Annotated in this window: 55 protein-coding genes (2 of these 55 cut by a window edge); 31 read left to right on the top strand and 24 right to left on the bottom strand. The window is 54.5% G+C overall.

Annotation, left to right across the window (positions count from 1 at the left end):
- Positions 1-586, top strand: partial view of a nicotinate-nucleotide--dimethylbenzimidazole phosphoribosyltransferase gene (gene cobT, locus AAC621_RS03670; RefSeq protein ID WP_340252346.1) — the 3' portion only. 425 nt of this gene lie to the left of the window's left edge; the window shows 586 of its 1,011 coding nt (coding positions 426-1,011); its start codon lies off the left edge, out of view; it ends in the stop codon at positions 584-586.
- On the opposite strand, the gene AAC621_RS03665 is transcribed toward cobT, so the two are convergent.
- From AAC621_RS03665 to AAC621_RS03650, 4 genes are all read right to left on the bottom strand, one after another.
- Positions 583-2,553: a cation:proton antiporter domain-containing protein gene (locus AAC621_RS03665; RefSeq protein ID WP_340252344.1), complete on the bottom strand. Its 1,971-nt coding sequence runs from the start codon at positions 2,551-2,553 to the stop codon at positions 583-585. The two genes, cobT and AAC621_RS03665, sit on opposite strands and share 4 nt — an antisense overlap.
- A gap of 62 nt (positions 2,554-2,615) precedes the next feature.
- Positions 2,616-3,071 (bottom strand): Lrp/AsnC family transcriptional regulator, encoded by a 456-nt coding sequence (locus AAC621_RS03660; protein WP_340252342.1) that lies wholly within the window; start codon positions 3,069-3,071, stop codon positions 2,616-2,618.
- Between the two features lie 81 nt (positions 3,072-3,152).
- On the bottom strand, positions 3,153-3,818 hold the full coding sequence (locus AAC621_RS03655) for a DUF1194 domain-containing protein (protein WP_340252339.1): 666 nt from the start codon (positions 3,816-3,818) through the stop codon (positions 3,153-3,155).
- Positions 3,818-4,246: a VOC family protein gene (locus AAC621_RS03650; protein ID WP_340252337.1), complete on the bottom strand. Its 429-nt coding sequence runs from the start codon at positions 4,244-4,246 to the stop codon at positions 3,818-3,820. The genes AAC621_RS03655 and AAC621_RS03650 overlap by 1 nt, the downstream gene beginning before the upstream one ends.
- 161 nt (positions 4,247-4,407) lie before the next feature.
- Here AAC621_RS03650 and AAC621_RS03645 point away from each other — a divergent pair, with 161 nt between their 5' ends.
- The 3 genes from AAC621_RS03645 to AAC621_RS03635 all read left to right on the top strand — a co-directional run bounded on the left by AAC621_RS03645 (position 4,408) and on the right by AAC621_RS03635 (position 6,188).
- Entirely contained in the window at positions 4,408-5,226 is an 819-nt protein-coding gene (locus tag AAC621_RS03645; RefSeq protein ID WP_340252335.1) for a thymidylate synthase, read from the top strand.
- Positions 5,227-5,237: 11 nt separating this feature from the next.
- Positions 5,238-5,714, top strand: coding sequence for a dihydrofolate reductase (locus AAC621_RS03640; protein WP_340252333.1), 477 nt, complete (start codon positions 5,238-5,240; stop codon positions 5,712-5,714).
- A 69-nt stretch (positions 5,715-5,783) separates the two neighbouring features.
- The gene (locus AAC621_RS03635) at positions 5,784-6,188 is read left to right on the top strand and encodes a DUF2177 family protein (RefSeq protein ID WP_340252331.1); all 405 of its coding nucleotides are present in this window, start codon (positions 5,784-5,786) and stop codon (positions 6,186-6,188) included.
- A gap of 51 nt (positions 6,189-6,239) precedes the next feature.
- Here AAC621_RS03635 and AAC621_RS03630 read toward each other — a convergent pair whose 3' ends face one another.
- Positions 6,240-6,446 (bottom strand): cold-shock protein, encoded by a 207-nt coding sequence (locus AAC621_RS03630; protein WP_317656193.1) that lies wholly within the window; start codon positions 6,444-6,446, stop codon positions 6,240-6,242.
- A 226-nt stretch (positions 6,447-6,672) separates the two neighbouring features.
- Here AAC621_RS03630 and AAC621_RS03625 point away from each other — a divergent pair, with 226 nt between their 5' ends.
- The gene (locus AAC621_RS03625; RefSeq protein ID WP_340252329.1) at positions 6,673-7,002 is read left to right on the top strand and encodes an arsenate reductase family protein; all 330 of its coding nucleotides are present in this window, start codon (positions 6,673-6,675) and stop codon (positions 7,000-7,002) included.
- A 1-nt stretch (position 7,003) separates the two neighbouring features.
- Here the strand turns inward: AAC621_RS03625 and thrS are convergent, their stop codons facing one another.
- Positions 7,004-8,956, bottom strand: coding sequence for a threonine--tRNA ligase (gene thrS / locus AAC621_RS03620; protein WP_340252327.1), 1,953 nt, complete (start codon positions 8,954-8,956; stop codon positions 7,004-7,006).
- A 135-nt stretch (positions 8,957-9,091) separates the two neighbouring features.
- On the opposite strand from thrS, the gene AAC621_RS03615 reads away from it, so the two are divergent.
- Positions 9,092-9,862, top strand: a complete 771-nt coding sequence (locus tag AAC621_RS03615; protein WP_340252325.1) for an alpha/beta hydrolase — start codon at positions 9,092-9,094, stop codon at positions 9,860-9,862.
- Here the strand turns inward: AAC621_RS03615 and phaZ are convergent.
- Positions 9,859-11,115 (bottom strand): polyhydroxyalkanoate depolymerase, encoded by a 1,257-nt coding sequence (gene phaZ / locus AAC621_RS03610; protein ID WP_340252323.1) that lies wholly within the window; start codon positions 11,113-11,115, stop codon positions 9,859-9,861. The genes AAC621_RS03615 and phaZ overlap by 4 nt on opposite strands.
- 158 nt (positions 11,116-11,273) lie before the next feature.
- Between phaZ and phaC the strand changes: the two genes are divergently transcribed.
- From phaC to phaR, 3 genes are all read left to right on the top strand, one after another.
- Entirely contained in the window at positions 11,274-13,046 is a 1,773-nt protein-coding gene (gene phaC / locus AAC621_RS03605) for a class I poly(R)-hydroxyalkanoic acid synthase (protein WP_340252321.1), read from the top strand.
- Positions 13,047-13,177: 131 nt separating this feature from the next.
- Positions 13,178-13,633 (top strand): Phasin, encoded by a 456-nt coding sequence (locus tag AAC621_RS03600; RefSeq protein WP_317656184.1) that lies wholly within the window; start codon positions 13,178-13,180, stop codon positions 13,631-13,633.
- Positions 13,634-13,803: 170 nt separating this feature from the next.
- The gene (gene phaR / locus AAC621_RS03595; RefSeq protein ID WP_340252319.1) at positions 13,804-14,364 is read left to right on the top strand and encodes a polyhydroxyalkanoate synthesis repressor PhaR; all 561 of its coding nucleotides are present in this window, start codon (positions 13,804-13,806) and stop codon (positions 14,362-14,364) included.
- A gap of 21 nt (positions 14,365-14,385) precedes the next feature.
- On the opposite strand, the gene purD is transcribed toward phaR, so the two are convergent.
- Entirely contained in the window at positions 14,386-15,648 is a 1,263-nt protein-coding gene (purD, locus tag AAC621_RS03590) for a phosphoribosylamine--glycine ligase (RefSeq protein ID WP_340252318.1), read from the bottom strand.
- Positions 15,649-15,734: 86 nt separating this feature from the next.
- On the opposite strand from purD, the gene xseA reads away from it, so the two are divergent.
- Together xseA and AAC621_RS03580 are read left to right on the top strand one after the other, a co-directional pair.
- Positions 15,735-17,093, top strand: coding sequence for an exodeoxyribonuclease VII large subunit (gene xseA, locus AAC621_RS03585; RefSeq protein WP_340252317.1), 1,359 nt, complete (start codon positions 15,735-15,737; stop codon positions 17,091-17,093).
- An 85-nt stretch (positions 17,094-17,178) separates the two neighbouring features.
- Positions 17,179-18,342, top strand: a complete 1,164-nt coding sequence (locus AAC621_RS03580; RefSeq protein WP_340252315.1) for a M20 aminoacylase family protein — start codon at positions 17,179-17,181, stop codon at positions 18,340-18,342.
- A gap of 10 nt (positions 18,343-18,352) precedes the next feature.
- On the opposite strand, the gene moaA is transcribed toward AAC621_RS03580, so the two are convergent.
- The 3 genes from moaA to kynU all read right to left on the bottom strand — a co-directional run bounded on the left by moaA (position 18,353) and on the right by kynU (position 21,997).
- Entirely contained in the window at positions 18,353-19,363 is a 1,011-nt protein-coding gene (gene moaA, locus AAC621_RS03575; protein ID WP_340252313.1) for a GTP 3',8-cyclase MoaA, read from the bottom strand.
- A 41-nt stretch (positions 19,364-19,404) separates the two neighbouring features.
- The gene (locus tag AAC621_RS03570; RefSeq protein WP_340252311.1) at positions 19,405-20,679 is read right to left on the bottom strand and encodes a DUF3422 family protein; all 1,275 of its coding nucleotides are present in this window, start codon (positions 20,677-20,679) and stop codon (positions 19,405-19,407) included.
- Between the two features lie 127 nt (positions 20,680-20,806).
- Complete coding sequence (gene kynU / locus AAC621_RS03565; RefSeq protein WP_340252309.1) at positions 20,807-21,997, bottom strand: kynureninase; 1,191 nt, start codon at positions 21,995-21,997, stop codon at positions 20,807-20,809.
- A gap of 235 nt (positions 21,998-22,232) precedes the next feature.
- Here kynU and AAC621_RS03560 point away from each other — a divergent pair, with 235 nt between their 5' ends.
- Both AAC621_RS03560 and AAC621_RS03555 read left to right on the top strand, forming a co-directional pair.
- Positions 22,233-23,807: a Re/Si-specific NAD(P)(+) transhydrogenase subunit alpha gene (locus AAC621_RS03560; RefSeq protein ID WP_340252307.1), complete on the top strand. Its 1,575-nt coding sequence runs from the start codon at positions 22,233-22,235 to the stop codon at positions 23,805-23,807.
- A gap of 18 nt (positions 23,808-23,825) precedes the next feature.
- A complete protein-coding gene (locus AAC621_RS03555) occupies positions 23,826-25,313 on the top strand; it encodes an NAD(P)(+) transhydrogenase (Re/Si-specific) subunit beta (RefSeq protein WP_340252305.1) in 1,488 nt (495 codons plus the stop codon).
- Between the two features lie 54 nt (positions 25,314-25,367).
- On the opposite strand, the gene AAC621_RS03550 is transcribed toward AAC621_RS03555, so the two are convergent.
- Both AAC621_RS03550 and AAC621_RS03545 read right to left on the bottom strand, forming a co-directional pair.
- Complete coding sequence (locus tag AAC621_RS03550) at positions 25,368-26,501, bottom strand: acetoin utilization protein AcuC (RefSeq protein WP_445322481.1); 1,134 nt, start codon at positions 26,499-26,501, stop codon at positions 25,368-25,370.
- A 5-nt stretch (positions 26,502-26,506) separates the two neighbouring features.
- Positions 26,507-27,040 (bottom strand): glutathione peroxidase, encoded by a 534-nt coding sequence (locus AAC621_RS03545; protein WP_340252303.1) that lies wholly within the window; start codon positions 27,038-27,040, stop codon positions 26,507-26,509.
- Positions 27,041-27,221: 181 nt separating this feature from the next.
- Here AAC621_RS03545 and AAC621_RS03540 point away from each other — a divergent pair, with 181 nt between their 5' ends.
- Both AAC621_RS03540 and AAC621_RS03535 read left to right on the top strand, forming a co-directional pair.
- Entirely contained in the window at positions 27,222-27,698 is a 477-nt protein-coding gene (locus AAC621_RS03540; RefSeq protein ID WP_340252301.1) for an NUDIX hydrolase, read from the top strand.
- 85 nt (positions 27,699-27,783) lie between these two features.
- Positions 27,784-28,254: a DUF1178 family protein gene (locus AAC621_RS03535; RefSeq protein ID WP_340252299.1), complete on the top strand. Its 471-nt coding sequence runs from the start codon at positions 27,784-27,786 to the stop codon at positions 28,252-28,254.
- Positions 28,255-28,347: 93 nt separating this feature from the next.
- Here the strand turns inward: AAC621_RS03535 and AAC621_RS03530 are convergent, their stop codons facing one another.
- From AAC621_RS03530 to AAC621_RS03520, 3 genes are all read right to left on the bottom strand, one after another.
- Positions 28,348-29,094 (bottom strand): SDR family oxidoreductase, encoded by a 747-nt coding sequence (locus AAC621_RS03530; RefSeq protein WP_340252297.1) that lies wholly within the window; start codon positions 29,092-29,094, stop codon positions 28,348-28,350.
- Complete coding sequence (locus tag AAC621_RS03525; protein WP_340252295.1) at positions 29,081-30,016, bottom strand: BKACE family enzyme; 936 nt, start codon at positions 30,014-30,016, stop codon at positions 29,081-29,083. The genes AAC621_RS03530 and AAC621_RS03525 overlap by 14 nt, the downstream gene beginning before the upstream one ends.
- Positions 30,017-30,094: 78 nt before the next feature.
- Positions 30,095-30,874, bottom strand: a complete 780-nt coding sequence (locus AAC621_RS03520; protein WP_340252293.1) for an SDR family oxidoreductase — start codon at positions 30,872-30,874, stop codon at positions 30,095-30,097.
- A 148-nt stretch (positions 30,875-31,022) separates the two neighbouring features.
- On the opposite strand from AAC621_RS03520, the gene AAC621_RS03515 reads away from it, so the two are divergent.
- Positions 31,023-32,006 (top strand): aldo/keto reductase, encoded by a 984-nt coding sequence (locus AAC621_RS03515; protein ID WP_340252291.1) that lies wholly within the window; start codon positions 31,023-31,025, stop codon positions 32,004-32,006.
- Here AAC621_RS03515 and AAC621_RS03510 read toward each other — a convergent pair.
- The 3 genes from AAC621_RS03510 to AAC621_RS03500 are packed head-to-tail and all read right to left on the bottom strand — an operon-like array spanning position 32,003 to position 34,565.
- Positions 32,003-32,911 carry an AEC family transporter gene (locus AAC621_RS03510; protein ID WP_340252289.1) on the bottom strand — a complete coding sequence of 303 codons (909 nt, stop codon included), beginning with the start codon at positions 32,909-32,911 and terminating at the stop codon, positions 32,003-32,005. The two genes, AAC621_RS03515 and AAC621_RS03510, sit on opposite strands and share 4 nt — an antisense overlap.
- 29 nt (positions 32,912-32,940) lie before the next feature.
- Positions 32,941-33,819, bottom strand: coding sequence for a phytanoyl-CoA dioxygenase family protein (locus AAC621_RS03505; protein WP_340252284.1), 879 nt, complete (start codon positions 33,817-33,819; stop codon positions 32,941-32,943).
- Positions 33,819-34,565 carry a GntR family transcriptional regulator gene (locus tag AAC621_RS03500; protein ID WP_340252282.1) on the bottom strand — a complete coding sequence of 249 codons (747 nt, stop codon included), beginning with the start codon at positions 34,563-34,565 and terminating at the stop codon, positions 33,819-33,821. The genes AAC621_RS03505 and AAC621_RS03500 overlap by 1 nt, the downstream gene beginning before the upstream one ends.
- An 83-nt stretch (positions 34,566-34,648) precedes the next feature.
- Between AAC621_RS03500 and uxaC the strand changes: the two genes are divergently transcribed.
- The 4 genes from uxaC to AAC621_RS03480 are packed head-to-tail and all read left to right on the top strand — an operon-like array spanning position 34,649 to position 39,050.
- A complete protein-coding gene (gene uxaC, locus AAC621_RS03495; RefSeq protein ID WP_340252280.1) occupies positions 34,649-36,052 on the top strand; it encodes a glucuronate isomerase in 1,404 nt (467 codons plus the stop codon).
- 13 nt (positions 36,053-36,065) lie between these two features.
- The gene (gene kduI / locus AAC621_RS03490) at positions 36,066-36,890 is read left to right on the top strand and encodes a 5-dehydro-4-deoxy-D-glucuronate isomerase (protein WP_340252278.1); all 825 of its coding nucleotides are present in this window, start codon (positions 36,066-36,068) and stop codon (positions 36,888-36,890) included.
- Positions 36,887-37,633: a 2-dehydro-3-deoxy-D-gluconate 5-dehydrogenase KduD gene (gene kduD / locus AAC621_RS03485; protein WP_340252276.1), complete on the top strand. Its 747-nt coding sequence runs from the start codon at positions 36,887-36,889 to the stop codon at positions 37,631-37,633. Before kduI ends, kduD begins: the two co-directional genes overlap by 4 nt.
- Entirely contained in the window at positions 37,623-39,050 is a 1,428-nt protein-coding gene (locus tag AAC621_RS03480) for a mannitol dehydrogenase family protein (protein ID WP_445322480.1), read from the top strand. The genes kduD and AAC621_RS03480 overlap by 11 nt, the downstream gene beginning before the upstream one ends.
- Here the strand turns inward: AAC621_RS03480 and AAC621_RS03475 are convergent.
- Together AAC621_RS03475 and AAC621_RS03470 are read right to left on the bottom strand one after the other, a co-directional pair.
- Complete coding sequence (locus AAC621_RS03475) at positions 39,047-40,996, bottom strand: transketolase family protein (RefSeq protein ID WP_340252272.1); 1,950 nt, start codon at positions 40,994-40,996, stop codon at positions 39,047-39,049. The genes AAC621_RS03480 and AAC621_RS03475 overlap by 4 nt on opposite strands.
- A 10-nt stretch (positions 40,997-41,006) precedes the next feature.
- A complete protein-coding gene (locus AAC621_RS03470) occupies positions 41,007-42,347 on the bottom strand; it encodes an NAD(P)H-dependent oxidoreductase (RefSeq protein ID WP_340252270.1) in 1,341 nt (446 codons plus the stop codon).
- A 226-nt stretch (positions 42,348-42,573) separates the two neighbouring features.
- Here AAC621_RS03470 and AAC621_RS03465 point away from each other — a divergent pair, with 226 nt between their 5' ends.
- From AAC621_RS03465 to AAC621_RS03455, 3 genes are read left to right on the top strand one after another with little or no spacing between them, the layout of a single operon-like run.
- Positions 42,574-43,392, top strand: coding sequence for a transketolase (locus tag AAC621_RS03465; RefSeq protein WP_317656691.1), 819 nt, complete (start codon positions 42,574-42,576; stop codon positions 43,390-43,392).
- Positions 43,389-44,435: a transketolase family protein gene (locus AAC621_RS03460; protein WP_340252268.1), complete on the top strand. Its 1,047-nt coding sequence runs from the start codon at positions 43,389-43,391 to the stop codon at positions 44,433-44,435. Before AAC621_RS03465 ends, AAC621_RS03460 begins: the two co-directional genes overlap by 4 nt.
- A 37-nt stretch (positions 44,436-44,472) precedes the next feature.
- Positions 44,473-45,225 carry an SDR family NAD(P)-dependent oxidoreductase gene (locus AAC621_RS03455; protein ID WP_340252266.1) on the top strand — a complete coding sequence of 251 codons (753 nt, stop codon included), beginning with the start codon at positions 44,473-44,475 and terminating at the stop codon, positions 45,223-45,225.
- Positions 45,226-45,227: 2 nt separating this feature from the next.
- Here the strand turns inward: AAC621_RS03455 and AAC621_RS03450 are convergent, their stop codons facing one another.
- The 3 genes from AAC621_RS03450 to AAC621_RS03440 all read right to left on the bottom strand — a co-directional run bounded on the left by AAC621_RS03450 (position 45,228) and on the right by AAC621_RS03440 (position 47,826).
- The gene (locus AAC621_RS03450; RefSeq protein WP_340252264.1) at positions 45,228-46,208 is read right to left on the bottom strand and encodes a LysR substrate-binding domain-containing protein; all 981 of its coding nucleotides are present in this window, start codon (positions 46,206-46,208) and stop codon (positions 45,228-45,230) included.
- Between the two features lie 69 nt (positions 46,209-46,277).
- Positions 46,278-47,123, bottom strand: a complete 846-nt coding sequence (locus AAC621_RS03445) for a fumarylacetoacetate hydrolase family protein (RefSeq protein WP_340252263.1) — start codon at positions 47,121-47,123, stop codon at positions 46,278-46,280.
- A gap of 31 nt (positions 47,124-47,154) precedes the next feature.
- Positions 47,155-47,826, bottom strand: coding sequence for a GntR family transcriptional regulator (locus AAC621_RS03440; protein ID WP_340252262.1), 672 nt, complete (start codon positions 47,824-47,826; stop codon positions 47,155-47,157).
- Between the two features lie 195 nt (positions 47,827-48,021).
- Between AAC621_RS03440 and AAC621_RS03435 the strand changes: the two genes are divergently transcribed.
- The 8 genes from AAC621_RS03435 to AAC621_RS03400 form a co-directional block, all read left to right on the top strand.
- Entirely contained in the window at positions 48,022-49,035 is a 1,014-nt protein-coding gene (locus tag AAC621_RS03435) for a TRAP transporter substrate-binding protein (RefSeq protein WP_340252260.1), read from the top strand.
- 101 nt (positions 49,036-49,136) lie between these two features.
- Positions 49,137-49,940, top strand: coding sequence for a TRAP transporter small permease subunit (locus tag AAC621_RS03430; protein ID WP_340252258.1), 804 nt, complete (start codon positions 49,137-49,139; stop codon positions 49,938-49,940).
- 2 nt (positions 49,941-49,942) lie between these two features.
- Positions 49,943-51,571, top strand: coding sequence for a TRAP transporter large permease (locus tag AAC621_RS03425; protein ID WP_340252256.1), 1,629 nt, complete (start codon positions 49,943-49,945; stop codon positions 51,569-51,571).
- Positions 51,572-51,666: 95 nt separating this feature from the next.
- The gene (locus tag AAC621_RS03420) at positions 51,667-53,157 is read left to right on the top strand and encodes a UxaA family hydrolase (protein WP_340252254.1); all 1,491 of its coding nucleotides are present in this window, start codon (positions 51,667-51,669) and stop codon (positions 53,155-53,157) included.
- 9 nt (positions 53,158-53,166) lie between these two features.
- Entirely contained in the window at positions 53,167-54,231 is a 1,065-nt protein-coding gene (locus tag AAC621_RS03415) for a Gfo/Idh/MocA family protein (protein ID WP_340252252.1), read from the top strand.
- Between the two features lie 20 nt (positions 54,232-54,251).
- A complete protein-coding gene (locus AAC621_RS03410; protein ID WP_340252250.1) occupies positions 54,252-55,142 on the top strand; it encodes an NAD(P)-dependent oxidoreductase in 891 nt (296 codons plus the stop codon).
- Positions 55,139-55,861 carry an SDR family oxidoreductase gene (locus AAC621_RS03405; RefSeq protein WP_340252248.1) on the top strand — a complete coding sequence of 241 codons (723 nt, stop codon included), beginning with the start codon at positions 55,139-55,141 and terminating at the stop codon, positions 55,859-55,861. The genes AAC621_RS03410 and AAC621_RS03405 overlap by 4 nt, the downstream gene beginning before the upstream one ends.
- 60 nt (positions 55,862-55,921) lie before the next feature.
- Positions 55,922-56,466, top strand: the 5' portion of a protein-coding gene (locus AAC621_RS03400) for a DMT family transporter (protein WP_340252245.1). Its footprint extends 307 nt past the window's final position; 545 of the gene's 852 nt are visible here — the first part of the coding sequence; it begins with the start codon at positions 55,922-55,924; its stop codon lies beyond the right edge, outside the window.

Genomic DNA, 56,466 nt, shown 5'->3' with positions numbered 1-56,466 from the left:
CTTCTTAACAGGCTGGGGGGCCGTTGATCCAACCTCTGACCTTTTGGTGGTGGGGGAAATGGGGATTGGCAACACCACCGCGGCTGCGGCGATGGCCTGCGCGCTGTTTGGTGGCACGGGGGCCGATTGGGTTGGTCGCGGCACGGGCGTGGATGATGCGGGCCTTGCGCGCAAGGCGGATGTGGTGGCGCGGGGGATTGCCGCAAACCCTGAGGCGCGGAGCGATCCATTGACGGCTTTGCGATGCTTGGGCGGGCGCGAGATTGCTGCCATGGCGGGCGCGATTGCTGCGGCGCGCGCAAACTGCATCCCCGTCATCCTTGATGGATTTATCTGCACCGCGGCAGCCGCCTGTTTGGAGCAGGCCCATAAGGGTGCATTGGATCATTGTGTGGCAGGCCATGTTTCGGCTGAGGGGGGGCATCGCAAATTGCTGGATGCGATTTGCAAAGAGCCTTTGCTGAACCTTGGGTTGCGTCTTGGTGAAGGCAGCGGGGCCGCCTTGGCCATTCAAATTGTTAAAGGGGCGCTAGCCTGCCACTCAGGCATGGCGAGCTTTGCTGAAGCTGGCGTCAGCGCGGGTTAAGAGGCATCCCGCGCACCGCCGCGCGACAGCTTGCCCGAAAGCGCGCTGGCATCACCGCGCGCGCGGCGGCGATCAGTCGGGCCTTCCCCCATGGCGTTCTCGCGCGTGGCTTCGTCTAATGCGCTGAGCAGCGCCGCCTCAAGGTTCGCGTTCAATTCGCGTGCCCGTTCCATATAGGCGGGGTTCTTAGCAATCGGCACGCCTGGTTTCCATAGTTCCGCCAAATCGCGCAGATTTTGGCGATCATGGCGGTAAAAGGCCATCTCCATTTCATGGGCCTCGTAATCAGACAGGCCCATATCCTCAAGCACATAACGCGCGGCCCGCAGTGAGCTGTCGAACATCTCGCGCACGATATGATCTGCACCTGCCTTATAAAGCTCGTAAACATGCAGCCGATCATGCGCCCGTGCGGTGATATGGAGATCTGGCCTGATGCGGCGCGCATAGGTGACAAGACGCACCGCGCTTTCCTTGTTGTCGACCGCAACGACAAGAACCTTGGCCTCTTCTAACCCTGCCGCAGTCAACAGTTCGGGGCGGGTCGGGTCGCCGAAAAACGCCTTGAAGCCAAAGCCGCGCATCAGTTGGATGACCGATAAATCGGCATCGAGCACCACCGTCTTAAACCCTGCACCTTGGACGACACGGTTGACCACCTGCCCAAACCGCCCCACGCCTGCGATGATGATGGGCGCGGTTTCCCCGATTTCATCGGCCTCGGGGGCGGTGCCTGTATCGGCCAAACGATGGGCGAGCCGATCATAGAGGATGAAGGCCAATGGCGTCAGCAGCATGGACAGCGCCACAACCAGCAAAAGCATTTCGCCGGTCGCATCGGTCATCACCGATTGCTGCACTGAGAATGAGATCAAAACAAAGCCAAACTCGCCCGCTTGTGCGAGGCCAAGCGTAAAGAGAGACAGGTCTTTTTTCCGCATGCCAAAGGCAAATCCGATAGCCAAAAGGATTATCCCTTTAAGGGCCATCATTCCCAAGGTCAGACCCAAGATTGTCAGGGGCGCGGAAAATAGCGTTCCGAAATTTATACCTGCGCCCACAGTGATAAAGAACAGCCCCAAGAGCAGGCCTTTGAATGGGGCGATATCGGCCTCTAATTCATGGCGGAATTCGGAATTGGCAAGGACAACGCCCGCAATAAACGCCCCAAGCGCGGGCGAAAGCCCCACCAAGATCATCAGGGCCGCAATACCAACAACGATCACTAGCGCCACCGCGGTATAAACCTCGCGCAAGCGTGCCATGTGGATAAAGCGGAACAGGGGGCGGGATAGGAAATGCCCCGCAAGGATCACAAGCGCGATGGCGGCAATTGTGACCAGCGTCACCCCCCATCCCGGCAGTCCCTCGACCAGTGAGAAGGAATGGGCCCCATGATCCGCCGTATCGGTTGCGCGTTGGATCGAGCCGTCTTGCGCAAAACCTAAACTGCCCGACACGGCCAAAAGGGGAAGAAACGCCAACATCGGAATGACTGCAATATCTTGGGTCATAAGCACAGAAAACGCGCCGCGGCCGCCGTTGGTTTTCATCAATCCCTTTTCGCTGAGCGTCTGTAGCACAATCGCGGTCGAAGACAGGGCCAAGATCATCCCTGTTGCCAAGGCCAATTGCCATTGCAAGCCAAAGAGCAGCGCGACCTCTGCAAGCGCAAAGGTCGTCAAAACAACCTGTGCCCCGCCCAAACCGATCAAACGTTGCCGCATATCCCACAGATTGCTCGGCTCTAGTTCTAGACCGATCAGAAACAGCATCAGCACCACGCCAAATTCGGCGTAATGTTGGAGGTCATCCGTGTCCGACCCAATATACCCAATCAATGGGCCAATCGCGATGCCAGCAAGCAAATACCCCAAGACCGATCCCAGACCAAACCGCACGGTCAAAGGCACAGCGATGACCATTGCAGAAAGATAGATTGTCGCCTGTAAAAGCAGGCTTTCCATCGGCCTGTCCTTTGCGTGGGGGAGGTTGCGTTCGTCTTGAGTGCAACTTTGACACGAGTGGATCAGAGCGGCAAGGCACTGTCTGGCTTGATTTGCGCCATCACGATCTCGGTGTGCAGTTTCTCGACCATCGGATGGGGTAAGATGATGGCATCAATGAGTTCGCGTAGGGGGTCTAGATCGCTGCACCAAACGCGCAGGATTGTGTTTGCAGAGCCTGTGACATCAAAGGCTGAAACGATTTCAGGGGTGCTGTCTAGCAATCGCTTGAAATCATCCATCAAGGCAGGATCATGGGCGCTGCGGGTGAGTGTCAAAAACGCCTGCACGGATAAGCCGCAGGCCTCTGGTGCAATATCTATGCTTACCGCGCGTAGCACGCCTGTTTGTTCAAGCTTTTGTCGCCGCCGCCCTGCTTGAGAGGTCGAAAGACCAAGATGACGCCCCATCTCCTGCGCCGTCATTGCGCCATTTTGTTGCAACGCACGTAATAAGCGGCGGTCAGTTCGGTCAAGCATGCGCAAATCACCCAAAATATACTCAAAACTTGCACATATTTTGCATATATTTTAGGGCTTTCCAAGTCATTTGCGCGCGGATCAAAGGCCGCCCAACATCATGGGGCGCAATTCGCGTTCGAGTTTGCGCAACATGGCGGCTTCAAAATCTTGGTAATCGCGCGCCTGTTCGATAAAGGCACCCGGCCCGCGCAGGATTTCGCGTTGGTAATATTCGACAATATCAACCGCTGCGCCCCCAATCGCCAACCCGTTCACAGTGACACTGTCAAAGGGGAAATGGGCAAAAGCGTGGCTTGGTTGAAATCCCTCGTTGTTTTCACCATCCCCAGAGATGTCGAGCGTATAAAAATCACAGGCAGGTGCGGCCGCTAATTGCGTGGCTCCAAAGCCAAGCGCGTATCCAAGTGCGGTTGGAAATTCATCATCCCCGCGCGGCGCGGTCACAATTTCGGCAGCGACAGCGGTGAGGGTTGTCGGGGTGTCGAGGATCGTCCAGTCAACCAAAACCTGCTGTTGCCTTCGTCCTGACCACTCATACACCAAGAGAGCCACAGGTGCCGCGCTGTCAAACAGTGCGGTCATGACAACTGGGCTTGTCAACGCATTGGCAAGGCCCGCGCGCATAAGCATGTGTTCGTCACTGTCAACCGATGCCGATGCATCCAACCCAAGGGCCAAGGCCAAGCGGCAAGCCGTAGCCGATTGGGGCAGCAGCAAAGCCACCCCAATTATGAGTGCGGCCATTACCAATGCCCGATATTTGGCATCGAAACCCATGGTTCAGCGGGCTTTTGTGCCGCCCCTTTTTGAAGCAATTCGACCGAGATATTATCGGGTGAGCGCACAAAGGCCATACGGCCATCGCGCGGGGGGCGATTGATTGTCACGCCATGATCCATCAAGTGCTGACACATCACGTAGATATCATCCACCTCATAGGCGAGATGCCCGAAATGGCGGCTATCTGATGGCAGCCCATCATCACCATCCCAGTTATAGGTCAGTTCAACGGGACATTCCTCTTGGCCTTCAGGGGCCATGAAGATCAGGCTAAAGCGCCCGCTTTCATAGTCAGAGCGCCGCGTTTCCTTTAGGCCCAAGAGCGCAAAGAATTCTTGGGTTGCTTCAAGGTCTTTGACGCGCACCATTGTGTGAAGATATCGGATTGGCACTGCTGTCTCCCTCGTGAAATTTCGCGTTGTCTCAAGCTTAGCGTGAAATTTGCAGAATTACAGGGGGCGGGGGCAAGAAATGACCCACCCGATATTGCGGTTTGTGCTAAAATCGTTTCAATATATAGCGTAACGATGGCCCAACCTGTGGATGTGTGGCGATGCAGCAATATCATGACCAATTGGCGCTGATCCTTGAAAAGGGCGTGGATACAACCGACCGCACAGGCACGGGCACGCGCAGCTATTTCGGCCTGCAAGCGCGCTACGATTTGAGCGAAACTTTCCCGCTGATTACGACCAAAAAGCTGCATCTGAAATCCATTATTCACGAGTTGTTATGGTTCCTCGCGGGCGATACGAATATTGGCTATCTCAAAGAAAATGGCGTTTCCATCTGGGATGAATGGGCCGATGAAAAGGGCGATCTTGGCCCTGTTTACGGCCATCAATGGCGACATTTCCCAAAGGTTATGCATGGTGCAGATGGCGCCGTGTCGATTGGATCAGTGGATCAGATTGCGAATTTGGTTGAGATGATCAAACGCACGCCTGACAGTCGCCGCCTGATTGTGTCGGCTTGGAACCCGGGCGAGGTAGATCAAATGGCCCTGCCGCCCTGCCATACGCTGTGGCAGGTGAAAATCTTGAACGGGCGGCTGAGCCTGCAGCTTTATCAGCGTTCGGCAGATATGTTTTTAGGGGTTCCGTTTAACATTGCCTCTTATGCCTTGCTTGCGGTGATGCTGGCCCATGTCACGGGCTATAAGCCCGGCGAATTTGTGCATTCGATAGGTGATGGCCACATTTATTCGAACCATATGGATCAGGTGAAAGAGCAACTGTCGCGCGACAGCCGCCCTGCGCCGACCTTGCGGCTTGCGCGCGATGTCGGGTCGATTTTCGATTTCCGCTACGATGATTTCATCATCGAAGGGTATGACCCCCATCCCGCCATCAAAGCGCCAGTGGCGGTTTAGGGGGTAAGATCATGATTTCACTTGTCGTGGCGCGGGCGCAGAACGGCGCGATTGGCAAGGGCAACACGATCCCGTGGCACGCGCCCGAGGATTTGGCCTTTTTCCAACGTGAAACCATGGGCGGGGCGGTGATTATGGGCCGCAACACATGGGAGAGCCTCCCGTTTAAGCCGCTGAAAAATCGCCTCAATATCGTGGTTAGCCGTGATAAATCCTTGCACGATACGGTTGTCGCTTCTGTGGATGCAGCGATTGAGTTGGCCCGAAGCGCAGGATATCCGCGGATTTACGGGATTGGCGGTGCGCAGATTTATGCGCAAATGCTGCCGATGGCAGACAGGCTTTTGGTCACCGAGGTTGATTTGGTGATTGAGGCGGCAGATGCCTACTTCCCTGAAATCACCGAAAGTGATTGGCGCGAGGCGTGGCGGCATCCCTTACGCGAGGAAGGCCCCGCGTGCGTGGTGCGGGAATTGGTGCGGGCCTAAGGTTTTGCCTTATTCAAAAGCACCGCTAACTTATGCCATGCGGGACGTAGCGCGAAATGGCGGCACCTGATGACCCTCTTAATCCTCTTTGTGGCGACATCTTTGATCTTCCTCATTGCCGATGCGGTGATGCTGAACACCGTGTTACAGCCTGTCTTTGCGCGGCATATTGGCGATTTGCTCTATGAAGGTGGGTTTCGCCTGTTGCCTGCAATCTTGTTTTATCTGACCTATATGGGGGGCATTCTTTACTTTGCCTCCACGCCCGCGATGCGCGCGGATACGCCAAGCCTTGCCTTGATCAATGGCGCAATTTTGGGCTTTGTGGCCTATGGCACCTACGAATTCACCTCTTGGGCGGTGATGCGTGATTGGCACCCGCAAATGGTGGTGATGGATGTAATTTGGGGCGCCACGCTGACAGGGGTTGCCGCATGGGGTGGGGTCATGATCGCGCGCGCCATCATGGCCTAGGGGGCCATGCGCGCAAAGCGGTGTGGTTGCCTTGCGCGCGGGTTTTTGACGTCAGAGAATTTTCAGATCGACCGCAGAGGCGCGACCATCGCGGCCTTCACGAAGCTCAAAGCTGATTTTCGTGTTATCGGCTAATTCTTTCATCCCCGCTTGTTCAACTGCAGAGATATGCACGAACACATCTTTGCCGCCGCCATCAGGCGCGATAAACCCGTAACCTTTGGTGGTGTTGAACCATTTCACAGTGCCAGTGGGCATTTTCGTATCTTTCCTGTCTCAAGTCTCAATCCCACAAGCGTGTCTGCGCGTGGGGTGCAGCCAGGGCCGATGACCATGCCTTTGCTGCCGTCTCAAAAGCAGTTCAACCGGTGACCTAGAGGCACGCCAAGAGATTGCCTTGGTTTTACTAAAAATCAAGAAAAACTCTCTGGAACCGAGCGCCTGCGGCCCTATGCTTTGGTTTGTGGAATAAAAAGAGGCACAGATGCAGATTATTGGGCTGAAAAATTGTGACACATGCCGCAAGGCGGTGAAGGAATTGACCGCCGCAGGTCATAGCGCCGTGTTACGTGATCTGCGCGAAACCCCGTTAAACGATGCTGAGATTTCGCAGTTTTTGGCAGAATTTGGGGCGGATGCCCTCATCAATCGCAAATCCACCACATGGCGTGGTTTGGATGAGGCCACGCGCGCCACTGATCCAAAGGCGCTGTTGGCGACCCATGCCGCGCTGATGAAACGCCCCGTCATACTTGCGGATAACGGGGCGCTCTATCTGGGGTGGGGCGCGGATGTAAAAGCCGCGCTTTTATAAATTAGCTGCGCAGATCAGGCGCAATCGCCTCGGCCACTAAGGCATCGATCACAGAATCTATGGGCTGAACGGAAGTTTGGCTTTCACCCAAACGGCGCAAGGTCACGCTGCGATCTTCCATCTCTTTGCGTCCAACAGCCAAAATCACAGGCACCTTTCCTGTGGAATGTTCGCGGATTTTATAATTGATCTTTTCGTTGCGCTTATCAGCCTCGGCGCGCACGCCCCGTTTTTTGAGCAACGCGACAATCTCATCCACAAAACCATCCGCTTCGGAGACGATAGAGGCAACCACAACTTGACGCGGGGCCAACCAGAAGGGCAGGCGGCCCGCGAAGTTCTCGATCAAGATGCCGATGAAACGCTCAAAGCTGCCCAAAATTGCGCGGTGCAGCATGACGGGGCGGTGTTTCGCGCCATCCTCGCCGATATAGGTAGCGTCCAGACGTTCGGGCAGAACGAAATCCACCTGCAACGTGCCGCATTGCCAATCTCGCCCAATGGCATCGGTCAGCACGAATTCCAGTTTCGGGCCGTAAAATGCCCCTTCGCCGGGGTTCAGTTCATAGGCATATCCCGCCGCTTCGGTGGCGGATTTAAGTGCCGCTTCGGCCTTGTCCCAAACCTCATCGCTGCCCGCGCGGGTGTCGGGGCGGTCAGAGAATTTCACGCGGAATTTCTCAAACCCAAGATCCTTGTAAACCGCCGAAAGCAACTCGATGAATTGCTTTGTTTCATCCTCAATCTGCGTTTCGCGGCAGAAGATATGCGCGTCATCTTGGGTAAAGCCGCGCACGCGCATGATCCCATGCAATGCGCCCGATGGTTCGTATCGGTTACATGATCCAAATTCCGCCATCCGCAAGGGCAGGTCGCGATAGGATTTCATGCCCTGATTGAAAATCTGCACATGGCAGGGGCAGTTCATCGGCTTCAGGGCGTTGATGGCCTTTTCGCGGGCATGGTCTTCGTCCACTTCCACGATGAACATATTCTCTTGGTATTTTTCCCAATGGCCCGAGGCCTCCCAAAGACGGCGGTCAACCACTTGCGGAGTGTTAACTTCTACATAGCCGCCATCTTGCTGACGGCGGCGCATGTAATCTTGCAGCGCTGTGTATATGCGCCACCCATTGGGGTGCCAAAACACCTGACCTGGGGCCTCTTCCTGCATATGGAACAGGTTCATCTCTCGGCCCAAGCGGCGGTGGTCGCGTTTTTCGGCTTCTTCCAAGAAAGTCAGATGCGCCTTGAGGTCATCGCGGTTTTTGAACGCGACCCCATAGATGCGCTGCAACATCGGGCGGTTGCTGTCGCCGCGCCAATATGCGCCTGCGAGTTTCATCAATTTAAACGCATCAGCGGGCAATTGCCCTGTGTGCTGCAAATGCGGGCCACGGCAGAGGTCTTGCCAATCCCCGTGCCAATACATCCGCACGGGTTGATCTTCGGGGATCATCCCAACCAGTTCTACCTTATATGGTTCGCCTGCTGCTTCGTAATGGGCGATTGCGCGTGCGCGATCCCAGATTTCTGTGCGCACGGCATCGTGGGCGTTGATGATCTCTTTCATCTTCGCCTCAATCCGACCCAGATCATCTGGGGTGAAGGGCTCTTTGCGGTCAAAATCGTAATACCAGCCATTTTCGATGATGGGGCCGATTGTCACTTTTACATCTGGCCAGATTTCTTGAACGGCGCGCGCCATCACATGGGCAAAGTCGTGACGGATCAGCTCTAAGGCTTCGGCGTCATTATCCTTCATGGTGTTGATCGCGATGGTGGCATCGGCATCAATTGGCCAAGCCAAGTCGTAATGCGCGCCGTTCACTGTGGCGCTGATCGCCTTTTTGGCAAGCGAGCTTGCGATGCTTTCGGCCACCTCGGCGGCTGTCACGCCTGCCTCGTAGCTGCGGGAATTGCCATCGGGAAATGTTAGGGAAATCTGTGGCATCGCCATAGCTCCTCGTCAGTTTGGCGCCTACGAAACGCCCGGTTGCGGGTTAAGTGTTGCTTGGTCTTTTGGCGCGCCTTTGATGTGGTGTCAACTCTTGCGCGGGGGTGCAAATTTTTGGCATGGAGGGGGCATATGCCCGCACATGAAAGCGAAACCATGCCCGACCATCTGATCACCGTGAAATCTCGCAGCATTGCCTATCATCTGACAGAAGGCACCCATCCGATGGTGGTGTTTTTGGGCGGCTTGCGCTCAGACATGGCGGGAACCAAGGCCGTATTCCTTGAGGAATATGCTAAATCCCGTGGGCGGGCTTTTCTGCGGTTTGATTATTCTGGCCATGGCGAAAGCAGCGGCGCTTTCACCGAGGGCTGTATTGGCGATTGGGCCGAAGACGCCGCCGAGGTTTTAGATCGCCTTGCCCCGAAGCGGGTGGTTTTGGTGGGGTCGTCCATGGGGGGATGGATTTCACTGTTGATGGCGCGCCGAAACCCCGAACGGATTGCAGGGCTGATTGGCATTGCGGCTGCCCCTGATTTTACTGAAGATGGGTTTTGGGCCAGTTTCACCGAAGATCAACGCGCTGAAGTCATGGGGCAGGGGCAAACCGCGCTGCCCTCAGAATACGGGGAGCCGATGATCGTCACCAAGCGCATGATTGAGGATGGACGCAAGAATTTGGTTCTGCGCAGCGCTCTGGCGATTGACGCCCCTGTGCGCCTTTTACAAGGCACCGAGGATGAGGCGGTGGATCAAGCGGTGGCTTTGCGCCTTCTTGCGCATTTGCAGTGCGATGATTTGCATTTGGAATTGGTCAAAGGCGAGGATCACCGCTTTTCCAGCCCGCATTGCCTTGATCTTGTGGCGCGCAGGCTGGATGAAATGCTGGAAGGCGCGGTTTAACTGACGGCTTTGATCTTCGCGGACTTATTGTTGGCGTCAATGAAATCCAGAACAAGCGGGCGGATATTGTTGCGCCAGCTTTTGCCTGCAAAAATCCCGTAATGGCCTGCATCAGGCTCGAGGTGGCTCGCCTTTTTGCTGTCTGGCAGGCCCGTGCATAGATCTAGGGCTGCAACACATTGGCCCGGGGCGGAAATGTCATCTTTGCCGCCCTCAACAGTTTTCACCGCAACCGATGTGATTTTGCCGATATCAACAGGCTTACCCGAAACGGTGAAGGTGTTTTTCGCAATCTCGCGCTTCTTGAAGATACGATCCACGGTTGAGAGGTAGAATTCCGCAGGCATATCCATCACCGCAAGATATTCATCATAAAAGCGGTTATGCTTGTCGTTGTCAGATGCCTCGCCCTTGGCCACACGAAGGATCTGCTCGGTGAAGGCGCGGCTGTGTTTTTCGGCATTCATCGCCATAAACGAGCTAAGCTGCTGCAATCCTGGATAGACCATGCGGCCCGCGCCTGCATATTTGAACCCCACCCGCTGCAACATGGACTGTTCCAACTGGCCCATGGTGACGCGATTGCCAAAATCGGTCACATCCGTTGGCGCGGCTTCTGGGTCGATTGGCCCCCCGATCAGGGTCAATGAGCGGGGCTGTGCCTTGGGGTCTTCCTCGGCCAGATAGGCGGTCGCTGCCAAGGTCAGAGGGGCGGGTTGGCAGACCGCGATGACATGGGTGTCTGGCCCCATGTGGCGCATGAACTCCACCAGATAGAGGGTGTAATCCTCGACATCGAAATTGCCCGCGCTGACAGGAATTTCGCGGGCATTGTGCCAGTCGGTGACATAGACATCACAATCGGGCAGCAGACTGATGACGGTCGAGCGCAGAAGCGTGGCGTAATGGCCCGACATTGGGGCAACCAACAACACTTTGCGGGTCATAGCCGCGCGCTCTGCAACAGCGAAATGCACCAAATCGCCAAAAGGTTTTGGAAGAACAACATTCGGACTGACAGCGTGGTCACGGCCATCGCTGAGTGTGATGGAGCGAATGCCCCAATCAGGTTTTACCGCCATACGCGCAAAACTGCGCTCCATCACCTCACCCCAAGCGGCGGTCATTTGGATGGCGGGATTGGCCACAAGCCCGAATTGCGGATAGGAGCACATCGCCCGCGCGGTTGATCCAAGCCATTGGTTGGTCACGCGGATGGTTTCCATGAAATCATAGGTGAGAAGCTGTCGCATCGGATGCAAATCTCCAAAATTGAGCTTGGGCGCCGTCAATGCACCCTGCGGTAAATCAGCCCTACCCCCTCACCTTGGTAAAGCCTCTCTATGCAAATGCAGCATTTATCGGATAAAATCAAGCAAAGTGACGATCCGCGCGCGAGGAGGCAAGGGTCATGGGTGACCATTTAGAAAAGTTAAACACCAATCTCAAACGCGTGGAAGAGTTAAGCCAACGTTTGGTCGAAGCCCTCGCAAATAAAGGCCAAAACGACCCTGGCCTGAATGGGCCAGGCCCCGATCTCTATATGAAAGCCAGCATGGCATACTGGTCGGAACTGGTGAATAACCCCGCAAAATTAATGGAGCGGCAGGTCAAATTTTGGGCTGATTCCGTCACGCATTACGCGGAAGCTCAACAGAATCTTGCGCAAGGCAAGCTAGAGCCGCCCGAGGATAACACCCCAGATGATCGCCGTTTTTCCAATCCGCTGTGGAAAACGCACCCCTATTTTAACTACGTCAAACAGCAATATATGATTTCAGCCAATGCCATAGAGGCCTCGTTGAAGGATCTTGAGGGGCTAGAGCATAAAGATCGGCAGAGAATCGAATTCTTTGCAAAACAGATGGTTGATCTTTTTGCACCAACAAATTTTCTGGCCACAAACCCAGATGCGTTGGAGCGTGCGGTCGAAACCGAAGGCGAAAGCCTTGTGAAGGGCTTAGAGAACCTCGTGCGCGATATTGAGGCCCATAGGGGTGAGATCTTGCCAACCTTGGCCGATGGCTCGGCCTTTGAATTGGGCACGAATATCGCAACCGCAAAAGGCGCCGTCATCTATCGCAACGAAATGATGGAGTTACTGCAATTCGCGCCGACCACAGAGACGGTCTATGAAAAACCTGTGATCATCTTCCCGCCGTGGATCAACAAATATTACGTAATGGATTTGCGCCCCGAAAATAGTTTGATCCGATGGATTGTGGATCAAGGCTATACCTTATTCGTAGTGTCGTGGAAGAACCCTGATAAGTCCTATTCAGATAAGGGCCTCGAAGATTACATCGAGAAAGGCTATCTCAAGGCTATTGACGTCGCCAAAGAGATCACGGGCAGTAAGGCGGTCAATGCGGTGGGTTATTGCATTGCAGGCACCACCCTTAGCCTCACGCTCTCGCTGCTGAAAAAACGCCGCCAAAAGCCGATCTCATCTGCCACCTTCTTCACCACGATGACGGATTTTTCCGATCAGGGTGAATTTACGGTCTTTCTGCAAGATGACTTTGTCGATGCTATCGAACGGCAGGTTGCCGAAGATGGTGTGCTTGATAACAAATATATGGCCAAGACCTTTAGCTTTTTGCGCGCCAAGGATTTGATCTACGGCCCTGCGGTGCGCAGCTATATGATGGGCGAGGCCCCGCCTGCCTTTGACTTGCTTTACTGGAATGGTGACGGGACGCATTTGCCTGGCAAGATGACTGTGCAATATTTGCGAGGTCTTTGCCAAAGCAATGATTTTGCTGAGCGAACGTTTGAATTGATGGGAAAGAAGCTCAAGGTCAGTGATGTCGACCTGCCGCTTTGCGCAATTGCCTGCGAGGCGGATCACATTGCTGCGTGGAAGGACAGCTATCGCGGTGTGCAAAAAATGGGGTCACAAGATAAAACCTTTATCCTATCCCAATCGGGCCATATCGCGGGGATCATCAATCCGCCCAACAAAAAGAAATATGGTCACTATACACATGATGACCTTAGCCTTTCCGTGAAAGACTGGCGCGAGCAGGCTGAATTTCACGAAGGGTCGTGGTGGCCTCGGTGGGAAGCATGGTTGCGCACCCATTCGGGAAAGCGCGTTGCCGCGCGCAGCTTGGGTGAGTCGGGCTATAAAATATTGGCGCAAGCCCCCGGAACCTATGTCAAGGAAACGCCAGAACTCTGATAATCCATAAAATTTTTGGCTTTTGCTGCGGTGCAGAAAAATGCTTGACTTGCTGCGATGCAGCATGGCATATACTGCACATGCAGCAAGCGTAGTCCGCGAAACACGCGATATTTTTTGGAGTAGAGACCATGGCAAAAACCGCCGCAAACGAATTCACAAAAGTTCTTCAGGACATGATGAAGGCTTACCCAATGGACATGTCGGCAATGACCGATGCGTTCAAAAACTCTGCCGCGATGGGCGAGAAGTTCTCGAAAGTTGCTCTTGAAGCCGCTGAGAAATCCGCTGAGATCCAAGCAGGTTGGACAAAAGACACCATCGCGAAACTCGGCGATGTTGCCAAAGTTAAAGAAGAGCCTGCTGATTACAGCAAAGCCCTGACCGATTTCGCTTCTGCACAAGCAGAAATCGCAGCTGAAAACATGGCTGCTTTCGCTGAAGTTGCGAAAAAAGTTCAGATGGACACTGTTGAGTTGATGATGGCTGCAGGCAAATCTGCAACTGAAGAAGCTTCTGCAGCTGTTAAAAAAGCAACTGCTGAAGTCACTGCAGCAGCTAAGAAAGCAGCAACTGCAGCTGCATAAGCTACAGATTTCTGTGCCGCGTTGGTATCCTCCCTTCCAACGCGCTCCCAAGAGGGGCAGGCCTCACCGCCTGCCCTTTTTGCATCTGCAAAACAATTATTGTTTTTTTTCTGCGACTGCTTAGGCTGATCCCTAGGGTGAATGCGTGACAGTAAGTCAGGGAGGATGAAATGGCACAGGCACAAGAGCCTTTATTGATCAAACGCTATGCCAGCCGCAGGCTCTATAATACTGAGACCTCCGATTATGTGACGCTTGATGATATTGCGGGGTTCATCCGCACGGGGCGCGAGGTGAAGATTGTTGACCTGAAATCAGGGGATGATCTGACCCGCCAATTTCTGTTGCAGATTATCGCAGAACATGAATCACGCGGCGAAAGTGTTTTGCCAATCGCCGTGCTGAATGATCTGGTGCGCAGCTACACAAGCCAAGCACAAAGCGTGGTTCCCGATTTTCTCGCGATGTCCTTTGATATGCTCAAACAGGGCCAATCCGCGATGATGGAAAACATGAGCGCGATTAACCCGATGGCCTCCATGCCAGGGTTTGAGGCCATGCGCGCCCAGCAAGAAGCCTTCATGAAGGCGATGACTGGTGGTTTGGGCAAAGGGTGGTCAGGCCCGAGCGCAGAGGAGGAAGACGCGCCCACCCCTGCGAGCGAGGAGGACGAACTGAGCCAGATCAAACGCCAGCTTGCGGAACTGCAAAACAAGCTCTCCAAGCTGTGACGGCATCGGAGGCGCGCTGTGCTACAGCGCCCTCCATCCGATGTCTGAGCGGCAAAACCCGTCAGGCCAATCAATTTTATTGACCATGTCATAGGCGCGGCGGCGGGCCTCGGCCAAGGTTTCACCTCGGGCGGTGGCGTTTAAAACGCGACCTCCTGCGGCTGTGATTGCGCCATTAACTTCCTTGGTGCCTGCGTGAAATACCATGTGGTTGCTGTCTTGCGCCAACGCCTCAAGTCCGTTGATCACGCTGCCTTTTTCATATGATCCGGGATAGCCATTTGCCGCCATCACAACGCTGAGCGCGTGATCCTCGGCCCAGTTGACCGACATTTGGTCAAGCCTCTGTTCCGCGCAAGCCACCATCAGATCTAAGGCCTGCGCGCCGAGACGCATCATCAACACCTGACATTCAGGATCGCCAAAGCGTACGTTATATTCGACCAAGCGTGCTTGGCCGTCTTTGATCATCAACCCTGCATAAAGCACGCCGCGATAGGGCGTGCCGCGCTTGGCCATTTCGTCAATCGTGGGCTGCACAATCTCGCGCAACGCGCGCGCGGCGATCTCATCGCTTAGGACGGGGGCAGGGCTATAGGCACCCATGCCACCCGTATTCGGCCCCGCATCATTGTCAAGGGCGCGTTTGTGATCTTGGGCTGTGCCAATAGGCAGGGTGGATGCGCCATCAGCGAGAATGAAGAAACTGGCTTCTTCACCCTCCATGAACTCTTCGATTACCACCTCGGCACCTGCATCGCCGAACTCGCCGCCGAACATATCGTCAATCGCGTCCAACGCCTCGGTCAGGGTCATCGCCACGATCACACCTTTGCCCGCCGCCAAACCATCGGCCTTGACCACAATGGGCGCGCCTTGTGCTGTGACGTAGTCCCGCGCGGATGCTGCATCGGTGAACCGCGCGTAGGCGGCAGTCGGTGCCTTGGCCGCGTCACAGATTTCCTTGGTAAAGGCCTTAGAGGCCTCAAGCCGTGCCGCCTCTCGGCTTGGGCCAAAAGCCAAGATGCCCGATTGTGACAGGGCATCGACCACGCCCTCGGCCAAGGGGGCTTCGGGCCCAACAATCACAAAATCAATCGCGTTTTCGGCAGCAAAATCCACAACCGCCTGCGGGTTAAGAATATCGATATCGGCACAAGCGGCGATTTGAGCGATCCCCGCATTGCCGGGGGCAACGATCAACGTATCACATTTGGGGTTTTGCAAAACCGCCCAAGCCAAAGCGTGTTCACGGCCACCACTGCCCAAAATCAAGATATTCATCGCATCCGCTCCACTTGGCCTTTTCGTTGCCGCGTTCTAAGCTGCGAGGGAAATCAACGCAAGCCAACCCAAGGGATGAAGAGCAGATGTCGGATTTGATCGAAGAAGCCGAGGGCGGAAACGCACCAGAGTTCTCTGTCACCGAGCTTTCTGGTGCGGTGAAGCGAATGATTGAGGGGGAGTTCTCGCAGATCCGCGTGCGCGGCGAATTGGGCCGTGTTTCGCGCCCTGCTTCTGGTCATATCTATTTGACCTTGAAAGATGATCGCTCAAATTTGGATGCCGTGATCTGGAAGGGCACAGCCGCGCGCCTATCCCACAGACCCGAAGAGGGGATGGAGGTTGTCGCCACGGGGCGCATGACGACCTTTGCAGGCCAATCGAAATATCAATTGGTGATCGAGGATATGCGCCCTGCGGGGGCGGGTGCCTTGATGGCGATGTTGGAACAGCGCCGTATGAAATTGGCTGCTGAGGGTTTATTTGATGCCGCGCGCAAGCAGGGGCTGCCCTTTTTGCCTGAGGTGATCGGTGTGGTTACCTCGCCCTCAGGGGCGGTGATCCGCGATATTTTGCACCGCCTGCGGGATCGTTTCCCACGGCAGGTCTTGATCTGGCCTGTCGCGGTTCAAGGAGAGAAATGCGCGCCAGAAGTGACGGCAGGCATTCGGGGGTTTAACGCCCTTACCGCAGGGGGGCACATCCCCCGCCCTGATTTGATCATCGTGGCGCGGGGCGGGGGCAGCCTTGAAGACCTGTGGGGGTTCAACGAGGAAATCGTGGTGCGCGCCGCCGCCGAAAGCAGGATCCCCCTGATCTCCGCTGTGGGGCATGAAACCGATACCACCTTGATTGATTTTGCGGCTGATTATCGCGCGCCCACGCCGACCGCTGCGGCCGAGCGTGCGGTGCCTGTGCGGATGGATATCCTCACTTGGGTTCAAGATTGTGGCGCGCGCCTCTCGCGGGGGGCACAGGCATGTGTCACGCAGCGCCGTGTGCGGCTGGCGGATCTCTCGCGCGCCTTGCCGCGCCCTGCCTCGCTGCTTGAGACTGCGCAGCAGCGCCTTGATCGCGTGGCAGACAGGCTTGAGCCTGCATTGGTGCAATCCGTGCAAACCCGCAGCCATCATGTGCAAACTGTGGGCGCGCGACTGGTGCCTGCCTTGGATCGTGCTTTGGCGCAAAAACGCCTGCCTTATGAGCGCGCTTGCGCCAATTTGCGCCCCTCGGTTCTGAGCCGCGCGATTGCAGATGCACAGCAAAAACTGAATGCCCTTGAACGGATGCGGCAAAGCCTCGGCTACACGGCAACGCTCAAGCGCGGCTATGCGGTGTTGCGCAATGAGACGGGTTTGATCACCACAACTGCAGCTCTGCGCACGGCGTCCGAGGTTGAGGTTGAACTGGCCGATGGTAAGGCGCAGGTTAAGCCGCTCCCGTAAAGGTGTGGCGGGAATCCGCTTGCTGCCTTATCTAGGCGGGCTATAGTTTTCGTGAGACAGCCTATGAACAAGAAAGGGGCCTCTTATGCCGATCAAAAACCGCTTTGCCGAATTGCTGCCCGAAGTCACCGCGTGGCGGCGCGATCTGCACGAGAACCCCGAAATCCTGTTTGAAACCCATCGCACCTCGGCTGTTGTGGCCGAGCGGTTGCGCGAATTTGGCTGTGACGAGGTGGTTACGGGCTTAGGGCGCACAGGGGTTGTGGGCATCATCAAAGGCAAATCCACCGCATCGGGTCGCTGCGTCGGGTTGCGCGCAGATATGGATGCCCTGCCGATCCATGAGGAAACGGGGCTTGATTATGCCTCGAAAACACCCGGTGCAATGCATGCCTGCGGCCATGATGGGCATACGGCCATGTTGCTCGGTGCCGCGAAATATCTGGCCGAGACGCGCAATTTTGATGGCACGGTTGCCATCATCTTCCAACCCGCCGAAGAGGGCGGCGGCGGCGGCCGCGAAATGGTTGATGACGGGATGATGGAGCGTTTCGGCATCCAAGAGGTCTACGGGATGCATAATTGGCCGGGGATGCCCACGGGCGCATTCGCGATCCGACCTGGTCCATTTTTCGCCGCGACCGATCAGTTCGATATTTACCTGACGGGCAAAGGGGGCCATGCCGCCAAACCGCAAGACACGATTGACCCTGTGGTGATGGGCAGCCATCTGGTGCTTGCCCTGCAAACCATCGCCAGCCGCAATGCCGACCCTGTGAAACAGGTGGTGGTGTCGGTGACGGCGATGCACAGCGCGGGCGAGGCCTATAACGTGATCCCTGAGAAAATCCATCTGCGCGGCACTGTGCGCACGCTTGACCCTGATCTGCGCGAATTGGCCGAAGCGCGGATTGCCGCGATTGCCAAAGCCACCGCCGAGGGTTTTGGCGGGCAGGCCGAGGTGCAGTATCACCATGGCTATCCTGTGATGATCAATTCGGAGGAGCAAACCGAATTCGCCGCCGAAGTCGCCCGCGCCGTTTCAGGCGATTGTGTCGAAGCGCCCCTGATCATGGGCGGCGAAGATTTTGCCTTCATGCTCAATTCCCGCCCGGGGGCCTATATTCTGGTCGGCAATGGTGACAGCGCAGGCGTGCATCACCCAAAATACAATTTCAACGATGAAGCCATCCCCGCAGGATGTTCGTGGTGGGCCGAGATCGTAGAGCGGCGGATGGCGGCGGGCTGAAGGGGTAAACCTATCCTCCCGTATGGCTCATATGCCGTGACATCTGACCTGCCACTTTTTGGCGGGAATAGTCGAAATCATGGCCCTTGGGTTTGCGGGCGATGGCGGCGTGGATGGCGGCCTCTAGGGCGGCGTCATCATCGCTGTTGCGCAAGGGCGCGCGAAGGTCGGCCATGTCCTCTTGCCCCAAGCACATATAAAGCTGCCCCGTGCAGGTCAGGCGCACGCGATTGCAGCTTTCGCAGAAATTATGTGTGAGCGGCGTGATGAACCCGATTTTCTGCCCTGTCTCCTCAAGGCGGAAATAGCGGGCAGGGCCGCCTGTGCGTTCAGCCAGATCGGTCAGGGTGAAGCGCGTGGCCAGACGTGCGCGCAAATCCGACAGGGGCCAATATTGATCAAGGCGATCTTCATTGCCTAGATCGCCCATTGGCATCACCTCGATAAAGGTCAGATCCATATCGTGCTGCGCGCACCAGGATTGGATGTCGAACAGTTCATCCTCATTGAACCCTTTAAGGGCCACCACATTGATTTTGACGCGCAGACCCGCGGCGCGCGCGGCCTCGATCCCCGCGAGGACTTGGGGCAGGCGGCCCCATCGGGTGATGGCGGCGAATTTGTCATCCTTCAGCGTATCAAGCGAGACATTGATCCGCCGCATCCCCAAATCATAAAGCGGCTGCGCAAAGCGGCTAAGTTGGCTGCCATTGGTGGTGAGGGTCAATTCCTCGAGCGCGCCTGTTTCCAGATGCCGTCCCATCGCCTCGAAAAAGGTCATGATGCCACGGCGCACCAAGGGTTCCCCGCCTGTGATCCGCAGTTTCTTGACCCCAAGATTGACGAAACTGGAACAAAGCCGATCCAGCTCTTCCAAGCTCAACAATTCGGCCTTGGGCAGGAATGTCATATTCTCCGCCATACAGTAGACGCAGCGAAAATCGCAGCGATCCGTGACGGAGACGCGCAGATAGGAAATCGTGCGGGCAAATGGGTCGATCAAAGGCGCGGTCGTGTTCATGTGCGCGAGCCTAAATCAGCGCATAAACCCTGTGCAAGCCCTCATTCGATATGACGGCGCAGGCGGTTGATCACAAACCATACAAGCCCGATCACAGGGATCACCGCGGCGGCTGTGAGTGTGGTTTTGGAAATCCCCAAAGGTTCGGACAAAGGGGCCAAAAGATAGGCTACCAGATTAATGGCGTAATAGCTGATCGCCACCACCGAAAGACCCTCAACCGTTTTTTGCAGACGCAACTGCAGATCTGCGCGTTTGTTCATGCTTTCCAGCAGCAATTGGTTCTGCGCAGACCGTCCCACATCGACCCGTGTGCGCAACAGATCGCCCGCGCGAATGGCGCGATCTGTGATTTGTTGCAGGCGGTTTTCATTCGCCTTGACGGTTCGCATGGCAGGGTCAAAGCGGCGCATCATAAATTCCGCAAAGGTTTGCCGACCCGCGAACCGCTCTTCGCGCAGCACGTTGATGCGCTGATTGACGAGCGCATTATAGGCGGTGGTGGCCCCAAAGCGAAACGCGCTTTCAGATTGCAATTTCTCCAATTCCGCGGCGATGGAGAGAAGTTGATCAAGCGTGTCTTCGGGCTGTGCCAAGTCACCATTCATGTCAGCGACAAGTTGCGACAGGGTTTCGTCCAACTCGCCCATCCTTACGCCAATATCGCGCGCGCGGGGAAGGCCGAGCATGGACATGGTTTTATAGGTTTCGATCTCGCAAATACGCTGCACCACGCGGCCGATACGCCGTTGACCTGTCTCGCTATCCACAAAAACTGCAAAGCGCATATGCCCGCCGCTATCAATGCGAAAATCGCCTGCAATCACCGCACTTCCATCGAGAACCGAACTGACGGCAAGGCTTTCTGGAACGAACCACTCGTCAATCTCTTGTGCGATCTGGGCATCGCTTGGGGCATTGGCCACGCGAATATGCAAGGATGTGATCCGCGCACCGGGTGCGGATTTTAGCCACGCCTCGGGAAAGACCTGCCACAGCTCAGGATCAAAGGCGCGTGTTTCTGGCCCGTCCACAAAGACGGTATAGGTCACAAATTCCGTATGCATCTCCCATTTGATACGGAACTTGCCCATATCACCGAAATAATGGGTGGCATCAGGCTGCGGATGCGCGGCGCCAAATCGATCAAGCAGCGCGATAAGATGCGCACGATCAAGAGCGCGGTCGCGCTTGGCGGCATTTTGCGGCTGTTTGATCGCGAGGAACAAAGCCTGCGAAGGCGCGTTCAGCGAAGGAAAGGGCCGCGCGTGCAACTCATTGGCAAGCGCATAGCGCAGCGGATGATCTTGTAGCATATGCCGTCACGCCTTTCCGGCGGGGGGAAGATGCTTCAAACTGACGAAAATTTTTGGATATGTAAACCAAAAATTTATTTGTATTTTAAAGGTTTATCTGCACACAGCGGTATGCAATCAGGCAGCCTTAGGTCACTGCGTTGCGTGTCTTCCATTCGGGGCGATCCCAAAGCCGGCCTTTGATGATTTCCGAAATTGCGCCAATGGCTGCGTCAATTTCAGCCGTGCCGACGTAAAGCGGCGCAATCCCAAATCGCAGAATGTCGGGGGCGCGGAAGTCTCCGATGATGCCGCGCGCGATCAGGGCTTGGCATAGGGCATAAGCCTGTTCGAAATGAAATGACACCTGACTGCCGCGTTGCTCGGGGTCGCGGGGGCTTGCGAGGCGCAGATTGGGGCAATTGGCCACAATGCCTGAAATCAAACGCTCGGACAGCGCGACCGAGGCCGCACGTAGATCATTCAGATCAACCCCCTGCCACGCATCAAGGGCGGCATCTAGGATTTGCATCTGCACCACCGCAGGGGTGCCAATCCGCATCCGATCCACCCCTGTAGCGGGCGTATAGTCTAGGGGAAACGCAAAGGGTGTCGCGTGCCCAAGCCACCCGTTGAGAACGGTATGCGCTTTGTCACGATACTGCGGGGCGATATAGATAAAGGCGGGCGCCCCTGGCCCGCCATTAAGGTATTTATAGCTGCATCCGACCGCAAAATCCGCGCCTGTTTGCGCCAGATGCACGGGAAACGCCCCCGCCGAATGGGCCAAGTCCCAGATTGTGATAATCCCCAATTCATGTGCCAGAGCCGTCAGGCGCGCCATGTCATGCCTGCGGCCTGTGCGATAATCAACTTGGGTCAGCATCAGCACCGCGACCTCGTCACTGAGTGCTTCCTCCACGGCTTCGGGTGCAACCAAGCGCAGTTCGTGACCTTGGCCCATGGTTTGGATCAACCCGTCGGCCATATAGAGATCGGACGGAAAATTGCCCTGATCGCTGAGGATTACCTTGCGATCTGTCATCGCCAAAGCGGCCCCAAGCGCCTGATAAAGTTTCAAGGATAATGTATCGCCCACTTGAACTGTTTCAGGCTCAGCCCCAATCAGCGGAGCGATGCGATCTCCCAATTTGCGCGGCAGATCAATCCAGCCTGCCCGGTTCCATGCGGTGATCAACATCTCACCCCATTGGTCGGTCAAGGTCTGGCTGGCCGCTGCTTGTGCCGCCAAGGGCAGGGGGCCGAGGGAATTGCCATCAAGATAGATAACCCCATCGGGAATATGGAACGCCGCACGGGTTTTGGTGAAATCTGTCATCTTGGCCTCTCCTCTTTTCGAATTGCTGCCGCATCTGCCCGTTGAGGTCAATTGATCTGGCGCGGCTGCGTTCTGCCTCTGGACATTGCCACAACTTGAGCCAATTCTTGTCTTGAACAGATATTGCGCGGTATGCGGTTGTATACGAAATATTATGTCACGGAATGGGCCGTTGTATCCATCTGCGGCAGTTGTTATGGGGGCGGGAGCCACCAAAAACTGGAGGGAATGTAGCGTGAAAATTGGCGCTTTAAAAGAAATCGAACAGGGCGAAGCGCGGGTTGCAATGACACCCGACAGCGCGGCTCAATTGCAGAAGCTTGGCCATGAATGCGTGATCGAAACAGGTGCGGGTGCAGCAGCTGGCTTTTCAGACGCAGTCTACAAGGCGGCGGGCGTCAGCGTTGTGAAAACAGCGGCGGCCTTGTGCAAAGCCTCGGATGTTGTGATCAAAGTGCGCCCGCCCCAAGAGGCTGAGGTCAAGCGCTTGCGCGAAGGGCAGACCCTGATTTCATTCTTCTGGCCCGGCCAGAATGAGGCGTTGATGGAATTGGCCCGCAGCAAAGGTGCCAATGTGATCGCAATGGATATGGTGCCCCGCATCAGCCGTGCGCAGAAAATGGATGCGCTCTCCTCAATGGCGAATATCGCAGGCTATCGCGCGGTGATTGAGGCAGGTAACAACTTTGGCCGCTTTTTCACAGGTCAGGTGACTGCCGCAGGCAAGGTTCCCCCTGCAAAGGTTTTGGTGGTTGGTGCAGGCGTTGCGGGACTAGCTGCCATCGGCACGGCCACATCTTTGGGTGCAATCACCTATGCGTTTGACGTGCGTCCCGAAGTTGCAGAACAGATTGAATCCATGGGCGCGGAATTCGTATTCCTTGAATTCTCAGATGACGAATTGCCCGATGGGGCGGCGACTGGTGGGTATGCCCCTCCCCAAAGCCCTGAGTTCCAAGCCAAGCAATTGGCCAAATTCCGCGAGATCGCGCCAGATATGGATATCGTGATCACTACGGCCTTGATCCCAGGCCGCCCTGCGCCATTGCTGTGGACCAAAGACATGGTCGAAAGCATGAAACCTGGCTCGGTGATCATCGATCTGGCCGCAGAACGGGGCGGCAATTGTGAATTGACCAAGGCAGATGAGCGGATTGTCAGTGACAATGGCGTGGTGATTATCGGCTACACCGATTTCCCAAGCCGTATGGCGGCGCAATCCTCAACCCTCTATGCCACGAATATCCGCCATATGTTGGCCGATCTCACCCCCGAAAAGGATGGTCAGGTCGTGCACAACATGGAGGATGACGTGATCCGCGGTGCAACTGCGGTGTTTGGCGGTGAGATCACTTACCCACCGCCCCCACCCAAAGTGGCGGCTATTGCCGCGCAGAAGCGTGAAAAGCCCAAAGAACTGACGCCCGAAGAAAAGCGGGAGCAAGAGATCGCCGCCTTCAAGGCGCAGACGAAGAACCAAGTTACCCTTCTGGCGATTGGTGCCGCGTTGGTCTTGGGCGTGGGTTTGATTGCGCCTGCAAGCTTCATGCAGCACTTCATTGTCTTTGTGCTGTCAGTGTTCATCGGGTTCCAAGTTATCTGGAATGTGGCGCACAGCCTTCACACGCCATTGATGGCGGTGACCAATGCGATTTCTTCGATTGTGATCTTGGGCGCGCTGATGCAAATCGGCTCTAGCTCTGCGCTGATCACGATCTTAGCGGCCCTTGGTATCTTTATGGCTGCAGTTAATATTTTCGGCGGATTCCTCGTGACACGGCGGATGCTCGCCATGTTCCAGAAATCGTAAGCAGCAGGGGTATCAGATATGGATTTCGGTTTCACCATTGCGGCTTATGCAGTCGCGGGCGTCCTCTTCATCCTCTCGCTGGGCGGTTTGTCGGGACAAGAAAGTGCCAAGCGCGCGGTTTGGTATGGCATCGCAGGCATGGCCATTGCGATTTCGGCCACCTTAATCGGCCCAGGTTCGGGGTTGTGGCTGATGTCATTGGTCTTGATCGCGGCAGGCGCAGGGGTTGGGTATCAACTCGCCACCAAGGTTCAAATGACGCAAATGCCTGAACTTGTGGCAATCATGCACTCCTTGGTGGGTCTTGCTGCCGTTTTCGTGGGCTTTAACGCGCATCTTGAATTGGTCAGCGTGGGCGAGGTTTTGCGCGAGGCAGGTATGGCCTTCCCGCAACCCAAAGGCCCGATTGCGGCGCCTGTTTATGAAATGCTTGGCACCCTGTCCAATTTCGCGGCTCTGTTGGGAAAGAAAACCGCAGTTGAAGTTGGCATTTTGCGCGTTGAATTGGTCTTGGGGATTTGGATCGGTGCTGTGACCTTTACGGGTTCCGTCATCGCCTATGGCAAACTTGCAGGGCGTGTGAACAGTGCGGCGAAGCAATTGCCTGGTGGGCATATCTTGAATGCTGCTGCCGCTGCCGCATCCTTGGCGTTGGCCGCGATGTATCTGGGCGGCGCAGGCGGCTGGACATTGATTGCATTGACAGTTCTGGCTCTCTTTATCGGCTATCACCTGATCATGGGCATCGGCGGCGCGGATATGCCCGTGGTTGTGTCCATGCTGAACAGCTATTCAGGCTGGGCGGCCGCCGCGATTGGCTTTAGCCTTGGCAATGATCTGTTGATTGTTGTGGGGGCGTTGGTGGGCTCTTCGGGCGCCATCCTCAGCTACATCATGTGTAAAGCCATGAACCGCAGTTTCATCAGCGTGATTTTGGGTGGTTTTGGCGGTGCCAAAGGCGAGCAGCAGGCCATTGAGGGCGAGCAAATCGCAATCGACAGCGATGGTGTGGCCAATGCGCTGAACGAGGCCGACAGCATCATCATCATCCCAGGCTATGGCATGGCGGTGGCACAGGCACAGCAAGGTGTGGCTGAGCTTACACGCAAACTGCGCGCGGCAGGCAAAACCGTGCGTTTCGCCATTCACCCCGTTGCAGGCCGCTTGCCCGGTCACATGAATGTTCTGCTTGCAGAGGCCAAAGTGCCCTATGACATCGTTCTGGAAATGGATGAAATCAACGAGGATTTCCCATCCACCGATGTGGCCATTGTGATCGGTTCAAACGACATCGTGAACCCAGCCGCGCAAGAAGACCCCAACTCGCCAATCGCAGGGATGCCTGTGTTGGAATGCTGGAAAGCCAAGCAGGTTTTTGTCTCCAAACGGGGGCAGGGCACGGGCTATTCGGGCATTGAGAACCCGCTTTTCTACAAAGAGAACACGCGGATGTTCTATGGCGATGCAAAGGCCTCAATCGACAGCTTGCTGCCGAAAATCGCCTAAGCCCTTGTGGTGCGCGAATGACAATCAGGCGGCCCTTATTCGGGGCCGCCTTTTTTATGGCAAAACGCCCTGCGCCGCAGGGCGCGCAGAGAGCAGGGCAATGCGATTTCGGATTGTATCGCGAATTGGTGTTTCGTCTTGGTTGTCATGCAACTGCGTGAACCATGTCGCGGGTGGTGATTTCCCTTTCGAATGTCCCGCCCAAGATAGGCCCCGCAAGATCGCTTCGCCCTCTTGTGGGAGGCGGTCAGGAATATCTTGCCCGCTGAGTTTGGCCCAAATCCCGCTCCAGACGCGGGCGACTGTCCATGGGTTATAGCCCCCACCCCCTGTCACCAATAGGCGGGGACAGCGTAACGATTGAACGGCAGCGACCATGTCCCAATAGCTTTGCGCAGAGAGACAGAGCCTTGAGAGCGGATCATCGGTCACCGCATCAGCACCGCATTGCAAAACGATGGCCTCAGGCGAAAACGCCGCAAGGGCGGGTAAGATCAGCATATCCCGAATGAGTGCCATTTCCGCATCATGAAACCCGCGCGGGACGGGCAGGTTTAGACAATTTCCCCCGCCATCATCGTCCAGCGCCCCTGTAAATGGCCAACGCCGCTCTTCATGCACAGAGATCATCAAGACATCGGACGCGCCCTTGAACCCGTGCTCCACCCCGTCTGGATGGTGGGCGTCCATATCGACATAGGCGATGCGCGTCAGCCCTTGCTGTCGCAACGCCGTGATCGCAAGCGCAGGGTCATTGAGATAGCAAAACCCGTTCGCGCGGTCGGGCAGACCGTGATGCGTGCCACCGCCTGGATGAAAAACGGCACCGCCCGCGCGCAGCAATTCAACCGCCAAAAGCGCGCCACCTGCCCCCGTGGCGGGGCGGCGATACATTTCGGGAAAGACGGGGTTTGCCACAGTCCCAAGGCCATGGCGCGCGCGGGTTGCGTCATCCACATCTTGGGTTTCTTCGGCGCGCATGAGCGCCTCGATATAGAGGGGGTCATGCCATGCAGTCAGGGCTTTTGGCTTGGCTCGCGGGCTTTGGCGATATTGCGCGGCGCTCAGCCACCCCATGGCTCGGCATAAATCCATCACAGTTGAGACACGCGGAATGCGCAATGGGTGCCACGAACCATAGGTTGATCCGCGATATATCTCGGAGCCAAGAAAAACGGGTGTGGTCACAGGGACTAGCGCGCCAATTCGCGCTCAACCGCCCGAATGATCGCGCCACTTGTCGGGCCAGTCAGGCTTGACCAATCTTCGACAAATTCACCATTTCCATCAATGAGGAACTTTGAAAAATTCCATGACGGACGCGCATTGTGTTCGCGTGCGAGCCATTCGAAAAATGGATGTGCATCGGGGGCTTTAATCCGCGTGATCTCGGTCATCGGAAGGGTCAAATTGTAATTCAATTCACAAAACTCGGCCACTTCGGCCTCGTTGGCCAGTTCCTGCCCAAAATCATCGGAAGGCACGGCCAATACGATCAATCCCTGATCAGCATAACGATCATGCAAGGCCTGCAATCCCTCATATTGTGGTGTGAAGCCGCATTGCGATGCCGTGTTTACCACCAAAATTGGCTGCCCACGCCAGTCTGAAAACCGATATTCACCGCCGTCAATCGAAGGAAATGTGAAATCCTCTACAGCCACGGCCATTGATGTGGCCACAGCCCAAACCAAAACGGATTTGGCCAAAATTCCTGAGACTGTCATCAATGCTGCTCCTTCGATTGGCATTTGTGCAAAAGTTAGTTGAAATGCCAATGTGATCAAGGGCGCGGGTGCTACATGCGCCAACCCCCGCTTGAAAAATTTATGGTTTATTTTGCTTTTCTTGGGAAAGTTCGGCAAACTGGGACATAACGAATATAACAAAGAGCAGTGATAAAACGCGATGAGCAATCTTCGCACAGTGCAAGGGCCATTACGGGTTGAGGGGGCATCCAAACGGGATCCGCGCTCGCAATTTGCAGCGCTGTGTTTTCGCCGCAAGAAGAAAGGCGTCGAGATTTTGTTGATCTCCTCGCGTGACAGTGAGCGGTGGATCATCCCCAAAGGATGGCCCATGGATGGCAAAACCCCCGCCGAAGCCGCAGGGATAGAGGCATGGGAAGAGGCAGGTGTGCGCGGCACGACCCTAGACCTTTGTGTCGGGCTTTATTCCTATTCCAAAGAGATTGATGGCACCGATCCAGTGCCCTGTATCGTGTCCGTCTTTCCTGTCGAGGTGAAATCTTTGGCCGATAAATATCCCGAAGCGGGGGAGCGGCGGCGCAAATGGTTTTCCGCGAAAAAGGCCGCGTCAAAGGTGCGGGAGCCTGACCTTAAGGCGATCCTGAAAGGGTTTCTGCCACCGCCACCTGCAACGTAATTTTGGCCCTTGCAGGGGGCAATGCGCAGGATGTAACACTTAGCGCCACTTGCAATCTGACGTTTTCGCCACAGTTAGGAACTCTATGATCCGATATGCGTTGAAATGTGCCGAAGGGCACGGGTTTGACAGTTGGTTCCAATCTGCTGCCGCCTTTGACGATCTGGCGGAGCGGGAATTGCTGTCTTGTGGTGTTTGCGGATCTTCTGATGTCACAAAGGCGATCATGGCGCCTCGTGTCGCCCCAAGCGATGGCGATGGCGATAGCCCTCAAATTGCACATAACCTGCCTGTGCCAAGCACCCCGCCCACAGGGGCGCTAAGCGCCCCCGATGGTAAACTTCAGGAAATGATCCAAGCGATGCGCAAACATGTCGAAGAAAATTCGACCTATGTTGGCAAGAATTTTGTCAAAGAAGCGCGCGCAATCCATGATGGCACCGCGCCTGAGCGCATGATCCACGGCGAAGCCGCCCCCGGTGAAGCCAAAGCATTGATTGAGGAGGGCGTGCAAATCGCGCCCTTGCCGTTTTTGCCGAAGTCGAAGGCAAATTGACCCTGCTGTTTGGCCTTAATACGCAAGGCCAATAGGGGCAATGATGGTGTGGATTAGAACATTTAGGGTTATACTAGGCGGGGTTATAAACGCCTAGCGCCCCCCTGAGACTTCCACAATTGTTCCAGTCACATAGCTTGCGTCGTCTGAGAGCAACCAACTGACGACCTCGGCTACCTCATCAGCCCGTCCGATACGCTGCATCGGTACATTTTTTTTCATTGTGACTAGCCGGTCTCCCACTCCTGCGGCTGCATGAATCTCCGTATCGATCAAGCCAGGGGCCACCGCATTCACTCTGATGCCAGCTGGCCCCAGTTCGCGGGCAAGGCCGACGGTCATAGTGTCAATCGCTCCTTTTGAGGCTGCGTAATGCACCCATTCGCCCGCGCCACCCAGTTTTGCCGCACGGCTGGACATCAAAACGACAGACCCACCTTGGGGCATCGCGGCAGTGGCGGCCTTGGCGATCGCAAAAACACCCAGAAGGTTGGTATCAATAACACGCCGCAGATCAGCCATGTCCAGATCACGCAATGGTAGGGCAGGTCCCGTGATGCCAGCATTTGCAAATAGCGCGATTGGGGCCCCAAAGCGCCTTATGCATTCGGTCACCACGGCCTCCGCCGCGGCGGGGTCAGCCGCATCAGATTGCAGTGCCACCACTTGCGCGTCCTGTGCATGAAGGTCTGCACAGAGCGTATCAGCAGCGGCGGCGTTGCTGTGATAGGTGAAGAGCACAGGATAGCCTGCAAGGGCCAAGCGGCGCACCGTTGCGGCCCCGATCCCGCGTGAGCCGCCCGTGACAATGACCGCGCCTTTTGGATCAGAATGCGACATCACCCGCCCCCTTCAAATCTAGCATCTCGCGCGCTTCGTCAGGCGTTGCCACTTCGAGGCTCAGTCCTTCAAGCAAGGCACGAGCTTTTCTAACTTGGTCGGCATTGCTTTGTGCTAATTGACCCGGCGCCGACCAAAGGCTGTCCTCAAGCCCGACACGGATATTCCCCCCTTGCGCAGCGGCTTGGGCCGCCACGGGCAATTGATTGCGCCCTGCACCCAAAACAGACCACACATAAGTATCCCCGAACAAGCGATCTGCAGTGCGCTTCATATGTGCGACATCTTCGGGGTGCGCGCCAATTCCTCCTAAGAGGCCAAAGACGGTTTGAACCAAGAAAGGGGACCTGACTAAGCCACGATCCACAAAATGCGCCAAATTGTAGAGATGGCTTGTGTCATAACATTCAAACTCAAACCGCGTGCCATTGGCATTGCCCGTGCGCAGGATGTGTTCGATATCGGCAAATGTGTTTTTAAAGACAAGGTCGCGGCTGTTTTCGAGATGCTCGCGCTCCCAGTCATGTTTGAACTCTTTGAAACGGTTAAGCATGGGATACAGTCCGAAATTCATGCTTCCCATATTGAGGGAGGCAACCTCGGGCTTGAGCTCTGCGGCAGGGCGCATTCGCTCCGCCACGGTCATATGGGGCGAACCGCCTGTGGTTAGGTTCAACACCGCTGAGGTTGCCTGTTTGAGTTGTGGCAGGAATTTGCGGAACATCTCAGGGTCCTGTGTAGGCCGTCCATTTTCAGGATCGCGCGCGTGCAGGTGCAAAATAGATGCGCCTGCCTCAAAGGCCTTGATCCCGTCATCAATGATCTCTTGTGGGGTGACAGGAAGGAAGGGTGACATAGATGGCGTGTGGATTGCGCCTGTAACCGCACATGTGATGACCACCTTACGTGAAGATTTTGGCATTCTGGCGGCTCCTTATTCTAAAAGCTGTTAGCAAGCTTACCTGAGTATTTTAGTGTAATGAACATGATCCAAGCAGAATTAAAGTGTTTCAACACCACCACAGACGCTTAGAGCTTGACCTGAAATGTTGGAGCCCCCGGGAGATGACAAAAATAGACACATTGATGCAATGTCCTGCGGGCTTACCATTCGACGCAACGATACTTTGGCAAGATATGTATTCCGCATTTCTTCAAAGCTTACGCCTGTTTGTTCGGCTCGGGCCGATATCACGCCATCCATGCGGGGTCCTTGAACTATTCCCGGTAAAATAGCATTGGCGCGCACCCCTTTTGGACCAAGCTCTGCAGCGAGGGATTTAGCCAATCCTACTACGCCCCATTTGGAGGCTGAATAAGGTGTCCTAAAAGCATAGGGAAGTCGACCAGCGGCTGACGACATTGCGATAAATAAGCCTTTTGATTTAATTAGTTCATTGCTTGAGTGGTGAGCTGCTAGATAGGCTCCTTTCAGGTTAACTTCGAGTGTTTCATCCCAATCTTCTGGTGAGACATCATCAATAGTTGCTGTGGGCCCTGCTATCCCCGAATTTGCAATTACTACATCAAGCCCCCCCAGGTTTAGCATCGCTTGTGTAAACAGCTGCTTGGTATCTTCGGGACTAGCTGAGTTTGCTAGGGTTCCCGTGATTGGGCCGCCTATTGCCTCATTGAGGGCATCTGAGTTGATGTCAGAGATATGGACACGAGCGCCGGCTTCTATGAACCCATCCGTGATGTGTTTGCCTATGCCGCTGGCTCCAGCAGTTATCAAAACGCGTAAGCCCTTTCGTGGAGTCAAAGACGCGAGTATCGACATTAGCAGCTACCTCTTTCAGATCTTGTTAAGATGCGACTGTGGGCAATTTCTGAGTTTTTGAAAAGAGTCATTTTTTTCATAACCTTGACAGTTCGGTTTCATCTGTCCCCTATGTCCATGACCTTTTATAAATGATGCAGGGGACTTTATGAAACAGCGCAGACTTGGTGCAAATGGGCCCATGGTTGGGGCAATTGGTTTGGGATGTATGAGTTTTGCGGGTGTATTTGGCGAAACGGATGAGGCAACAAGCCACGCGTGCCTTGATTGCGCTTATGAGATGGGCATCACATTTTTGGACACGGCTAATGTCTACGGAATGGGGAGATCGGAAACTGTTCTTGGCTCTTGGCTAAAAAAAGCCCGTCGTGATGTTGTGCTTGCTACAAAAGTTGGGATCCAACGTGATGCCAAAGAGCCGGTTAACAACCGCCCCGACCATATTCGAGCTGAAATAGAAGGATCGCTGAAGCGCCTCGGTGTAGATCATGTCGCACTATATTATCTGCATCGTCGCGATCCCGCAGTGCCCTTATCGGAGGCTGTCGGGGTAATGCAAGATTTGATCCGAGAGGGAAAGATCGGCGGTTACGGTCTATCTGAGGTAGCGCCTTCGACAGTTAGGGAAGCTCATGCAATTTTACCCCCGCTTGCAGTCCAAAGTGAGTATTCACTCTGGTCTCGATTGCCGGAATTGGGAGTAATCCAAAGTTGTGAAGAATTGGATATTACCTTTGTGCCGTTTTCGCCTCTGGCGCGCGGCGTCTTTGGCGAAAATTATCCCGATCCGACGCTGATGGCCGAGGGTGATTTGCGCCGTGATATTCCACGTTTTTCAACCGAGAATTATCCAAAAAACAAGGCTCTGATCGACCGCTTCAAAGAATTAGCAAGGGCCAAATCTGTACCTGTATCCGCCATGGCAATGGCGTGGGTGCTGCAGCGTGGCGCTGGGTTTGTTCCCATACCTGGAACACGGACTGCGGCGCATCTAATGGAATGGGTTCGCGCTGATGAGGTTGCCCTTTCCGATGCTGATATGGCGCGGATCGAAGCAGTGTTACCTGTGGGATTTGCCCGCGGGGATCGCTATTCTTACAATCACATGCGTACGATCGAGCGGTATTGCTAAGCCAACCAGGCAAGTGAGATCAGCGAGAGGGTTGATGTCCAGATAATGACTGGGGCGATAGTATCTGTGCGTACTCCGTGTAGCATTGCGAGTGTAAATGCCATTGCCCCGGACGGACCCGCTGCGCAAAGGACCACAAGCGTATTCCATTGGGCTGGACGTTCTCCAAGGCTCAAAGCTGCAAATACCAAGGCTGGGAACGCTAGAAGTTTTATCCCTGTAAGCATGATGACACTGGCGTTGGGTGTAAGTGGATGGCTTGATAGGATCACGCCAAGTGCGAATAACGTCAGCGGCGCAGCAGCTGCCCCAGCAAAGTCGAGACCTGTGAGTATTGGTTCCAGCGCTACTACGCCCATCAAGTTGGTGACGATCCCCAAAAAAATTGAAATCAACACAGGGTTGAGTGCTATGCGGCGCATAGATTGGTAAACATTTGCTTTTGAGTTGGCCATCAAATCCGTTGTTATTATGAAGAAAGCAAATGTAATAGTGGCATCCCATGCCACAATTGCAGTGATCGGAAGGGCTGCGGCTTCGCCATAAATTAGATATGAAATCGGCCACATGTATAGCAAAGTGTTTACGAAAATCATGGCCATTGAGAGCAGCCAGGCCTCAAGCTTTTCGCGACCTAAAACGACCCGGCAGATGAAAAAAGTAATGCTAAATATTATTATTTGGCAAATTGCATAAAGACCGATTGCGTCGAATTGAAAGTCATGCCAATCGAGCAAATTCGTCAGGGGAAACAGAAGTGCAGGCTGTAGTAGAAATGCTACACGGTTAAGCGTTTTCGCATCTGGAACACTGACTAAGTTACCCCTACCGAGTATGAAACCCAGTGCCATCATGGCAAAGACTGGCAGGATGTCATGTGTCAGAACATGCAGCATCGCGAGCATGGGGCGGGCTCTTTCTAAACTATGGGGTCTTAGGCGTAGATGCCTTTTTGTGCTTTTGCGCCTGCCATCATCGCTTTGGCGCGCGACTGCCTTATTTCGTCATAAAGATCAATTGCGCGAGACTCAAACAGAGTTTGCGGCGCGGTGTAATGGATAAACTTGCCCACCCGGTCGATGCCACGCGCAAGCATAGCAAAATCCTGATCGGCCATGTTTTGCGCTACTTTAGGCGTGAGATAGCGTACTACAACCGCGATGCGCCGATCATCCGAGACATTTGGACCAGAGCCATGAATGGTCAGCCCGTGATGTAACGACATTTGCCCCGGCATCAGCTCAATGGCGGTTTTGTCTGTCTCGGCCACATCGACCGCAATCTCTTGGCCACGCGACAGCAGGTTCTTCTCACTGAACGTATCGGTATGAGGTAGAATTTCCGATTTATGACTGCCTTTGACGAAATCCATACAGCCACTTGCCCGCGTTGCTGGAGAAAGGGCGATCCAAGCGGTGACCATCTCAGAGGTGGTGCCCATTCCCCAATAGGTCAAGTCTTGATGCATCGAGACATACTGATCGCTTTGCGCGTTTTTAATGAAAAACTCGGCACTATAGATCAAAATATCAGGTCCAAGAACGCCTTCAATCACGTCTAAGACCTGTGGCTTGGTCGCTATCTCATGGACAAAGGGCATTACCAGCTGCGCGTTGACGCGTTTGTAGGTGTTGAGGGGCAGGGGCAAATCACCGTCTAGCCAATCACGCTCGACCAATTCCAGTTGAGTACGATAGGCTTGCGCCTCATCGCGTGACAGAACATCTATTGGAAATAGAAACCCATCCTCCCAATAACGTTCGATCATATCTGGGGCGAGATGGCTTCCGTTGCGCGCAACAGGTTCTTGCATTAGAGCATCCTCTTTTCTGGCAATCTGAGAGGCAGGGATGCCTCATTTGGGTCGTCATCTTCGAAATAGTCTTCGTGCTCGGTCCGAATACGGATCAGTTGCTCATGGATCCGTGAGAGATGCGCGCGTATTATATCGGCCGCGCCATCAGGATTACGATCAGCCAAGGCGCGGGTCAGTGCGATATGATCATCCCATGCCGTTTGCGATGAAAACGCCAAGGACAGCATTCTGACCCGATCCATATGGCCTTTGTTTTCGGCAATCAGGTCCCATGTAAATTCTAGCCCCGCCCGCAAGCAGATTTCGCGGTGGAAGGCGTCATCGGCGGCATGAAACCGCAGCTTGTCGCCCGCGTCTTTGGCGGCGGCCTGTTCTGCGATCAGCCCCTCCAATGCTTGAATATCCGCCGTAGTAAGCCGCGTGGCCGCATGGCGCACGGCCTCAGCCTCAAGCGCGATGCGAATGAACTGGGCCTGCATCACCGCCCGGGTGGAGATCAACGACACCAATGTGGCGCGTTGCGGGCGGATCAGCAGGAAGCCCATTTTCGAAAGCCTGTAGAACGCATCGCGCACTGGTTGACGGGAGACTTCAAACCGTTTTGCGATCTCAGCTTCTGACAGCTTCTCACCAGGTTTCAGGTCAAGGTTGAGCACCTGTTTGTGCAATTCCCCATAGACCAAATCCGCGATCGCAGGGCGGGCGGTTCGGTCAAGCGATATGAGTGGCATATCTTGGGTCATTTCAGGATCAATCCCTGTCTGATTGACGTAGGTTATATACTAGCATATCAGTTTGCAAGAAGATTAATCAAAAGGGGCCGCCTATGAGCTTTTTGAGCGAAGACCGCCTGTTTCCTACAGAGCCTACAGCGCGGTTGCTGGCCCGTGCGCTTTATGCGCAGGTCAAGGATGCGCCGATCATCTCACCCCATGGTCATACCGACCCCCAGTGGTTCGCGCAGAATGAACCCTTTGAAGACGCCGCCAAACTGTTCATTACGCCAGATCACTACGTGTTTCGGATGCTTCATTCCCAAGGTGTCGCGTTAGAGGATTTAGGCGTGCCGCGTGCCGATGGTGGTGCGGTGGAAAGGGAGTCGCGCAAAATCTGGCGGTTGTTTGCGCGACACTATCGCCTTTTTGCAGCGACCCCTTCGCGGATGTGGATTGACCACGCGCTGCAAGATTTGTTTGGCCTAGATCAAAGATTATCGCCAGAGACGGCAGACGCGGCTTTTGATGCCATCAACGAGAAATTAGCAAGCTCCGCCTTTCGGCCCCGCGCCCTATTTGAGCGCTTCAACTTAGAGGTTCTTGCAACCACGGAAAGCGCGCTTGATGACTTGGCCCACCACCGTAGGATCCGCGACAGCGGATGGCAGGGTCGTGTAATCACCACCTATCGGCCTGATGCGGTTATTGATCCTGATTTTGATGGGTTCATAGGCAATGTCGAAGCCTTCTGTGCGCATGGTGGCGGTGCTGTAACATGGGAGAGTTATCTCGCGGCCCATCATACCCGCCGCGCGTATTTTGCATCTTTGGGTGCAACTGCGACTGACCATGGCCACCCAACGGCCAACACCGCCAATCTCTCGCAGGCCGAGGCCGCGGCCCTGTTTGACGATGTCATGACAGGCAAGGCTGATCCCGCCACGCGGGAGTTGTTTCGCGCGCAAATGCTGACAGAGATGGCGCGCATGTCGATTGCAGATGGTTTGGTGATGCAAATACATGCAGGATCACAGCGCAATCATTCAGATTGGGTCTTGGCGCGCTTTGGTCGGGATAAGGGTTACGACATCCCACAACGCACCGATTACGTCACCGCGCTGCGCCCTTTGTTGCAGGAATTTGGCCGCGCGGACGGATTTCACCTGATCCTATTCACCTTGGACGAAAGCAGCTACGCCCGCGAACTGGCACCTTTAGCGGGGGTATATCCTTGTCTCTTTCTGGGCCCGCCTTGGTGGTTCCATGACAGCTATGAAGGGATGATGCGCTTTCGCCGTTCGGTTACGGAAACCGCAGGCTTCTATAACCTTGCAGGGTTCAATGATGACACCCGTGCCTTTTGCTCGATCCCCGCGCGCCACGATGTCGCCCGGCGGGTCGATGCGGCCTATTTGGCGGAATTGATTGTCACGGGACGCTTGGACGAAAGCGAAGCGGGTGATCTGATGCAGGAATTAACCACGGGGCTTGCGCGCCGTGCCTATAAACTTTGAAAGGACTGCCCTGATGATCGAGGTTGAAACCCGCCATGCCATTCACCCTGACCACGCAAAGGGTATGGATACGGCAATGTTGCGCGCGTCCTTTTTGGTTGAAGGTCTGTTTGAGAGCGGCAAGGTCAAGCTGTGTTATACGCATTATGACCGCTTCACCCTTGGCGGCGCTGTGCCAAATGGCGGCAGTCTGCGCCTTGATAAAATTGCACAGACGCGCACGGCCAGTTTCATGGAGCGCCGTGAACTGGGCATCGTCAATATTGGGGACACAGGCCAAGTCAGCGCGGATGGCCAGCTGTGGGAGATGGCGCAGGGCGATGTGCTTTATCTGGGCATGGGTGCGGGCGATGTGACCTTCTCTGGGGCGGGGCGGTTTTACATTACCTCCGCCCCCGCGCATCGCCGCTATCCACATCGTCATCTCACACCGAAAGACAGCAATCGCGTGGCCTTGGGTGCGGCTGAGACGGCCAATGAGCGCGTGATCAACCAATTCATCCATCCTTTGGTGATGGAAAGCTGCCAATTGGTCATGGGCTACACCACTTTGGGTCGAGGATCGGTCTGGAACACGATGCCGCCACACACGCATGATCGGCGCATGGAAGCCTATCTTTATTGGGATATGGCGCCCGAGGCGCGGGTGCTGCATCTGATGGGGGAACCGCAAGAAACCCGTCATCTGGTTGTGGGAAATGAGGCGGCTGTGCTCTCGCCGCCGTGGTCAATTCACGCGGGCGCGGGGCATGGGCATTACAGATTCATCTGGGCCATGGCAGGGGATAATGTCGATTTCACGGATATGGATTTTGTCGATCTGGAGGATCTAAGATGAGCGCGTTTTCCCTCGCAGGCAGACGGGCCTTGGTGACGGGGGCGAATACGGGCATTGGTCAGGCCATTGCCCTTGCCTTGGCCGATCAAGGGGCATCTGTCACTTGTGCGGGGCGGCGCGACTGCGCTGAAACTTGCACGGCGATTGCGGCGAAGGGCGGTATTGCTGATGAGATGATCCTTGATTTTGCGGATCCCATGGCCGCGCGCGAAATTTTTGCGGGCGCGGGCTATTCCATCTTGGTCAATAACGCGGGCATCATCCGCCGCGAGGACAGTCTCGATTATACGGAGGCGGATTGGGATGCGGTGATGGATGTAAATCTCAAGGCGTTGTTTTTTACCACGCAGGCCTTCGCCAAGGCGCATCTTGACCCCGCGCCGCGCGGCCCCGCAGCGGTGGTGAATATTGCCTCATTGTTGGCGTTTCAGGGTGGCATTCGCGTGCCTGCTTACACGGCCTCAAAACATGGGGTTGCGGGTTTAACCAAAATTTTGGCCAATGAATGGGCGGCAGACGGCATCAACGTTAACGCGATTGCGCCGGGTTATGTTGTGTCCAACAACACGGAAAACCTGCGCAAAGATGCCGATCGCAATGCGGCAATTCTGGCGCGCATTCCCGCAGGTCGATGGGGCGAGCCGTCAGATATTGGTCATACGGCGGCCTTTCTCGCCTCGCCTGCGGCGGCTTATATTCATGGTGCGGTGATCAATGTAGATGGAGGATGGCTTGCCCGATAGCCCTTTGACCCGCACGGTATCTGCCCCAAGCCCGGGCATTGTTCACTTGGGCCTTGGCGCGTTTTTTCGCGCGCATGGGGCAATTTACACGCAACAGGCCATGGCAAAGGCATGCGGGGATTGGGGGATCATCGGGGTTTCTCTCAAATCGCCCACAACCCGTGATGCGCTGCAACCGCAAGGCGCTGTTTATCACGCTTTGGAACTTGCCCCAGATGGTGCGGAGCTTCTCCTTGTTACAAGCCTAAGCGCGGTTTTGGTTGCCCCAGAAGACCCTTCTGCGGTTTTTGCCGCAATGGCAGACCCTTCGGTCAAAATTGTTTCGCTGACCGTCACGGAGAAAGGCTATTGCCACCATCCCGCAAGCGGCGCGTTGGATCGAGATCACCCTGATATCATCCATGATTTGACCCATGATAGCCCGCAAAGCAGCATTGGCTATCTCACCCGCGCGCTTGCCTTGCGCAAGGCGGCGGGCATCCCGCCCTTTACCGTTTTGTGCTGTGATAACCTACCTCATAACGGGAAACTTTTGCGCGGGCTGGTTTTGGAATTTGCACAAATCCTTGACCCAGATCTTGCACAATGGATCGCGGATCATGGGGCCTTTCCGTCAACCATGGTCGATCGGATCGTGCCCGCTACGACCGATGAGACCCGCGCAGAAGTGGCACGCCTGACGGGCTTTGCCGATGCCGCACCCGTGGTGCATGAACCTTATCGCCAATGGGTGATGGAGGATGATTTTGTCGGCGGTGTGCGCCCTGCATGGGATCAGGTCGGGGCAGAGTTGGTGCAAGATGTCGCCCCCTATGAGGATATGAAGCTTCGGATGCTCAACGCCTCCCATTCGGCCTTGTCTTATTTGGGTTATGTTGCGGGGCATCATACGATCACGGATGTTATGGCTGATCCCGTGTTTGACGCCTATGCGCAACGGCTGTGGGCGCGCGAGATCATTCCTCATTTGACCCCGCCTAAGGGTGTATCGCTTGAAGATTATGCGGCAGCCTTGCGTGCACGGTTCAAGAACCCTGCGATCCAGCACCGCACATGGCAGATCGCGATGGATGGCAGCCAGAAATTACCGCAACGCCTGCTTGGGACATTGCGCGCGGCGCGCAAAAAGGGGGCTGAGGATCGGGGTCTGATCCTCGCTGTTGCAGGTTGGATGCGCTACACCGCTGGCTTTGACGAGGCGGGGGAGGCGATTGAGTTGCGCGATCCTATGGCCGATGTCCTGCGGGCCGCTCATTCAGGCGTGGATGGGGCCGAGGCGGTTACACGAATTTTGGGCCTTGAGGCGATCTTCGACCCAAGCCTTGCCGCTGATATTCATGCTCCCGTGACGGATGCCTATCTAGCCCTGTCCCGTGAGGGGGTGCGCAAAACGCTAGAGAATTATCTTACGACTTAACGCGAAAGCCGTGCTTTGGCGGCGGCAACAATGGCCTCGGTTGTGATGCCGAAATGGACGAAGAGTTCGGGCGCTTTTGCAGAGGCGCCAAAGCCCGTCATGCCGATAAACGGATCTTCTGGGGCAAGGATTTGATCCCATCCGAACCGCACAGCGGCCTCAATACCGATTTTGGGCCCCGTGCCCAAGATTGCGGCGCGCTGCGTGGGGCTTTGGGTTTCGAAAATTTCCCAACAGGGCAACGAGACAACCGTGGCGCGGATGTCTGCCTCTTGCAACTGCGCGGCTGCGTCAAGCGCAAGTGCAACTTCACTGCCTGTTGCAATCAGCGTGATATCGCGAGGGTCTTCGCCTGCCAGGATGTAGCCCCCATTGGCACAACCCGATATTTGGGGCAGCTGCACCAAGTCCTGACGGCTGAGCGCCAAAAGGGTGGGGCCTGATTTGCGGCGCAGAGCTTGATCCCATGCCATGACTGTTTCGCGCGCATCGGCGGGGCGCATCACCCAGAAATTCGGCATAGCGCGAAAACTGGCGAGGATTTCAACGGGCTGATGGGTTGGTCCATTCGACCCGACCCCGATGGAGTCATGGCTAAAGACAAAAAGCACGGGCAGCCCCATCAAGGCGGCCATCCGCATCGCAGGGCGCTCGTAATCTGCGAAGGCCAGATAGGTCACATTAACCGCAGTCAGCCCACCATGGGCGGCGATCCCGCAGGCCATTGCCCCCATTAAATGCTCGCGCACCCCGCAATGCACATAGCTGCCTTGGCGGTTCTCAGGGCCGAATGCCGCGCGACCGCGCTTGTGATTGGTGGGGGCCTCCAAATCTGCGCAGAGAATGCACAGCTCGGGCAAAGCGGCCTCTAATCCTTCGCAAACATCACCTGATGAGGCGATTGTCGCGCGGGCTGCGCCCGTTGCTGTTAAACGCGCCTCAATATCGGCCATAATTTGCGGCCAGTTTTGGGGCAATACGCCCTCTATTCGGCGGGTAAATTCTGCCGCCTTTGGGTCAGATTTTAGACGCGCGGCCCAATCCCGCGCGGCATCTCTGCTGCGCGACATTGCGGCTGTCCAATCGGCATAAATGTCTTGCGGGATCACAAAGGCCTCGTGCGCCCAGTTGCGCGCAGCGCGCGCCTCAGCCGCGTCTTTTGGAGAGAGTGGCGCGCTATGTCCGCCGCGTTGCCCCTGAAGGCGGGGGATGCCGCGCGCGATTGTGGTGCGGCAGGCAATCAAAGACGGACGGGGGTCAGACTTTGCAGATAGAATGGCGGCATCAATCGCGGCGATATCATGGCCATCCACCTCGACCACATGCCACCCCGCCGCTGTGAAACGGGCGGGAATGTCCTCGCTGATCGACAAAGCAGTGTCGCCGTCATCGGTGATATGGTTGTCATCCCAAAGAAATGTCAGACGCCCCAAGCGCAAGTGACCCGCCAGTGAAATCGCCTCTTGGCCAATGCCCTCCTGCAAGCAGCCATCGCCAACAAAGGCCCATGTGCGATGATCGCAGAGATCAGCGCCAAATTCCGCGCGCATCCGTTCTTCGGCCACGGCCATGCCAACCGCACAGGCGATGCCCTGGCCAAGCAGCCCCGTGGTGATCTCAATCCCTGCATCTTGCTCAATCTCGGGATGGCCTGCGCAGACCGATTGCAATTTTCGAAAAGATTTCACCGCCGCAAGATCAACCTTCTCATAGCCTGAGAGGTGCAACAGCGCATAAAGCAACATAGATCCATGACCATTGGAGAGAACCACGCGATCGCGGTCGGGCCAGAGCGGGTTTTTGGGGTCAACCTTGAGGTGATTGGCGTAAAGCGTTGCGGCAATCTCGGCCATGCCAAGCGGGACGCCTTGATGACCCTCACCCGCTGCCACAATCGTATCAAGTGCCAAAAAGCGGATTGAATCCGCCATGGATTGGATGTTCATGCTGCCCTCCCTAGCCATTGGCCATTTCGCGCAAGGCACGGCGCATCTCAAATATATCGAGATCGTCTTTAATTTCGACATCGTCTAGGGTCACGATCTGGTCGCGGGCGATGTCGCGCTTGAGTTTGATGTGGTGTGCAAGCCCGATTGGCAAGGCATTGACCTTGGCCGCGCGCGTTGCGGGGATTGCCTTGGCCCACACTTTGAACCCGCCTTCGCCGTCCAAATAGTCGCCTGCTTTGAAATCCCCTTTGGCGGTTGCGACTGCATCGGCGCGGTAAAGCGTTGAACTGCCTGTGGCCTCGCCTCGCAAAACCGCATTCAACACGGAAACCGATGTTTCAAGGCCGATCAAATGAAACGGCCGCCACATCGACCCATACCACCCGCTGTCATCGGTCAAGAGCCCATATTGTTGAAAGCAGGCCCGCGTATATTCATCGGGCGCCCGAAAGGTGACAAACATTCCGTACTGGATATTGTTCATCACCACCCGCCCATCGGGCTCGCGACTTGCTGCGATATCGACCAAACCTGCACGGGCCAATTGCCCGCCTTCGGATTGGGGTTTGAATACGCGTGCCAGATCATGCAGGCCCGCAGGGTGAAAGGCCAAGCCATCCTCTGGACAGTCAAGCCCTGTGGCATTGGCGACCGCGGCCATTTCAATCGCGGCCTTCGTGCCATCGGTGAAACTGTTATACATTTTTGGATTGAAATCACCTGCAGCGACTTCTTCATCGCTCCACCCGAAAAAGCCCCAGACCGTGTCGGGGGTCGAATAGCGGTAATGCGGGCAGAAATTCATGCCCTTTCCTGCGGCGACCAATTCAAAGCCGCTCGCCTGCACCCAATCGACAAGTTCGCAAATGGCGGCGGGCTGATCGCCATAGGCCATGGAATAGACCACACCTTTTTCACGGGCGCGCGCGGCCAGATAGGCCCCGCATAGAACATCGGCCTCAACATTAACCATGACCACATGTTTGCCCGCCTCAATGGCGGCAAGCGCATGGCGGATGCCTGCAATCGGATGCCCTGTGGCCTCAATCACGCAGTCGATGCCATCAAATTCCATCAACGCGTGCGCGTCATCAGTAATGCAGGTTTTGCCCGTCTTATAAGCGTCAGAGAGGGTTTGGGCGTCATAGGCCTCGGCAGCCCAATGAACGCGCGCGAAGGAGGCTTTGGCCTTGCTGATATCAAGATCCGCAACGCCCACGATGTGATAGCCCTTGATGTGCTTTGCCTGCGCGAGGATCATTGAGCCAAATTTCCCCGCCCCAATCAAACCAACACGCACAGGCCCCTTGGCGGCATTATATTCGGCAAGCAGTCGTGACAGGTTCATGATGTCTTTCCCCTATTGGTTGCGGCACAAGCCCTATCTTTGATAACGGGACGGCTGCGACAATAACCATCATTTTTTTTGAGCATTATCTTAAAGCAGGGCTTAAAGATAATTCATTTATCTGGTCTTGTTTTTCGCCCTGTCGCTGCCGCATCTTCTGCGCGGATATCACGGGGAAATCGCAGAGCATGTAGGGAGGGGTCTTGTGAGCCAGAGCGGAGCAAATATGTCGCTGGCACAACGGGCTTGGGCCATTCGGCGCAACGCGCTATTGATGGGCGAGGTGCAGGGGCAAGGCTATATCGGTCAGGCGCTTGGTGTCGCTGATGTTTTGGCCGTGTCCTATTTTCATGCGATGCGCTTGCGCGCCGATGATCCAGAATGGGAAGGGCGCGATAGGTTTTATCTCTCCATAGGTCACTATGCGATCGCGCTCTATGCGGCGCTGATTGAAGCGGGGATTTTGCCCGAGGATGAAATCGCCACCTATGGCATGGATGATAGCCGCCTGCCGATGTCGGGCATGGCCGCCTATACGCCTGGAATGGAGATCACAGGCGGATCGCTTGGTCATGGGTTGGGCATTGCGGTGGGCGCAGCCTTGGGTCTGAAACGCAAGAACAACCCTGCCTTTGTTTATAATCTTTTGTCAGATGGCGAACTTGGCGAAGGCTCGACTTGGGAGGCCGTGATGTCTGCCACCCAATGGAAATTGGACAACCTGATTGCGATCGTTGATTTCAACAATCAACAGGCCGATGGTCCAAGTCGTGCGGCCTTGGCCCAAGGGGCCGAAGCGCCGAAATGGGAGGCCTTTGGCTGGTTCGCACAAGAGGTGGATGGCAATGATTTAGCAGCGGTGGTTGCGGCCTTTGATGCGGCCAAAACGCATCCCAATCCATGCCCTCGTGTTATTATTTGCAATACCAAAATGTGTCATGGGATCAGCTTTCTTGAGACCCGTGAGAAAACGCATTTTATCCGTGTCGAAGCCGATGAATGGGCCAAGGCCTTGGCTGAGCATGAGGAGAAAAAGCCGCTATGAGCATCCCTCCCCATTCCCGCAGAAAGTCGAAATATACCCCCCGCAGCCGCGCAAGTGGCGCAGATGCAGTGCGCACATCCGCTATGATCGCCTCTCTCGATGCCGAAGGCCGCGAGACGATTGCAGCGCCATTTGGTCATGCATTGGTGGACTTGGCCAAGACCCGTGCGGATATCGTGGGGTTGTCTGCCGATTTGTCGAAATACACCGATCTGCATATTTTTGCGCAGGCCTATCCTGAGCGGTTTTATCAGATGGGCATGGCCGAAGGGCTTTTGATGTCGGCCGCAGCAGGGCTTGCCCGCGAAGGGTTTACGCCCTTTGCAACCACCTACGCGGTTTTTGCCGCGCGGCGCGCCTATGACTTTATCGCTATGGCGATTGCAGAGGAAAACCTGCCCGTCAAAATCGTCTGCGCGCTGCCGGGTCTGACCACGGGCTATGGCCCAAGCCATCAAGCGACCGAAGACATGGCGATCATGCGGGCGATGCCCAATATGGTGGTGATTGACCCTTGCGATGCGGTGGATGTGGCACAGGCCACGCGCGCCATCACAGACTATAACGGCCCTGCATATATGAGGCTTTTGCGCGGGCAAGTGGCCAATGTATTGGGCGCGTATGATTATAGTTTTGAGCTTGGTCGCGCGAAGTTGCTGCGCGAGGGTGCGGATGTTTTGATCATTTCTTCAGGGATCATGACCATGCGCGCTTTGGATGCGGCGCAGGTTCTGGCGCAAGATGGCATTGGCGTTGCGGTGTTGCACAGCCCAACCATCAAACCCTTGGATCAAGACACAATTCTTGCCGAGGCACAAAAAAACGGGCGCCTTGTGGTGGTTGCAGAAAATCATTCCATCACCGGCGGGCTTGGTGATGCGGTCGCCAAGACGCTGATGACGCATGATGTCTTCGTGCCATTGCGCCAAATTGGCTTGCCAGATGAATTTTTGGACGCAGGCGCATTGCCAAGCCTGCATGACCAATACGGGATCACAGTTGAACGGATTGCAGAGCAACTGCGCCGTTGGGTCGACCAATAACCACGCGCCGCGCGGCGCGGTCAAAGGAGAAGCGAGAATGGGTTTACTGGACGGACAGATTGCCATCATCACAGGGGCTGCAAGCCCGCGCGGATTGGGCAAGGCCACGGCAAAGCTTTTCGTCGAGCATGGCGCAAAAGTGGCAATCTTGGATTTGGACGAGGGCCAAGCCGAAGAAGCCGCCGCTGATTTGGGTGCGGGCCATATCGGGCTTGCCTGCGATGTGACCCGTAAAGAGGATTGCGACCGCGCGGTCGCTGTGATCCTCGAGGCCTATGGCAAGATTGATATTTTGGTCAATAATGCAGGCATCACACAGCCGTTAAAGATCATGGAAATTCGCCATGAAAACTATGATGCCGTGTTAGATGTGAACCTGCTTGGCACGCTGAATATGAGCCAAGCTGTAATCCCGCATATGCGTGAGCGCCAAAGTGGCAAGCTTGTGAATATGTCATCGGTATCGGCGCAGCGGGGCGGCGGTATTTTTGGCGGGCCGCATTATTCGGCGGCCAAGGCGGGTGTTTTGGGCCTGACCAAGGCAATGGCACGGGAATTGGCGCCTGATGGCATCCGTGCCAATGCGATTTGCCCAGGATTTATCGCTACCGATATCACGGCGGGCAAGCTGACCCCTGAGATGAAGGTGCAGATCCTTGCGGGCATCCCGATGGGGCGCGCGGGCGAAGCCTCGGACGTGGCAGGTTGCGCGTTGTTCTTGGCATCTGATCTTTCGGCCTATGTCACGGGCTCTGAGGTCGATGTGAACGGTGGATCGTTGATCCACTGAACCTAATGCTGCTCTGCCGCCCGCTCGAGGTCGAACTCTATACGGGTTTGACGCAATCCGTGGCGGGCGCAGGCAGCGGTGATTTCAATTTCGAAATCCTTGGTCTGCGATTTTAACCATGCAAGAAATTCTTGCACAGCGCGCCGCTTGATATAGCGGCTCGGGCAGATCGCCCAATAGGATGTAAAGCGCAAAACGGGAATTTGCGGCAGAACTGGCACAAGCCGCCCCTCGGCGATTTCAGGCATAGCTAAGGACATGCTGTCGAGCACCACGCCCACCCCATCAACGGCCAGTTGCAGCGCCATAGAGGAGCGATCCATCAAAATCGGCATATGCCGTTCGGGCAGGGTGATGGCATTGTGGTTCAGCCAATAGTCCCACTGGCACAAGGTCCGTGGCGTGCCAATGAGACGTGCCGCGGCAAGGGTGGCGGCGGCATCGCCGCTTTGTGGGAGCTCTTTTAGGTAGTCGGGGCTGCACAGGGGAACCACGCAATCGTCAAACACCGCTTCGCTGTGATAGCCTGGCCAATTCCCCGTGCCATAGCGTAGATCCAGTTCCATCATCTCGCGGTCAAAATCGGTGGGGTCGGGGGCCGCATCAATGTGAAGATCCCAATCAGGATGTCGCGCGATGAAATCAGACAGGCGGGGGCCCAACCACCGCACCCCAAAACTGGGGGTTACGCGCATATTCAGCTGATAAGTTTCGCGCCCGCGTTTGAAATGACGGCTTGTGTCGCGCAGCATGCGAAGCGCCACAGAGGCCGATTGAAACAGTTGCTCGCCTTCCAGCGTCAGGCTCAACATACGCCCCTGACGGCGGAACAGCTTTACGCCCAGATTTTGTTCAAGAAGTTTGATTTGTTGGCTGACCGCTGAGGGCGATACTGACATCTCTTCGGCGGCGCGGCTGATCGTGCCCCGCCGTGCCACGGTTTCGAAATACAGAAAGCCGTTAAGGTTGGGCGTGCGCGACATGGGGACAAACTCTGGCCGAACATAAAAAACCAAGGCGGGCCAACCCCGCCTTGGGAAACTTAGATGGCCTTAGCTTGCAGCTTCGGCTGTTTGTTTTTGTGCGCCGAGACCCTTCACTTCGATCTCCATCATATCACCTGGCTTGAGGAATCGTTGCGGTTTCATCCCCATACCTACGCCCGAAGGTGTGCCTGTCGCGATGATATCGCCCGGAACCAGTTTCATGAATTGGCTCATGTAGGAGATGATTTTCGCGACACCAAAAATCATATCATCGGTGTTCGAATCCTGCACAACTTCGCCATTCAGCGACAAGGTTAGCCCCAGTTTTTGTGGATCGCCAACCTCATCTGCGGTGACCAGATAGGGGCCTGTAGGGCCAAAGGTTGGGGCAGATTTGCCTTTGATCCACTGACCACCTTTTTCGATTTGGAACTCGCGCTCTGAGACATCGTTAATGGTGCAATAGCCCGCCACATAAGAGAGCGCATCTGCCTCGCTGACATAAAGCGCCTCGCGGCCGATCACCACGCCAAGCTCGACCTCCCAATCGGCTTTGACCGAATTGCGTGGAATGACCACAGGGTCAAACGGGCCAGACAAGGATGAGGTCGCTTTGGAGAAAATGATGGGCTCCTTTGGGGGCTCTGCGCCCGTCTCGGCGGCGTGTTTGGCATAGTTTAAGCCAATGCAATAGAAATTAGGCACAGAGGCAAGGCAGGCCCCAATCCGACCAGGATTGGCAACAACGGGTAGCGTTGAGATGTCGATTTTGCGGATTGTGTCCAAAGCCTCAAGTGACACGGCTGCGCCTGCGAAATCGGCGACATGGCCCGACAGGTCGCGCACTTGGCCTTCTGCATCTAGAATAGCTGGCTTTTCCTGACCCTGGGGGCCGTAGCGCAGTAATTTCATCTATTATTCTCCCACTCTTGATTTGATCTCGTTATGTACCCTTCCGGGCATGTTGGTTTGTAATCTGTTGACGAATATCTTCGGCTAATTGTGACAGATGCGCTCCCACTGCGCTGCAAGCGGCCCGTTTGTCTCTCATTTTCAACCCTTCTAGGATAGCGTTATGTTGACTGACGACACGATCTCGGTTGCGACGTTGCCGCGCGGCTAAATAGCGTGCGTGCCATAGCCGTTGCTGAAAGGCTTGATGTGTCTTTGCTAGTGCCGAGTTGTGCGACGCTTTGGCGATAGCTGTATGAAACGACATGTCAATCTCAAACATGTCGAGGGGGTCGAACTGGTAGAAATTCGAATCCATATTTTCAACAATTTGCTGCATGTCCTCTAGATCTTTCTCGGTCGCGTTTTCGCACGCTAGTTCAACGGAAAGATTTTCCAAAGCAATAAGGACTGCAGCCTGCTCTGTTGCGGACGTTATATTCAGCTCTGCAACTATTGGACTCCTGCTTGGCCGAAGCTCAATGAGCCCTTCCTTGGACAGCATACGGATCGCCTCGCGCATCGGCGTACGACTCACACCCATCACGATGGCTGTGTCTCGTTCCTTGATTGGATCGCCAGGTTTGACGTCACCTCTAAGGATGCATCTTCTGAGCTTTAGAGCCGTTTGGTCAGCCAAATTTTGCGACGAAAACTCTGACATAGAAATTTCACAACCGAAAACAAACCAACTAACAACGTTTGAAGTAATTGAGATGAAAAATTTTGGTATACCAAAAGTTGTTGATTGTCGATAGCGCTTTGGCTACCGTCGATTCTAGATGGTGCGCCATCGAATTTTAAAAGCTGCAGTACAGCAGCAAAATACTCAGCGGCTAAAGCCGCAAAGGGAGGAACGATGAAAATTAAATCGCTTTTAGTAACAGCTGCAGCGGGTGCTATGGTCGCCGGCGCAGCGGCAGCGGACCCGGTCAATCTCCGGATCCAAACTCACCACGCTGCTGAAACGCCGCTTGGTCGTCATATTACACAGTGGGCTGACGACGTTAACGTAATGTCGGGTGGAGACATTACTGTAGAGATGTTCTTCTCCTCATCTGTTGTGGGTTCTGTTGAAACTTGGGACGCTGCGGTTAACGGCATTCTGGATTGCGACGCAACCGGCGCCGCTTACCAAACTGGTAAAAACCCTGCCTTCCAATTCTTGGGCGATATCATGGGTGGTTATGACACTCCATGGCAGCAGTATTCGTGGCTTTACCAAGGCGGTGGATACGACGATGCCCAGGAGCTGTACAATGCATACAACATGCAGCTCATCGGCTGGTCGCTGTTTGGCCAAGAATCGATGTCTTCTTCCCGTCCAATCGCTGGACCAGCAGATCTTGTAGGTTGGAAGTTCCGCTCGCCTCCTGGAATGGAGACCGAGATTTTTGAGAAGCTCGGCGCATCGCCTATCGTGATGGACTTTACCGACATCTTTACCGCTCTTGAGACGGGTGTGATCGACGGCGCCGACGCTTCTGCGCTTGCTAACAACGTAGCAATGGGTCTTTACGACATCGTAGGGCATGCGTCATTCCCTGGCTTCCACTCAATGCCATCTGACCACCTAGCCTGTAACAAGGACGTTTGGGATGGTTTGACTGAGCAGCAGCAGCGCATCATGGAAGTTGCATGGCAGAAGCTTTCTCTGCAGCTGACCCTTTACATGGACGTTGCAAACGCCGAAGCGGCGGCTCAGTTGACAGCAGATGGTATCGTGCTTCACGACTGGTCGGCAGAAGATCGTGCGATGTTCCGCTCGATGGCTCAAGAAGCTTGGGCTGACTGGGCAACACGTTCGCCTGAGGCAGCTGCGCTGGTAGACAGCCATGTTGAGTACATGACCGTTCTGGGCCTGATCAACTAATGCTCAATGGCCGCAATTAGCGGTTAGCTCGGGGCTGGCGAACTACCAGGTTCGCCAGCCCCTTCCAGCAGAGTTAAACCAACACGTGATTGGGGCAAATTATGCAGACTAATAGTCTTTGGTTGGGGAAGATGCGCCAACCAGTAAAAATGCTAGCGATTGCATCTGGCTGTATTACGGGCGTCATCTACTTGTATCTCTTGTCCACCCATTTGTGGGCAGAGGAAGGTATGGGCCTGTATGAGATGATCCGGCCTGAAGGGCGGCCAATTGTACCGGTTACTTGGGTATCAGTTGCCTTTACTTTAATCATGACCTCGCTTTATTTTTCTGACACCAAAGGTGCGATTGAGCCCGTGCCCGACGGCTTTTTTGACAAACTAACTTTGGTGACGTCCAGGCTTACCATGATCGCGATTGCTGTAATTGTGATGGTAATGTTCTACGAGGTGGTTGCGCGGTATGTATTTTCAGCGCCAACTTTGTGGGCCAACGAGATGTCGCTTTGGATTGCTGCTTTCGTGTTCTTGTTCGCTGGTCAGTACGCCATGCAGCAGCGAAGCCATATTCGGATCTACGTTATCTACGATATGATGCCACGCTGGGCGCAAAAAACTGCTGACGTTATTTCTGTTGTTTTAATCGTTTTCTTTGCCTTTGCGCTTGTCTGGGGGGGCTACAACGATGCGGCAGCACGTTGGGCCCGTATGGAGGTTTTCGGAACGTTTTGGGATCCACCCATCCCAGGCACATTGAAGGCTTCACTTCTGGCCATCATCAGCTTGGTCGCTGTGCAAGCTGTGTCCAACCTCTTCTCAGATTGGAACAAGGCTCCTGAGCACCTTGCCCACGATGACATTGATGAAACGGAAATCGAAAATATTCGTAAGACTTTGGAGCAGTAAACATGGAATTTTTGGAATTATTTTCGTGGATCAAGACTGATGACATCGGCACAATTAGTCTTGTTCTGCTCCTTTCAATGTTTGCTTTGTTGGCGATTGGTATGCCGCTTGGGTTTGCATCGGCTGCGTTGGCAGTTCTTGTTCTGGGTATGAAGTTTGGCCCGGAATTCATCTTCAGAGATTTTGGCTCTGGCCCATTGGCCGTTCTCAGTCAGGCAATTTATCGCCAGATGACAAACTACGTTCTGATTTCGGTTCCTCTCTTTATCTTCATGGCGGCACTACTAGAGCGCTGTGGTATCGCCCGAGACATGTACAGTTCTCTGAACGTTTGGTTGAGCCGAACTCGGGGTGGTATTGCAGTAGTGACCGCGATTATGGCGGTCATTATGGCTGCCATGTCCGGCATTATTGGTGGTGAGGTTGTACTTCTGGGCCTCATCGCTTTGCCCCAAATGCTGCGTCTTGGATATAATCAAAATCTGGCAATCGGAACCATCTGTGCGTCTGGCTCCTTGGGTACAATGATCCCGCCATCTATCGTTTTGATCTTCTATGGCTTGGTGACTGAAACTTCGATCAAGGCTTTGTTCACAGCATCTTTCCTACCTGGCTTCATGTTGGCGACGTTTTTCATTCTTTACATCTTGATCCGCACCAACCTAAACCCGTCACTTGCTCCTCTGCCGGAGCCTGATCCTTCGATGCCTTCTGGATCCGAAAAGGGTATGTTGTTCCTTGGCTTTTTCGCTAAGTTTGCCATGTGGGTGACGGGTGTCCTCTTCATCCGAGCTGTGTTTTTCACGCTCACTGGTGACAATAAAATCGTAGAAGGTATTGATCCAATTCCGTTGGGGATGGTTGCTGATATTCCCTACATTGTTGGAGCCTTTGCTCTGGCTACAGCGACCGTGTTTTTGTTGGTTGGAAAAGAACGCACCGAACGTGGTTGGGAGATGGGCAAAGGCTTGATTGCCCCTACGATCGTGATTGGGGTTGTTCTGGGTTCCATCTATATGGGTATTACTGGGATCACAGAAGCTGCCGGGATGGGCGTGATAGCAGTGTTTGTGCTTGGGTTAGTCCGTCGCGAAATGACCTTCGAGATTGTTTGGGACAGCCTTATGAGGACGTTGAAGTCTACCGGCACAATTATCTGGGTTACGATCGGTGCCGCAGCTTTGGCAGCAGCATACACGCTAGCTGGTGGACCAACTTACGTTGCTAACTTGATCGTTGCTTCGGAGTTGCCAACAATGGGCGTTATCTTGATGATGATGCTCATCTTCCTCATCATGGGCATGTTTATGGACTGGATTGGCATTGTGCTTTTGGTAATGCCAGTGTTCTTGCCTATCGTGACAAGGCTTCCGATTGAGGAGATAGGACTAATAGGCCAGCTCGAGCCTCGCTATGTCGCAATTTGGTTTGGTGTGGTGTTCTGTATGAACATGCAGGTAAGCTTCCTGTCGCCACCATTCGGACCAGCGGCGTTTTACCTAAAATCGGTTGCGCCGCCGCACATCACATTGACGGCCATTTTTAGAGGTTTCCTGCCCTTTATTCTTCTGCAGCTTTGCGCTTTGGCTGTATTGCTCATTTGGCCCAACATGGTGACGTTATTCCTTTAGGATAGGTCAATAACTTATCAAAATTGGAGCGCGCGTAATTGTGAAACAAATTGCGCGCGTTCTTCTATGGACGTTGTGTTTAGTGGTGTTTGGATATGAAGACAGTAAGACTTTCCCAATCCGATAATGTTGTTACTGCCCTAGAAACTCTTAAAATTGGCGATGAGGGCGCGGTTCAAGAAATTCCTCGTGGTCACAAAGTTGCTTCAGAGGATATTCCGGCGGGTTCAGCAATTATCAAATATTCCCAAACTATTGGTTACGCAGGCTGCAACATACCGAAGGGTTCGCATGTGCACACGCACAACTTGGAATTCCGTAACGTAGATACCGAGTATGAATATTCAACTAATCTGCGTCCTGTCGTTGCTGCAGACCAGATAGATTATTTTATGGGGTATCGACGTGCCACGGGTCGCGTTGGTACCCGTAATTATATTGCAGTCTTAACCAGCGTTAACTGCTCTGCAACTGCGGCTCGCTTAATCGCCGAACATTTTACCTCTGAACGTCTAGCAGCGTATCCGAATGTAGACGGGGTGGTTGCATTCGTCCATGGAACTGGCTGTGCGATGGGTGGAGACGGCACTGGCTTTGAGCTGCTGCAGCGAACTCTTTGGGGATATGCACGAAACCCAAATGTTGGTGGAGTTCTTATGGCCGGTTTAGGCTGTGAGATGATGCAAATTGATTGGCTGATCGAAGCCTATGGTTTGAAGCCTGGCCCATTGTTTCAGACAATGAATATTCAAGATATCGGTGGACTTCGCCGGACAGTCGAATGGGGTATCGAAAAAATTAACGCCATGCTGCCTTTGGTAAATGAAGCCCAGCGTGAGAAATGTCCCGCATCTGAGTTAATGGTTGCCCTTCAATGCGGCGGATCAGATGCATGGTCTGGAATTACCGCTAACCCAGCAGTTGGATATGCATGTGATCTATTAGTTGCGCAGGGAGGCACGGGAGTTTTGGCCGAAACTCCTGAAATTTATGGGGCCGAACACCTTTTGACGGCCCGTGCGGCAGATCGCAAAGTTGGCGATAAGCTGATTGAATTAATTAAATGGTGGGAAACTTATACATCGCGCAATGGGGGGTCGATGGATAACAATCCTTCTCCCGGAAATAAGAAGGGCGGTTTGACCACAATTTTGGAAAAATCCTTGGGCGCAGCGGCCAAGGGCGGGACCACTCCGCTTACCGGTGTTTATAAATACGCTGAGCCGGTCACAACCAAGGGGTTCACTTTCATGGATAGCCCCGGATATGACCCGGCAAGTGTTACGGGACAAATTGCAAGTGGTTGTAACCTAGTTGTCTTCACGACAGGGCGCGGTTCGGCCTTTGGCTCTAAGCCTTCACCGACTTTAAAGGTAGCAACAAACACTGAGATGTATAACCGACTTATTGAAGACATGGATGTGAATGCCGGTCGTATTCTCACTGACGGCGCATCTGTCGAGCAAGTAGGACGTGAAATCTATGATGCTTGGTTATGTATGGCGTCTGGTGAGAAATCAAAATCTGAGACGCAGGGGTTGGGTGATTTTGAATTTGTACCATGGCAAGTTGGCGCGGTGATGTAAGGTAGGATTATGAAAAAACGTCTCCCAATTTGTGTTATCGGAGCAGGATTAATTGGAGCGCGCCATGTAGAAGTGGCGCTAAAGTCTGATTTTGTTGACCTTGTTGCTGTTGTAGAGGCGGATGAAGCCCGGCGGATTAAACTTACAGAAAGCGGCCTGTCTGCTGTGGCCGCCGTAGATGACTTGCCCAAAAATGTTCAGGCTGCTGTCATTGCGACACCAACTCCAGCTCACTACGAGAACTCTATGTCGGCTTTGGATAAAGGGCTCGGAGTGCTTCTTGAAAAGCCCGTGGCGGCAACACTCGGTGAGGCTCGTGCAGTTGTTGATGCTTTCGAAAAAGCTGGCATCCCGCTGGTTGTTGGGCATCATCGGCGCTGCCATCCTTTCACGGTTTCGGCGCGTGAAGAGCTTTCAAGTCTCGGTGATTTGGTTGGTGTTCAAGGTTTTTGGTCACTACGCAAAAATGACAGCTATTTCGACCCACTTTGGCGTCGTAAGCCAGGTGCGGGCCCTCTTATGATAAATTTGATCCACGAAATCGATTTACTAAACTTTTTAATTGGTGAAATCAGTGAGGTAACTGCACTGACTTCATCTGCTCGCCGCAAGTTAGAAATCGAAGACACCGCTTCATTGGCGTTGAGATTTGAAAATGGAGCTTTAGGATCTTTTTTAATCTCTGATGCTGGGGCTTCGCCTTGGAGTTTTGAGGCAGGAACGTTCGAAAATCCAAATATTGCAGGGACAGGTCAGGACTATATTAAGATCTCTGGTACAAGAGCTTCGATGGAGTTTCCGTCACGTAAGATTTGGAGGGCCGATTACTCTGGTGAAGTTGAATGGGGACGGGGTCTGTCTCAATTTGAAGCGCCTGCTTATAGTTCTATTGATCCGATCCTTGCTCAGATGGAGCGGTTCGCTGCGGTTATAGATGGTGCACATGATGATGTCCTGTGCACTGGATCCCAAGGTATTCTGGCGATGGAAATGACGCTTGCTACGGCCTTGTCGGCAAAGCTCGGAAAGCCTGTATCTCGTGGCGAGGTTCCCCAAGATTTCCGTGGTATTTGAAAAGATAAAAGGTAGAGCACATGGCTGAACACATTGGATTTATTGGACTGGGTCTTATGGGGCGAGCGATGGCTTCCCGCCTCTTGGCAGCGGGCCATCCTGTAACGGTTTTGGGGCACAAAGATCGTAGTGGGATCGAGGAAGTCGCTGCAAAAGGCGCGGTTGAAGCGCTAGACGCTGCAAGTCTAACAGCGTCGGTCGATATTGTGATGCTTTGCATGGGTACTTCGGCACAAGTAGAAGCGCGAATTTTTGGCGAGGCCGGTGTGCTTGCGGGCGCAAAGCCTAATCAAATTGTGATTGATTTCGGCACCTCGCTGCCGGCGTCCACACTAAAGATCGGAGCGGCTTTGGAAGAGAAAGGCGCGATTTATCTTGATGCACCTTTAGGGCGCACCCCTGCCCACGCCTATGATGGCAAATTAAATATTATGTGTGCCGGCGACGAAGATGCTTACACACGCGTGAAGCCGGTTCTTGACGTCTTGGGTGAAAATGTTTTCCATTTAGGCAAGCTTGGGAATGGTCACACAATTAAGTTGATCAACAATTACTTTGCCATGACTACGGCGATTTCTATGGCAGAGGCTTTTGCTCTCGCCGATGAGGCGAAAATCGCGCGTCAATCTCTTTATGAGGTGATGGCGGCAGGACCAAACCATTCAGGTATGATGCAATTTGTTCGAAATTACGCCACCGAAGGGCAGATCGATCTGGCGTTCTCAGCACAAAATGCAGCTAAGGATGTCGGCTATTATCGACAAATGGCCCAAGATTTAGGCCTTAATAGCCGTATGTCAGGTGCAGCTAACGCCACGCTTGCCGAAATTGTTGAAGGTGGCGCAGGGGGTTTAATGGTCCCGCAGATTGTGGACTGGATGGTTGAAAATTTGAGAAGGAAATCATCATGAGATTACAAGGTAAGCGCGTATTTGTAACTGCTGCCGGGCAGGGGATTGGACGGGCCAGTGCCCTGGCTCTTTCGCGTGAAGGCGCACACGTCATTGCCACGGATTTACATGATAAATTTCTGGCTGACTTAAATGTCGCGGAAGCTTTTGCACTTGATGTTCTTGATAAAGCTGCTCTGGTTGCAGCAGTGACAAAAGCACAGCCAGATGTTTTGGTGAATTGCTCTGGGATTGTGCATTCTGGTACGATTGAGCAAGCAACCGATGAAGATTTTGACTTGGCGATGAACTTGAACGTGCGGGCTCATTTTCACGCAATCCAAGCCGCTGTTCCTGGGATGTTAGAGCGCGGTCATGGAGCCATTGTGAACATCGCATCGGTATGTTCATCTCTCCGCGGTCTTCCCAACCGCTTTATTTATGGGACATCTAAAGGCGCAACTATTGCCCTAACCAAACAGGTTGCCGCCGATTATGTTACGCGCGGTATTCGTGCGAATTGTATTGCACCTGGCACTGTAGATACGCCAAGTTTACAAGGCCGTTTGCATGCAACAGGTGATTACGATCAGGCGATGAAAGATTTTGTTGCGCGACAGCCAATGGGAAGACTCGGTACCGCGGATGAAATTGCAGAGCTTGTGGTATATCTTTCCTGCGACGAAACGAAGTACATGACCGGTCAATGCGTCGCCATTGACGGTGGCATGACGATGTAATTCATCAAAATGACCGTCCCGGAGCCCAGAGAGCATCGAGTTTTTGCTGGCGTGCTGGCTATGGCCCTAGCAGTGATATTTTTCACTGGCATTGATACGTCTGCAAAATGGTTGAGTATAGTTGGCATTCCTGTTTTACAGATTGTCTTTGTTCGATACGCAGGACACTTTTTGATTTCACTAATAATTTATGTGCCGCGTGAAGGGTTTCAGGTGTTTCATTCCAACGCGCCAAAGCGTCAAATATTGCGCTCTTGCGCTCTTTTCATGGGCACTGTTTTGAACTTTCAAGCTCTAAAATTTCTTCCCATTACCGTGACTACGACGATTTCTTTTGCTGGACCCATTGTAATAACCTTAATGGCTATCCCAATCCTTGGTGAAAAGGTGGGTTTGCGTCGAATTATTGCAGTGTGTGTTGGTTTTGTTGGGGTTCTTCTGGTGGTTCAGCCGTGGGGGCAATCGTTTCATCCAGCAATGCTTCTAAGCTTATGCGTTTTATTGATGGCTTCGACATATTTCATCATGACCCGGCTGTTAGCCGGTATAGAGAGGAATGCAACACAACAGGTATGGTCCAGCGGAATTGCTACAATAGTGCTAGC

Source organism: Roseobacter sp. HKCC-CH-9208 (assembly GCF_037805125.1).
In the GTDB taxonomy this organism is placed as follows: domain Bacteria; phylum Pseudomonadota; class Alphaproteobacteria; order Rhodobacterales; family Rhodobacteraceae; genus M30B80.
This window is presented reverse-complemented; position numbering and strand designations above follow the sequence as displayed.

Excerpts from the sequence above, each read along its gene's own strand:
- AAC621_RS03665 (WP_340252344.1), bottom strand. The coding sequence starts at position 2,553 with ATGGAAAGCCTGCTTTTACAGGCGACAATCTATCTTTCTGCAATGGTC.
- AAC621_RS03660 (WP_340252342.1), bottom strand. The coding sequence starts at position 3,071 with ATGCTTGACCGAACTGACCGCCGCTTATTACGTGCGTTGCAACAAAAT.
- AAC621_RS03655 (WP_340252339.1), bottom strand. The coding sequence starts at position 3,818 with ATGGCCGCACTCATAATTGGGGTGGCTTTGCTGCTGCCCCAATCGGCT.
- AAC621_RS03645 (WP_340252335.1), top strand. The coding sequence starts at position 4,408 with ATGCAGCAATATCATGACCAATTGGCGCTGATCCTTGAAAAGGGCGTG.
- AAC621_RS03640 (WP_340252333.1), top strand. The coding sequence starts at position 5,238 with ATGATTTCACTTGTCGTGGCGCGGGCGCAGAACGGCGCGATTGGCAAG.
- AAC621_RS03635 (WP_340252331.1), top strand. The coding sequence starts at position 5,784 with ATGACCCTCTTAATCCTCTTTGTGGCGACATCTTTGATCTTCCTCATT.
- AAC621_RS03630 (WP_317656193.1), bottom strand. The coding sequence starts at position 6,446 with ATGCCCACTGGCACTGTGAAATGGTTCAACACCACCAAAGGTTACGGG.
- AAC621_RS03625 (WP_340252329.1), top strand. The coding sequence starts at position 6,673 with ATGCAGATTATTGGGCTGAAAAATTGTGACACATGCCGCAAGGCGGTG.
- thrS (WP_340252327.1), bottom strand. The coding sequence starts at position 8,956 with ATGCCACAGATTTCCCTAACATTTCCCGATGGCAATTCCCGCAGCTAC.
- AAC621_RS03615 (WP_340252325.1), top strand. The coding sequence starts at position 9,092 with ATGCCCGCACATGAAAGCGAAACCATGCCCGACCATCTGATCACCGTG.
- phaZ (WP_340252323.1), bottom strand. The coding sequence starts at position 11,115 with ATGCGACAGCTTCTCACCTATGATTTCATGGAAACCATCCGCGTGACC.
- phaC (WP_340252321.1), top strand. The coding sequence starts at position 11,274 with ATGGGTGACCATTTAGAAAAGTTAAACACCAATCTCAAACGCGTGGAA.
- AAC621_RS03600 (WP_317656184.1), top strand. The coding sequence starts at position 13,178 with ATGGCAAAAACCGCCGCAAACGAATTCACAAAAGTTCTTCAGGACATG.
- phaR (WP_340252319.1), top strand. The coding sequence starts at position 13,804 with ATGGCACAGGCACAAGAGCCTTTATTGATCAAACGCTATGCCAGCCGC.
- purD (WP_340252318.1), bottom strand. The coding sequence starts at position 15,648 with ATGAATATCTTGATTTTGGGCAGTGGTGGCCGTGAACACGCTTTGGCT.
- xseA (WP_340252317.1), top strand. The coding sequence starts at position 15,735 with ATGTCGGATTTGATCGAAGAAGCCGAGGGCGGAAACGCACCAGAGTTC.
- AAC621_RS03580 (WP_340252315.1), top strand. The coding sequence starts at position 17,179 with ATGCCGATCAAAAACCGCTTTGCCGAATTGCTGCCCGAAGTCACCGCG.
- moaA (WP_340252313.1), bottom strand. The coding sequence starts at position 19,363 with ATGAACACGACCGCGCCTTTGATCGACCCATTTGCCCGCACGATTTCC.
- AAC621_RS03570 (WP_340252311.1), bottom strand. The coding sequence starts at position 20,679 with ATGCTACAAGATCATCCGCTGCGCTATGCGCTTGCCAATGAGTTGCAC.
- kynU (WP_340252309.1), bottom strand. The coding sequence starts at position 21,997 with ATGACAGATTTCACCAAAACCCGTGCGGCGTTCCATATTCCCGATGGG.
- AAC621_RS03555 (WP_340252305.1), top strand. The coding sequence starts at position 23,826 with ATGGATTTCGGTTTCACCATTGCGGCTTATGCAGTCGCGGGCGTCCTC.
- AAC621_RS03545 (WP_340252303.1), bottom strand. The coding sequence starts at position 27,040 with ATGACAGTCTCAGGAATTTTGGCCAAATCCGTTTTGGTTTGGGCTGTG.
- AAC621_RS03540 (WP_340252301.1), top strand. The coding sequence starts at position 27,222 with ATGAGCAATCTTCGCACAGTGCAAGGGCCATTACGGGTTGAGGGGGCA.
- AAC621_RS03535 (WP_340252299.1), top strand. The coding sequence starts at position 27,784 with ATGATCCGATATGCGTTGAAATGTGCCGAAGGGCACGGGTTTGACAGT.
- AAC621_RS03530 (WP_340252297.1), bottom strand. The coding sequence starts at position 29,094 with ATGTCGCATTCTGATCCAAAAGGCGCGGTCATTGTCACGGGCGGCTCA.
- AAC621_RS03525 (WP_340252295.1), bottom strand. The coding sequence starts at position 30,016 with ATGCCAAAATCTTCACGTAAGGTGGTCATCACATGTGCGGTTACAGGC.
- AAC621_RS03520 (WP_340252293.1), bottom strand. The coding sequence starts at position 30,874 with ATGTCGATACTCGCGTCTTTGACTCCACGAAAGGGCTTACGCGTTTTG.
- AAC621_RS03515 (WP_340252291.1), top strand. The coding sequence starts at position 31,023 with ATGAAACAGCGCAGACTTGGTGCAAATGGGCCCATGGTTGGGGCAATT.
- AAC621_RS03510 (WP_340252289.1), bottom strand. The coding sequence starts at position 32,911 with ATGCTCGCGATGCTGCATGTTCTGACACATGACATCCTGCCAGTCTTT.
- AAC621_RS03505 (WP_340252284.1), bottom strand. The coding sequence starts at position 33,819 with ATGCAAGAACCTGTTGCGCGCAACGGAAGCCATCTCGCCCCAGATATG.
- AAC621_RS03500 (WP_340252282.1), bottom strand. The coding sequence starts at position 34,565 with ATGACCCAAGATATGCCACTCATATCGCTTGACCGAACCGCCCGCCCT.
- uxaC (WP_340252280.1), top strand. The coding sequence starts at position 34,649 with ATGAGCTTTTTGAGCGAAGACCGCCTGTTTCCTACAGAGCCTACAGCG.
- kduI (WP_340252278.1), top strand. The coding sequence starts at position 36,066 with ATGATCGAGGTTGAAACCCGCCATGCCATTCACCCTGACCACGCAAAG.
- kduD (WP_340252276.1), top strand. The coding sequence starts at position 36,887 with ATGAGCGCGTTTTCCCTCGCAGGCAGACGGGCCTTGGTGACGGGGGCG.
- AAC621_RS03475 (WP_340252272.1), bottom strand. The coding sequence starts at position 40,996 with ATGAACATCCAATCCATGGCGGATTCAATCCGCTTTTTGGCACTTGAT.
- AAC621_RS03470 (WP_340252270.1), bottom strand. The coding sequence starts at position 42,347 with ATGAACCTGTCACGACTGCTTGCCGAATATAATGCCGCCAAGGGGCCT.
- AAC621_RS03465 (WP_317656691.1), top strand. The coding sequence starts at position 42,574 with ATGTCGCTGGCACAACGGGCTTGGGCCATTCGGCGCAACGCGCTATTG.
- AAC621_RS03460 (WP_340252268.1), top strand. The coding sequence starts at position 43,389 with ATGAGCATCCCTCCCCATTCCCGCAGAAAGTCGAAATATACCCCCCGC.
- AAC621_RS03455 (WP_340252266.1), top strand. The coding sequence starts at position 44,473 with ATGGGTTTACTGGACGGACAGATTGCCATCATCACAGGGGCTGCAAGC.
- AAC621_RS03450 (WP_340252264.1), bottom strand. The coding sequence starts at position 46,208 with ATGTCGCGCACGCCCAACCTTAACGGCTTTCTGTATTTCGAAACCGTG.
- AAC621_RS03445 (WP_340252263.1), bottom strand. The coding sequence starts at position 47,123 with ATGAAATTACTGCGCTACGGCCCCCAGGGTCAGGAAAAGCCAGCTATT.
- AAC621_RS03440 (WP_340252262.1), bottom strand. The coding sequence starts at position 47,826 with ATGTCAGAGTTTTCGTCGCAAAATTTGGCTGACCAAACGGCTCTAAAG.
- AAC621_RS03435 (WP_340252260.1), top strand. The coding sequence starts at position 48,022 with ATGAAAATTAAATCGCTTTTAGTAACAGCTGCAGCGGGTGCTATGGTC.
- AAC621_RS03430 (WP_340252258.1), top strand. The coding sequence starts at position 49,137 with ATGCAGACTAATAGTCTTTGGTTGGGGAAGATGCGCCAACCAGTAAAA.
- AAC621_RS03425 (WP_340252256.1), top strand. The coding sequence starts at position 49,943 with ATGGAATTTTTGGAATTATTTTCGTGGATCAAGACTGATGACATCGGC.
- AAC621_RS03420 (WP_340252254.1), top strand. The coding sequence starts at position 51,667 with ATGAAGACAGTAAGACTTTCCCAATCCGATAATGTTGTTACTGCCCTA.
- AAC621_RS03415 (WP_340252252.1), top strand. The coding sequence starts at position 53,167 with ATGAAAAAACGTCTCCCAATTTGTGTTATCGGAGCAGGATTAATTGGA.
- AAC621_RS03410 (WP_340252250.1), top strand. The coding sequence starts at position 54,252 with ATGGCTGAACACATTGGATTTATTGGACTGGGTCTTATGGGGCGAGCG.
- AAC621_RS03405 (WP_340252248.1), top strand. The coding sequence starts at position 55,139 with ATGAGATTACAAGGTAAGCGCGTATTTGTAACTGCTGCCGGGCAGGGG.